This is a genomic window from Variovorax sp. GW821-FHT09B05, from assembly GCF_059418265.1.
In genome coordinates, this window is the sequence record NZ_JBWKPN010000002.1 from 385,367 (window position 1) to 439,415 (window position 54,049).

Annotated in this window: 52 protein-coding genes, 1 tRNA gene and 1 riboswitch (2 of these 54 cut by a window edge); of the genes, 14 read left to right on the forward strand and 39 right to left on the reverse strand. The window is 69.9% G+C overall.

Annotated elements, in window-relative coordinates; translation table 11 throughout:
- Window positions 1–752, reverse strand: partial view of a 4-hydroxybenzoate 3-monooxygenase gene (gene pobA, locus AC07RM_RS06650; protein ID WP_261213778.1) — the 5' portion only. Its footprint begins 430 nt before the window's first position; only the first 752 of its 1,182 coding nucleotides appear in the window; the start codon lies at window positions 750–752; its stop codon lies beyond the left edge, outside the window.
- Window positions 753–882: 130 nt separating this feature from the next.
- On the opposite strand from pobA, the gene AC07RM_RS06655 reads away from it, so the two are divergent.
- The 5 genes from AC07RM_RS06655 (at window position 883) to AC07RM_RS06675 (ending at window position 5,705) form a co-directional block, all read left to right on the forward strand.
- Entirely contained in the window at window positions 883–1,653 is a 771-nt protein-coding gene (locus AC07RM_RS06655; RefSeq protein ID WP_057592473.1) for an IclR family transcriptional regulator domain-containing protein, read from the forward strand.
- 55 nt (window positions 1,654–1,708) lie between these two features.
- On the forward strand, window positions 1,709–2,368 hold the full coding sequence (locus tag AC07RM_RS06660) for a response regulator (protein ID WP_057592472.1): 660 nt from the start codon (window positions 1,709–1,711) through the stop codon (window positions 2,366–2,368).
- Window positions 2,369–2,385: 17 nt separating this feature from the next.
- Window positions 2,386–3,723, forward strand: a complete 1,338-nt coding sequence (locus AC07RM_RS06665) for an ATP-binding protein (RefSeq protein WP_431512892.1) — start codon at window positions 2,386–2,388, stop codon at window positions 3,721–3,723.
- A 115-nt stretch (window positions 3,724–3,838) separates the two neighbouring features.
- Window positions 3,839–5,314, forward strand: coding sequence for a DegQ family serine endoprotease (locus AC07RM_RS06670; protein WP_093341427.1), 1,476 nt, complete (start codon window positions 3,839–3,841; stop codon window positions 5,312–5,314).
- Window positions 5,315–5,348: 34 nt separating this feature from the next.
- A complete protein-coding gene (locus tag AC07RM_RS06675) occupies window positions 5,349–5,705 on the forward strand; it encodes a hypothetical protein (RefSeq protein WP_093341428.1) in 357 nt (118 codons plus the stop codon).
- A gap of 15 nt (window positions 5,706–5,720) precedes the next feature.
- On the opposite strand, the gene AC07RM_RS06680 is transcribed toward AC07RM_RS06675, so the two are convergent.
- The 3 genes from AC07RM_RS06680 to AC07RM_RS06690 form a co-directional block, all read right to left on the reverse strand.
- On the reverse strand, window positions 5,721–7,682 hold the full coding sequence (locus AC07RM_RS06680; protein WP_495333886.1) for a sensor histidine kinase: 1,962 nt from the start codon (window positions 7,680–7,682) through the stop codon (window positions 5,721–5,723).
- Complete coding sequence (locus AC07RM_RS06685) at window positions 7,624–8,376, reverse strand: response regulator transcription factor (protein ID WP_093341431.1); 753 nt, start codon at window positions 8,374–8,376, stop codon at window positions 7,624–7,626. Before AC07RM_RS06685 ends, AC07RM_RS06680 begins: the two co-directional genes overlap by 59 nt.
- A gap of 108 nt (window positions 8,377–8,484) precedes the next feature.
- Window positions 8,485–9,447 (reverse strand): helix-turn-helix transcriptional regulator, encoded by a 963-nt coding sequence (locus tag AC07RM_RS06690; protein WP_495333888.1) that lies wholly within the window; start codon window positions 9,445–9,447, stop codon window positions 8,485–8,487.
- A gap of 96 nt (window positions 9,448–9,543) precedes the next feature.
- Here AC07RM_RS06690 and AC07RM_RS06695 point away from each other — a divergent pair, with 96 nt between their 5' ends.
- Window positions 9,544–9,948, forward strand: a complete 405-nt coding sequence (locus AC07RM_RS06695) for a GFA family protein (RefSeq protein ID WP_495333890.1) — start codon at window positions 9,544–9,546, stop codon at window positions 9,946–9,948.
- Between the two features lie 73 nt (window positions 9,949–10,021).
- Here the strand turns inward: AC07RM_RS06695 and AC07RM_RS06700 are convergent, their stop codons facing one another.
- Window positions 10,022–10,912 carry a CsgG/HfaB family protein gene (locus AC07RM_RS06700; RefSeq protein ID WP_093341435.1) on the reverse strand — a complete coding sequence of 297 codons (891 nt, stop codon included), beginning with the start codon at window positions 10,910–10,912 and terminating at the stop codon, window positions 10,022–10,024.
- Between the two features lie 565 nt (window positions 10,913–11,477).
- Here AC07RM_RS06700 and AC07RM_RS06705 point away from each other — a divergent pair.
- A complete protein-coding gene (locus tag AC07RM_RS06705) occupies window positions 11,478–11,714 on the forward strand; it encodes a hypothetical protein (protein ID WP_093341437.1) in 237 nt (78 codons plus the stop codon).
- Between the two features lie 138 nt (window positions 11,715–11,852).
- Here AC07RM_RS06705 and AC07RM_RS06710 read toward each other — a convergent pair whose 3' ends face one another.
- The 8 genes from AC07RM_RS06710 to AC07RM_RS06745 all read right to left on the reverse strand — a co-directional run bounded on the left by AC07RM_RS06710 (window position 11,853) and on the right by AC07RM_RS06745 (window position 18,160).
- A complete protein-coding gene (locus AC07RM_RS06710) occupies window positions 11,853–12,077 on the reverse strand; it encodes a hypothetical protein (protein WP_093341438.1) in 225 nt (74 codons plus the stop codon).
- Between the two features lie 58 nt (window positions 12,078–12,135).
- Window positions 12,136–12,405, reverse strand: coding sequence for a hypothetical protein (locus tag AC07RM_RS06715; RefSeq protein ID WP_093341440.1), 270 nt, complete (start codon window positions 12,403–12,405; stop codon window positions 12,136–12,138).
- 365 nt (window positions 12,406–12,770) lie between these two features.
- Window positions 12,771–12,846 (reverse strand) — tRNA-Asn (locus tag AC07RM_RS06720).
- A 68-nt stretch (window positions 12,847–12,914) separates the two neighbouring features.
- Window positions 12,915–15,008 carry a TonB-dependent siderophore receptor gene (locus AC07RM_RS06725; protein ID WP_495333893.1) on the reverse strand — a complete coding sequence of 698 codons (2,094 nt, stop codon included), beginning with the start codon at window positions 15,006–15,008 and terminating at the stop codon, window positions 12,915–12,917.
- 59 nt (window positions 15,009–15,067) lie between these two features.
- Complete coding sequence (gene thiE, locus AC07RM_RS06730) at window positions 15,068–16,024, reverse strand: thiamine phosphate synthase (protein ID WP_495333895.1); 957 nt, start codon at window positions 16,022–16,024, stop codon at window positions 15,068–15,070.
- An 8-nt stretch (window positions 16,025–16,032) separates the two neighbouring features.
- The gene (locus AC07RM_RS06735) at window positions 16,033–16,848 is read right to left on the reverse strand and encodes a thiazole synthase (protein ID WP_093341443.1); all 816 of its coding nucleotides are present in this window, start codon (window positions 16,846–16,848) and stop codon (window positions 16,033–16,035) included.
- A 23-nt stretch (window positions 16,849–16,871) separates the two neighbouring features.
- A complete protein-coding gene (gene thiS, locus AC07RM_RS06740) occupies window positions 16,872–17,069 on the reverse strand; it encodes a sulfur carrier protein ThiS (protein WP_093342404.1) in 198 nt (65 codons plus the stop codon).
- A 5-nt stretch (window positions 17,070–17,074) separates the two neighbouring features.
- A complete protein-coding gene (locus tag AC07RM_RS06745; protein ID WP_495333897.1) occupies window positions 17,075–18,160 on the reverse strand; it encodes an FAD-dependent oxidoreductase in 1,086 nt (361 codons plus the stop codon).
- Between the two features lie 44 nt (window positions 18,161–18,204).
- On the opposite strand from AC07RM_RS06745, the gene thiD reads away from it, so the two are divergent.
- The gene (gene thiD, locus AC07RM_RS06750) at window positions 18,205–19,059 is read left to right on the forward strand and encodes a bifunctional hydroxymethylpyrimidine kinase/phosphomethylpyrimidine kinase (RefSeq protein WP_261213756.1); all 855 of its coding nucleotides are present in this window, start codon (window positions 18,205–18,207) and stop codon (window positions 19,057–19,059) included.
- On the opposite strand, the gene AC07RM_RS06755 is transcribed toward thiD, so the two are convergent.
- Entirely contained in the window at window positions 18,998–20,338 is a 1,341-nt protein-coding gene (locus AC07RM_RS06755; protein ID WP_203205784.1) for a purine-cytosine permease family protein, read from the reverse strand. The two genes, thiD and AC07RM_RS06755, sit on opposite strands and share 62 nt — an antisense overlap.
- Window positions 20,339–20,414: 76 nt before the next feature.
- Window positions 20,415–20,517, reverse strand: a riboswitch (TPP riboswitch).
- Between the two features lie 102 nt (window positions 20,518–20,619).
- Here AC07RM_RS06755 and AC07RM_RS06760 point away from each other — a divergent pair.
- Window positions 20,620–22,554 (forward strand): adenylate/guanylate cyclase domain-containing protein, encoded by a 1,935-nt coding sequence (locus tag AC07RM_RS06760; RefSeq protein WP_495333901.1) that lies wholly within the window; start codon window positions 20,620–20,622, stop codon window positions 22,552–22,554.
- Here AC07RM_RS06760 and AC07RM_RS06765 read toward each other — a convergent pair.
- The 3 genes from AC07RM_RS06765 to AC07RM_RS06775 are packed head-to-tail and all read right to left on the reverse strand — an operon-like array spanning window position 22,551 to window position 25,758.
- Window positions 22,551–23,525, reverse strand: a complete 975-nt coding sequence (locus AC07RM_RS06765; protein ID WP_495333903.1) for a PDR/VanB family oxidoreductase — start codon at window positions 23,523–23,525, stop codon at window positions 22,551–22,553. The genes AC07RM_RS06760 and AC07RM_RS06765 overlap by 4 nt on opposite strands.
- The gene (locus tag AC07RM_RS06770) at window positions 23,522–24,760 is read right to left on the reverse strand and encodes a Rieske 2Fe-2S domain-containing protein (protein ID WP_495333905.1); all 1,239 of its coding nucleotides are present in this window, start codon (window positions 24,758–24,760) and stop codon (window positions 23,522–23,524) included. Before AC07RM_RS06770 ends, AC07RM_RS06765 begins: the two co-directional genes overlap by 4 nt.
- Window positions 24,757–25,758, reverse strand: a complete 1,002-nt coding sequence (locus AC07RM_RS06775; protein WP_495333906.1) for a Bug family tripartite tricarboxylate transporter substrate binding protein — start codon at window positions 25,756–25,758, stop codon at window positions 24,757–24,759. The genes AC07RM_RS06770 and AC07RM_RS06775 overlap by 4 nt, the downstream gene beginning before the upstream one ends.
- 85 nt (window positions 25,759–25,843) lie before the next feature.
- Here AC07RM_RS06775 and AC07RM_RS06780 point away from each other — a divergent pair, with 85 nt between their 5' ends.
- Window positions 25,844–26,788, forward strand: a complete 945-nt coding sequence (locus tag AC07RM_RS06780; RefSeq protein WP_495333908.1) for a LysR family transcriptional regulator — start codon at window positions 25,844–25,846, stop codon at window positions 26,786–26,788.
- Here the strand turns inward: AC07RM_RS06780 and AC07RM_RS06785 are convergent.
- A complete protein-coding gene (locus tag AC07RM_RS06785; protein WP_495333910.1) occupies window positions 26,775–27,524 on the reverse strand; it encodes a TetR/AcrR family transcriptional regulator in 750 nt (249 codons plus the stop codon). The genes AC07RM_RS06780 and AC07RM_RS06785 overlap by 14 nt on opposite strands.
- 121 nt (window positions 27,525–27,645) lie before the next feature.
- Between AC07RM_RS06785 and AC07RM_RS06790 the strand changes: the two genes are divergently transcribed.
- Window positions 27,646–28,950: an aspartate aminotransferase family protein gene (locus tag AC07RM_RS06790; RefSeq protein WP_495333912.1), complete on the forward strand. Its 1,305-nt coding sequence runs from the start codon at window positions 27,646–27,648 to the stop codon at window positions 28,948–28,950.
- Between the two features lie 7 nt (window positions 28,951–28,957).
- On the opposite strand, the gene AC07RM_RS06795 is transcribed toward AC07RM_RS06790, so the two are convergent.
- The 16 genes from AC07RM_RS06795 to AC07RM_RS06870 all read right to left on the reverse strand — a co-directional run bounded on the left by AC07RM_RS06795 (window position 28,958) and on the right by AC07RM_RS06870 (window position 47,022).
- On the reverse strand, window positions 28,958–30,028 hold the full coding sequence (locus AC07RM_RS06795; RefSeq protein ID WP_495333914.1) for an NAD(P)/FAD-dependent oxidoreductase: 1,071 nt from the start codon (window positions 30,026–30,028) through the stop codon (window positions 28,958–28,960).
- On the reverse strand, window positions 29,986–30,315 hold the full coding sequence (fdxA, locus tag AC07RM_RS06800; protein ID WP_057596674.1) for a ferredoxin FdxA: 330 nt from the start codon (window positions 30,313–30,315) through the stop codon (window positions 29,986–29,988). Before fdxA ends, AC07RM_RS06795 begins: the two co-directional genes overlap by 43 nt.
- A 42-nt stretch (window positions 30,316–30,357) precedes the next feature.
- Window positions 30,358–31,686, reverse strand: a complete 1,329-nt coding sequence (locus tag AC07RM_RS06805; protein WP_093341453.1) for a sulfate adenylyltransferase subunit 1 — start codon at window positions 31,684–31,686, stop codon at window positions 30,358–30,360.
- Between the two features lie 106 nt (window positions 31,687–31,792).
- Window positions 31,793–32,734 (reverse strand): sulfate adenylyltransferase subunit CysD, encoded by a 942-nt coding sequence (cysD, locus tag AC07RM_RS06810; RefSeq protein WP_203205795.1) that lies wholly within the window; start codon window positions 32,732–32,734, stop codon window positions 31,793–31,795.
- Between the two features lie 41 nt (window positions 32,735–32,775).
- On the reverse strand, window positions 32,776–33,396 hold the full coding sequence (locus tag AC07RM_RS06815) for a phosphoadenosine phosphosulfate reductase domain-containing protein (protein ID WP_495333917.1): 621 nt from the start codon (window positions 33,394–33,396) through the stop codon (window positions 32,776–32,778).
- Window positions 33,397–33,423: 27 nt separating this feature from the next.
- Complete coding sequence (locus tag AC07RM_RS06820) at window positions 33,424–33,819, reverse strand: DUF934 domain-containing protein (RefSeq protein WP_057596678.1); 396 nt, start codon at window positions 33,817–33,819, stop codon at window positions 33,424–33,426.
- Window positions 33,816–35,594 (reverse strand): nitrite/sulfite reductase, encoded by a 1,779-nt coding sequence (locus tag AC07RM_RS06825; protein ID WP_495333919.1) that lies wholly within the window; start codon window positions 35,592–35,594, stop codon window positions 33,816–33,818. Before AC07RM_RS06825 ends, AC07RM_RS06820 begins: the two co-directional genes overlap by 4 nt.
- A gap of 875 nt (window positions 35,595–36,469) precedes the next feature.
- Window positions 36,470–37,288, reverse strand: coding sequence for a M55 family metallopeptidase (locus AC07RM_RS06830; protein ID WP_495333921.1), 819 nt, complete (start codon window positions 37,286–37,288; stop codon window positions 36,470–36,472).
- 25 nt (window positions 37,289–37,313) lie between these two features.
- On the reverse strand, window positions 37,314–38,363 hold the full coding sequence (locus AC07RM_RS06835) for a DmpA family aminopeptidase (protein WP_495333923.1): 1,050 nt from the start codon (window positions 38,361–38,363) through the stop codon (window positions 37,314–37,316).
- Window positions 38,360–39,301, reverse strand: a complete 942-nt coding sequence (gene gsiD / locus AC07RM_RS06840) for a glutathione ABC transporter permease GsiD (RefSeq protein WP_495333925.1) — start codon at window positions 39,299–39,301, stop codon at window positions 38,360–38,362. The genes AC07RM_RS06835 and gsiD overlap by 4 nt, the downstream gene beginning before the upstream one ends.
- A 10-nt stretch (window positions 39,302–39,311) precedes the next feature.
- Window positions 39,312–40,232 carry a glutathione ABC transporter permease GsiC gene (gene gsiC, locus AC07RM_RS06845; RefSeq protein ID WP_261205959.1) on the reverse strand — a complete coding sequence of 307 codons (921 nt, stop codon included), beginning with the start codon at window positions 40,230–40,232 and terminating at the stop codon, window positions 39,312–39,314.
- An 82-nt stretch (window positions 40,233–40,314) separates the two neighbouring features.
- Window positions 40,315–41,868 (reverse strand): glutathione ABC transporter substrate-binding protein GsiB, encoded by a 1,554-nt coding sequence (gene gsiB / locus AC07RM_RS06850; protein ID WP_057591101.1) that lies wholly within the window; start codon window positions 41,866–41,868, stop codon window positions 40,315–40,317.
- Between the two features lie 82 nt (window positions 41,869–41,950).
- Window positions 41,951–43,852: a dipeptide ABC transporter ATP-binding protein gene (locus AC07RM_RS06855; RefSeq protein ID WP_495333927.1), complete on the reverse strand. Its 1,902-nt coding sequence runs from the start codon at window positions 43,850–43,852 to the stop codon at window positions 41,951–41,953.
- Window positions 43,853–43,878: 26 nt separating this feature from the next.
- Entirely contained in the window at window positions 43,879–44,877 is a 999-nt protein-coding gene (locus tag AC07RM_RS06860) for an isoaspartyl peptidase/L-asparaginase family protein (RefSeq protein WP_495333929.1), read from the reverse strand.
- A complete protein-coding gene (locus tag AC07RM_RS06865) occupies window positions 44,874–45,845 on the reverse strand; it encodes a MurR/RpiR family transcriptional regulator (RefSeq protein WP_495333931.1) in 972 nt (323 codons plus the stop codon). Before AC07RM_RS06865 ends, AC07RM_RS06860 begins: the two co-directional genes overlap by 4 nt.
- Window positions 45,846–46,074: 229 nt before the next feature.
- Window positions 46,075–47,022 (reverse strand): LysR family transcriptional regulator, encoded by a 948-nt coding sequence (locus AC07RM_RS06870; protein WP_495333933.1) that lies wholly within the window; start codon window positions 47,020–47,022, stop codon window positions 46,075–46,077.
- 116 nt (window positions 47,023–47,138) lie between these two features.
- On the opposite strand from AC07RM_RS06870, the gene AC07RM_RS06875 reads away from it, so the two are divergent.
- On the forward strand, window positions 47,139–48,227 hold the full coding sequence (locus tag AC07RM_RS06875) for a tartrate dehydrogenase (protein WP_495333935.1): 1,089 nt from the start codon (window positions 47,139–47,141) through the stop codon (window positions 48,225–48,227).
- Window positions 48,228–48,301: 74 nt separating this feature from the next.
- Complete coding sequence (locus AC07RM_RS06880) at window positions 48,302–49,291, forward strand: tripartite tricarboxylate transporter substrate binding protein (RefSeq protein ID WP_495333937.1); 990 nt, start codon at window positions 48,302–48,304, stop codon at window positions 49,289–49,291.
- Between the two features lie 59 nt (window positions 49,292–49,350).
- Here the strand turns inward: AC07RM_RS06880 and AC07RM_RS06885 are convergent, their stop codons facing one another.
- On the reverse strand, window positions 49,351–49,698 hold the full coding sequence (locus AC07RM_RS06885) for an SMI1/KNR4 family protein (protein WP_495333939.1): 348 nt from the start codon (window positions 49,696–49,698) through the stop codon (window positions 49,351–49,353).
- A gap of 765 nt (window positions 49,699–50,463) precedes the next feature.
- On the opposite strand from AC07RM_RS06885, the gene AC07RM_RS06890 reads away from it, so the two are divergent.
- A complete protein-coding gene (locus tag AC07RM_RS06890) occupies window positions 50,464–50,958 on the forward strand; it encodes an OmpA family protein (protein ID WP_495333941.1) in 495 nt (164 codons plus the stop codon).
- Between the two features lie 25 nt (window positions 50,959–50,983).
- Here AC07RM_RS06890 and AC07RM_RS06895 read toward each other — a convergent pair whose 3' ends face one another.
- From AC07RM_RS06895 to AC07RM_RS06910, 4 genes are all read right to left on the reverse strand, one after another.
- Window positions 50,984–51,136 carry a glycine zipper domain-containing protein gene (locus AC07RM_RS06895; RefSeq protein ID WP_495333943.1) on the reverse strand — a complete coding sequence of 51 codons (153 nt, stop codon included), beginning with the start codon at window positions 51,134–51,136 and terminating at the stop codon, window positions 50,984–50,986.
- A gap of 69 nt (window positions 51,137–51,205) precedes the next feature.
- Window positions 51,206–51,997, reverse strand: a complete 792-nt coding sequence (locus AC07RM_RS06900) for an alpha/beta hydrolase (protein ID WP_495333945.1) — start codon at window positions 51,995–51,997, stop codon at window positions 51,206–51,208.
- 31 nt (window positions 51,998–52,028) lie between these two features.
- The gene (locus tag AC07RM_RS06905) at window positions 52,029–53,258 is read right to left on the reverse strand and encodes a diaminopropionate ammonia-lyase (protein WP_495333947.1); all 1,230 of its coding nucleotides are present in this window, start codon (window positions 53,256–53,258) and stop codon (window positions 52,029–52,031) included.
- 31 nt (window positions 53,259–53,289) lie between these two features.
- Window positions 53,290–54,049, reverse strand: the 3' portion of a protein-coding gene (locus AC07RM_RS06910) for a M20 aminoacylase family protein (protein ID WP_398497878.1). Its footprint extends 422 nt past the window's final position; the window shows 760 of its 1,182 coding nt (coding positions 423–1,182); its start codon lies beyond the right edge, outside the window; it ends in the stop codon at window positions 53,290–53,292.

Consider the following 54,049-nt stretch of genomic DNA (forward strand, 5'->3'; position numbering starts at 1 on the left):
GCTTCCGGATCGAGGCGCGCGCGCAGCTCGTTCCAGAAGGCCTCGTCGCTCCAGTTCTCCACCCGTTCCTCGGTCGGCACCTGCACGTAGTAGCGGCTGCGCGTGGCGCTGCGCATGCTGCACAGCGCGAAGCCGCGTTCGGTGTTGGCGTAGATCAGCTCGTGCGAGACCGGTGGCACGTCGGCCAGCACGCCGAGCCAGCCGAAGGGGTAGACCTTCTCGTAGGTCTGGATCGCGTCGGCCGGCACGCTCGCGCGGCTCACGCCGTGGTAGCCGTCGCAGCCGGCGATGAAGTCGCACTCGATCTCGTGCGTCTGGCCGTCCTTCTCGTAGCGCACGCGCGGCGAGCGCGAGTCGAAATCGTGCAGGCTCACGTTGGCCGCGCTGTAGACCGTGGCCAGGCCCTCGGCCGCGCGCGCTTCCATCAGGTCGCGCGTCACCTCGGTCTGGCCGTACACCGTGACCTGCTTGCCGCCCGTGAGGCCGTGCATGTCGATGCGGTGGCGCGCGCCCTTGAACAGCAGCTCGATGCCCCCGTGCGGCAGGCCCTCGGCCTTGGCGCGGGCGTCGACGCCGGCACGTTCCAGCAGGTCCATCGTGACCTGCTCGAGCACGCCCGCGCGGATGCGCCCGAGCACGTAGTCGCCGCTCTGGCGTTCGACGATGACGTTGTCGATGCCGGCCTTGAACAGAAGCTGGCCGAGCAGAAGGCCGGCCGGGCCGGCGCCGATGATCGCTACCTGGGTGCGCATGTCGATGTCTCCGAGAAGTTCCGCGAAGCGTAGGGCGCGCGCGCCGCCCTGGCACGCCGGCCGATGCGGCTGTGTGCGATCATGCGAATGGCTGCGCGATGATCGCGCAACTTCCCGCTTCGCCTCACTCATGACCATCGCCAGAGCCGACTTCATCGAGGGCATCGCCAAGGGAATGGCGGTGCTCGAAAGCTTCGACACCGAGCGCCAGCGCCTCAACGCCACCCTGGCGGCCGAGCGCGCCGGCCTCACGCGCGCCGCGGCGCGCCGGCACCTGCTGACCCTGGCGCATCTGGGCTACCTCGAGACCGACGGCAGCTACTTCTGGATGGCGCCCAAGGTGCTGCGCTTCTCGGGCAGCTACCTGGCCTCGTCGCGCCTGCCGCGCGCGCTGCAGCCCACCCTGAACCGGCTCGCGGCGCAGACCGGCGAATCCTTCTCGGCTGTGGTGCTCGACGGCGAGGAGGTGGTGATCGTGGCGCGCAGCGGCAGCTACGGCACGCCCACGCGCGTGCTGGCCTATGGCCTGCACCTGGGCGCGCGGCTGCCGGCCCATGCCACCTCCACCGGCCGCGTGCTGCTGGCCGCGCTGCCGCCGGCCGAGTTCACGCGCTGGCTCACGGGCCGCCACCTGGCGCGGCTCACGCCGCAGACCACCACCCAGGCGCGCGCGCTGCGCCAGCTGGTGACGCGCGCGCGCAAGGAAGACCACTGCTTCGCGAGCGAGGAGCACGAGCTCGGCGTGCAGGCGCTGGCCGTGCCGCTGCGCGACATGCAGGGCCACACGGTGGCCGCGCTCAACGTGGTGCTGTCGGGCGCGCGCTACCAGGAGGAGGCCGTGCGGCGCGACATGCTGCCGCTGCTGTTCGAGGCCGCGCGCGAGGTGCGCGCGCTGCTTTGAACTTCGCCCGACCCGGCCGCCTCGAACCGCCAAACCAGAACACCAGGAACCCGCCATGCGACTGCTGCTCCTCGAAGACGACGTGATGATCGGCGAAGCCGTGCTCGACCTGCTGCGTGCCGAGCAGTACGCGGTCGACTGGGTCAAGGACGGCGACAGCGCCGAGTCGGCGCTGCGCACCCAGGACTACGACCTGGTGCTGCTCGACCTCGGCGTGCCGCGCCGCGACGGCCTGGAGGTTCTGCGCAACCTGCGTGCGCGCAAGCAGCGCATGCCGGTGCTGATCGCCACCGCGCGCGACTCGATCCAGCAGCGCATCGAGGGCCTGGACGCCGGCGCCGACGACTACGTGCTCAAGCCCTACGACCTCGACGAGCTGCTGGCGCGCATCCGCGCGCTGCTGCGCCGCGCGGCCGGGCGCGCCGAGCCGGTCTACGAGCACATGGGCGTGAGCATCAATCCCGCCACCCGCGAGGTCAGCGTGGCCGGCCAGCCGGTGGTGCTGTCGGCGCGCGAATGGGCCGTGCTCGAGCCGCTGCTGGCGCGGCCCGGCATGGTGCTCTCGCGCGCGCAGCTCGAGGAGAAGCTCTACAGCTGGAAGGACGAGATCAGCAGCAACGCGGTCGAGGTCTACGTGCACGGCCTGCGCAAGAAGCTCGGTGCGGAGCTGATCCGCAACGTGCGCGGCGTCGGCTACATGGTGCCGAAGGCGTGAGCGGCGTGAGGGGCGTGATGGGACTGGCCGCGCGCATGACCGGCTCGCTGCGCGCGCGCCTGCTGTGGTTCCTGCTCGCGGCCATCGTGCTGGCGGCCGGCGCGCAGGCGCTGGTGGCCTACCGCACGGTGCTCAAGGAAGCCGACGAGATCTTCGACTACCACATGCAGCAGATGGCGCTCTCGCTGCGCGCCGGCCTGCCGCCCAGCGCGGCGGTGGGCGGACTCGGCGGTGCCGAGCAGAACTTCGATTTCGTGGTGCAGGTCTGGACTGCCGACGGCGTGCGCATCTTCGAGTCGGCCGACCAGGCCGCGCTGCCGCAACTCGCGGTGCTGGGCTTCGCCGACGTGCGCGCGCGCGGCACCACCTACCGCGTGTTCTCGATGCAGACGCGCGGGCTGGTGATCCAGGTGGCGCAGGACATGGCGGCGCGCCAGCACATGGCCGGCACCCTGGCGCTGCGCACCGTCGCGCCGGTGGCGCTGATGGCGCCGCTGCTGATGCTGGTCGTGTGGTGGGTGGTGAGCCGCTCGCTCGCGCCGGTGGCGCGCGTGCGCACCCAGGTGGCGTCGCGCCAGGCCGACGATCTCTCGCCCGTGAGCGAGGAGAAACTGCCCGACGAGGTACGGCCGCTGGTGCAGGAGCTCAACCTGCTGTTCGACCGCGTGCGACAGGCCTTCGAGGCGCAGAAGCACTTCGTGGCCGACGCCGCGCACGAGCTGCGCTCGCCGCTGGCCGCGCTCAAGCTGCAGGTGCAGGGCCTGCAGCGCGCCACCGACGACGGCGCGCGCGAGCTCGCCATCGGCCGATTGGTGGCGGGCATCGACCGCGCGACGCGGCTGGTCGAGCAGATGCTCGCGCTCGCGCGCCACGAGGCCAGCATGGCCGCCGGCGCGCCGCCCGAGCCGGTGGCGCTCGCGGAGGTGGCGCGACTGGCCGTGTCGGACGCCGTGGCCGCGGCCCAGGCGCGGCGCATCGACATCGGCATCGCGCGCGCCGACGAGGGCGCCGCGGTGAAGGGCCAGCCCGAGGCGCTGCGCATGCTGCTGCGCAATCTGCTCGAGAACGCCGTGAAGTACACGCCCGAGGACGGCCGCGTCGACATCGCGATCGCGCGCCAGGGCGAGGCGGTCGAGCTCAGCGTCGACGACAGCGGCCCGGGCCTGCCGCCCACCGAGCGCGAGCGCGTGCTCGACCGCTTCTACCGCTCGGGCGAGCCGCAGGCGCCGGGCAGCGGGCTCGGCCTCTCGATCGTCAAGTCGATCGCCGAGCTGCATGGCGCGAGCGTGGCGCTCGATGCCTCGCCGAGCCTGGGCGGGCTGCGTGTGGTGGTGCGCTTTCCGCAGCACGCCTGACACCGCGGCCGCGCCCGGCCTGATCGTTCAAGCGGCGTTTAAGCGGCGCTTAAGCGAGCGCAACGACATTCCTTCCATCGCATCAGCGTCACGACGCAATGAAAGGAACCGATCCATGAACACCCGACTGACTTCGCCCCGTGCCTTGGTCCTGGCCCTGGCCACCGCGGGCGTGATCGGCGCCGTCGGCGCCGGCGCCTACACCAGCGCGCGCGCCGTGGGCACGCCCACCAACGCCACCGCGACCGCGCCGGCCGCCATGGTCACGCTGCCCGACTTCTCGACCATCACCGCGCGCGATGGCGCGGCCGTGGTCAACATCAGCGTCACCGGCACCATGAAGGCCTCGGACGACGAGGAGGCCGCGCAGATCCAGGGCATCGATCCCGACGATCCGATGTTCCAGTTCTTCCGCCGCTTCCAGGGCCAGATCAACCCGCGCGGCCAGCAGCAGCGCGACGTGCCCGTGCGCGCCCAGGGCTCGGGCTTCATCGTCGACGCCAACGGCATCATCCTGACCAACGCCCACGTGGTGAAGGACGCGAAGGAAGTCACCGTCAAGCTCACCGACCGCCGCGAATACCGCGCCAAGGTGCTGGGCGCCGATGCCAAGACCGACATCGCGGTGCTCAAGATCGACGCCAAGAACCTGCCGGTGCTCGCGCTGGGCAACACCAAGGACCTGAAGGTCGGCGAATGGGTGCTGGCCATCGGCTCGCCCTTCGGCTTCGAGAACACCGTGACGGCCGGCGTGGTCAGCGCCAAGGGCCGCACGCTGCCCGACGACAGCTACGTGCCCTTCATCCAGACCGACGTGGCGGTGAACCCCGGCAACTCGGGCGGCCCGCTGCTCAACACGCGCGGCGAGGTGGTCGGCATCAACTCGCAGATCTACAGCCGCAGCGGCGGCTACCAGGGCGTGTCGTTCTCGATCCCGATCGACGTGGCGGTGCAGGTCAAGGACCAGATCGTCGCGACCGGCAAGGCCGTGCACGGCCGCCTCGGCGTGGCGGTGCAGGAAGTGAACCAGGCCTTCGCCGATTCCTTCAAGCTCGACAAGCCCGAGGGCGCGCTGGTCTCGAACATCGAGAAGGGTGGCCCCGGCGACAAGGCGGGCCTGAAGGCCGGCGACGTGATCCGCAAGGTCGGCGACCAGCCCATCGTGTCCTCGGGCGACCTGCCCGCGGTGATCGGCCAGCAGGCGCCCGGCACCAAGGTCACGCTCGAGGTGTGGCGCCAGGGCGAGCGCCAGGAGCTGACGGCGAAGCTCGGCGATGCCAGCGACAAGCCGGCCCAGGTCGCGAAGGCCGACAAGGCCACCGGCCAGGGCAAGCTGGGCCTGGCGCTGCGTCCGCTGCAGCCCGACGAGAAGCGCGAGGCCGCGGTCGAGACCGGCCTGCTGATCGAGGACGCGGCCGGCCCGTCGGCGATGGCCGGCGTGCAGGCCGGCGACGTGCTGCTGGCGATCAACGGCACGCCCGCCAAGACCGTGGAGCAGGTGCGCGAGGTGGTCGCGAAGGCCGACAAGTCGGTGGCGCTGCTGATCCAGCGCGGCGACGACAAGATCTTCGTGCCGGTGCGCATCGGCTGACCGCCCCGGGCCGGACCCCGACGCGCGACGACCGATGAAGCCGCCGCACCGACGGTCTTCGGCCCCGCAGGCCGAACGCCTCGACCCTGCCGACAGCGCCGCCAACGGGCTGTCGGCCCACATCCTGCCGACCTCCGCCACCATGATCGGCGTGTGCATGACCGTGATGTCCATCGGGCACCTCGGTCCGCGCGACGATCTGCGGCTGGTGATCGATCGGCTGCTCGCGGTCGACGCGCTGGTCTTCCTGGCCAGCGCGTTGCTGTCGTTCATCTCGATGCGCATGCGGCGCTCGGGCGCGCGGCTCGAGGCCTGGGGCGAGGTGGTGTTCATCGCGGGGCTGGCGCTGCTGGCGCTCGGCGCGGTGGCGCTGACTTTCGCCTTGCGTTGAGCCCGGCGCCCGCGTTCAGTGCTGCGGGCAGTCGATCGCGCCCGGCCACTCGAGCGTGATTCGCGTGCCGCCGGCGGTGCTCTCTTCCTGCTCGACCGCCGCGATCTCCAGCCGCGCGCCGATGCTCAGCGCGCGCGCCCGCATGTTCGCGATGCCGTGTCCCGTCGTCTTCGGCGCGGTGCCCGTAGGCCGCAATCCGACGCCGTTGTCCGTCAGCACGATGTGCAGGCGCGGCGGCTGCGCCTCGGCCTGCCAGCGCGCATGCAACACGATGCGCGTGGCGCGCGCATGCTTGAGCACGTTGGTGAAGGCCTCGAGCAGGATGCGCTGCAGCTGCAGCGCGGCCTGGGCCGAGAACGGCGCCACCGGCGGGATCACGCCCACGTCCCACACCAGCGCGATGCCGGCCGCGTCCAGCCGCGGCTGCAGCCGGTAGCGCAGGGTGGCGAGCACGGTGGCGAGGTCGTCGTGCGTGGGCTGCAGCGAGTCGACCGCCATGCGCATTTCGTCGAGCGCGAGCTTCACATGCTCCTCGACCACCGCGCGGTCGGGCGCGGGCTGGGTCACGACGTTGAGCAGGCCCACGAGCTGCGAGCCGACGCCGTCGTGGATCTCGCGCATGATGCGCTGCCGCTCGAGCAGCACGGCCTGTTCCTGTTGCTGCAGCCGCAGTGCGTCGAAGGCCACGCGCAGCTGCCCCTCGCGCTCGGCCACGCGTTCGGCCAGGGTGGCGTTGAGCGCGCCGTAGTCGGCCACGGTGCGGCTGTAGCGGTCGACCACCAGGCCCGCGAGGATCAGCACGAAGAAGAACATCGCGCGCGGCGTCTGCGAGGTGTCGGAGCCGCCGAAGAAGCCCATGCGCACCAGCAGCAGGTCGTGCATGCCCGCGAGGATCGCGAGCACGCCCGCCAGCAGCAGCACCATGGCGATCGTGCGGCGCTCGACCCAGGCGCTGCGCGCCACCACCGGCAGGCAGGCCACGCCCGTGAGGTTCAGCAACACCAGGCCGGCAGTCCACAGCGCCGGCCAGGCCAGCACGAAGGAGGCGATGGCGCTCGCGACCGCGATGCCCATGGCCGCGTAGAGCGCGCGCACCAGCCCCGCCGGGCCGCGCTGCAGCACCAGCAACACGAAGCGCGTGATGAGCCCGATGTGCAGCGCATAGCAGACCGCGATCACCACGCCCCAGAGCGGCCAGGGCAGGTTCATGTCGGGCCGCACCCGGTCGACGTTGTGCGGCAGGCCCGAGAGCGCGGCGAGCGCGAAGCAGCCGTAGAGCGCTTCGCGCTGGCGCAGCCAGAGCGCGCCCGACAGGCAGCCCATCAGCGCGAGGATGGCCGCATTGGCGATCACCGAGGTGTGGCGCCAGCGCTGATAGACGCGGTAGCGCGGCAGCAGCTCGCGCTCGGTGCCGTACTGCAGCGTGGCCAGCGCCGCGCCGCGTTGGCGCTGCACGGTGGTGCGGATCACCAGTTCCTGCGCCGCGCCCGTGCGCTGCAGCGAGGCGGCCACCGGCACGAAGGGCGTGCCCTTGGTGTCGTAGGACGGATCGCCCAGCGTGCCGAAGCCCGCGAGCGGCGTGCCGTTGAACTCGATCGCGACCTGGTTGCCCACGCCTGCAAACAGCAGCGCGGCCGGCTCGCTCGCGGGCGCCGCCGCCGCGGGCAGGGCGATGCGGTAGGTGGCCTTGCCGCCGCGGCCCGGAAAGGCCTGGTCCCAGCGGAACGGCAGCTGCACCCGGCGCTCCTCGGCGGGCAGGCCGTCGGGCTCGAGGCGGGCCTCGGCGCTGGTGACGGTGTAAGGCGTGGCGGTGCCGCCGCCGCTATTGCTGGCGGCCGCCGGACCGGCGATCAGCAGCAGCGCGGCAACCAGGGCGAACAGGAAGCGCAGATCGGAAGAAGAGGCGGCGGAAGGATGCTCAGGGCAGCCAGCCCAGGTTGCGCGCCTCGAACACGGCTTCGGACTTGTTGTGGACATCCAGCTTGCCGTAGATATTGCGGATATGGGTTTGGACGGTCGAAGCCGAGACTCCCATCTGCGCGCCGACTTCGGCATAGGTGAAACCACGGGAAACGAGGTCCAGCACCTCCGATTCGCGCGGCGACAACCGCACCGGCGGCGTGCGCGGGAGCGCCGAGGATGCCATGGCCGAGCCGATCGTGCCCTGGGCCAGTCCCACCAGCGCGCTCGCACCGGCATGCAGGGGCGCATCGGTGCGCGCCTGCCAGCGGCGCAGCAGCTGCCGCGCGATCACCGGCGACATCGGCGAGCCGCCCGCGCGCAGGTGGCGGATGTGGGCCGCGAGCTCGCTCTCGGTGCCGTCCTTGAGCAGGTAGCCGCTGGCACCGGCTTCGAAGGCGCGCAGCATGTTGGCCTCGTCGCCGAAGATCGACAGCACCATCACCGCGCAGGCCGGCTGCATGCTGCGGCAGCGGTCGATGACCTGCAGGCCCGGCAGGTCGGGCAGGCCCAGGTCGACCAGCAGCACGTCGACCGCGTTGTCCTCGAGCCAGGCGAGCAGCTCGGTCGCGGTCGAGGCGCTGTGGGCCAGGGTCAGCGAGGGATCGGCATCGACCACGCGGGCCAGGCGTTCGCGCATGCCGGTGTCGTCCTCGACCAGCGCGACCTGCGTGGTCGAGAGAAGGGGGGCGGCTGCGGTGTCGATGGCCATGGCGCGGAGGCGGCGGTCCTCGGGTGGGTGGACTCCGCAGCGTAGGGGCCGGCGCGCGCCGTGCCCATCCTATATACGTGGGATACGTGGAGGAGTGAACCGCGGCGCTCAGCGGCCCGACATGCGCGCCAGCCGCGCCGCCACCCGCTGCAGGTGCGCGCCCAGTTCGGGCGGCGACTCGACCTCGAAGTCGTGCCCCAGGCAGCCGAGCCAGACCGCCAGCGCATCGAGCGAGTTGGCCGCGGTCTGGATGCGCGTGCGATCGGGCGCCACGGCCTCGGGCACGCCGCCGACCCACGACAGTTGGCCGTCGAGCGCGGCCACGGGCGCATGCACCAGCACGCGCGCATGGTGCAGGTAGGGCGAGATCTGCAGCGCGTGCTGCATGTAGGCCGCGATGTCGCCGTGCGGCAGCCGCCGCGGCGTGAAGTGCGCGCCGGTGGGCTCGGGGTCGACGATGCGGTCGAGCCGGAAGGTGCGCCAGTCCTCGCGGTCCGTGTCCCAGGCCAGCAGGTACCAGCGCTGGCCGGTCTGCACCACGCGGTGCGGCTCCACGCGGCGGCTGCTGACGACCTCGTGGTGGTCGCGGTAGCCGAAGCGCAGCAGCGCACGGTCGGCGCAGGCCTCGGCGAACAGCGACACCGCCTTGAGCCTGATGTCCGAGCGCTTCTGCAGCACCGGCACCACCGTGGCGCGCAGCTTGTCGAGCCGGCGGCGCAGCCGCGGCGGCATCAGCTGCTCGAGCTTGGCCAGCGCGCGCATCGAGGCGTTCTCGATGTCGTTGCCGCCATCGCTGGAGGCCGGGCCCACGCCCAGGCCGACCGCCACCGCGATCGCTTCCTCGTCCTCGAGCAGCAGCGGCGGCAGGCTGTTGCCCGCGCCCAGCCGGTAGCCGCCGGCCACGCCCGAGGTGGAATCGACCGTGTAGCCGAGGCTGCGCAGCCGGTCGACGTCGCGGCGCAGGGTGCGCTCGGTGATCTCGAGGCGGCGCGCGAGCTCGGCGCCGGTCCAGGCGCGCTGGGCCTGGAACAGCGACAGCAGGCGGATGAGGCGGGCGGTGGTGGAGAGCATGGACGCGATGATGCCTGCGATCGAGGACAGGATCTGTCCGCAATGGACCTTAGTCTTCGGGCCTTCCAACACCCCAGACCCCCAGGAGAAAAGCCCATGCTCAAGACCTACAACGGCAGCTGCCACTGCGGCAAGGTTCGCTTCCAGGCCGACATCGACCTCGCGGCCGGCACCGGCCGCTGCAACTGCTCGATCTGCGCCAAGGTGCGCAACTGGGGCGCGATCGTGCGGCCCGAGGCCTTCCGGATGGTCAGTGGCGAGGAGGAGCTGTCGAGCTACCAGTTCGGCTCGTACAGCACGCACCACCTGTTCTGCCGCCATTGCGGCGTGCGGCCCTTCGGCCGCGGCGACGTGGCCGAGGTCGGCGGCAAGTACGTCAGCATCAACGTCAGCTGCCTCGACGACGCCACGCCCGACGAGCTGGTGGCCGCGCCCGTGATGTACATGGACGGGCGCAACAACAACTGGTTCAACCCGCCGGCCGAGACGCGGCATCTCTGAAAGACGGGCGACAAAAAGCCCCGCGGCCTGGCGGCGGCGGGGCTCGCGCGACGGTGCTCGTCGCTCGCCGCGCTTACTTGCGGCGGCGCGCCGGCTGCTCGGCCGGCACGTAGGTCTGCGACGGCGCCGCGCCGCCATCCACGCCGAGCCGGCCGCCGCCACCGAGGCCCTGGCCGCGCACCGTCTGCGCCTTGTAGTTGCGCAGCGAACGGACCATCTGGTTGAAGGCGTCCATGAAGGCCGCCGCGATCACCTTGCCCTGCGGCGTGCGCGTGTAGCCGCCGATGCCACCGGCCGCGCGGCCGCCGGCGAGGTCGGCGAAGCCCGCGAAGTCGGTCTTCGACGCGCTGCCTTCCGCGGCCGCGACCTGCACGCCCGAACGGTTGTCGATCAGCGTCAGCAGCGCCGAGGCTTCCTTGGTCTGCAGGTTCGCGCCCAGGCTCGCGATGGCACGGCCGCGGCCGCCGCCGACCAGCCCGCCGATGGCGCCGCCGAGGCCGCCCGCGTCGTTGTTGCTGAACACGATCTCGGGTGACAGGCCGTAGTCCGACGCGACCATCTGGCCGCGACCGAAGTTGCTGCCGCCGCGCATCTCGCCCGACTGCTGCAGCGCGCGTTCGCGCGTCATCGCGTTCATGCCGGCCGCGCCGCGCTCGACCACCACGAAGCAGTTCGATTGCTGCACCAGCAGGCGCAGCAGGTTGGCGGTGGGCGGCAGCTTGTATTCGCCGGTCAGCACCGTGTACCAGCCGGCATTGACGTTCTCGATCAGCGAGACGGTGCCCAGCGGCGAGTCGCAGCGCTCGAGCGCGCTGCTTTCGCCTGAGGTGGCGGCGCCGGCCGCGCTGCCCGTGGCCACGGTCTTGGCCGATTGGCTGCCCATCTGCATGTCCATGGTCTGGCAACCCGAGAGGGCCAGCAGGCCGGCCAGTGCGCTTGCGAGAGAAAGTTTGGAAAAAGCCATGTCCCGATCTATCAAGTGAAACAACACGGCGCCTGCGCGGCAGGCGCCCCTATCGAACAGCCGAAGGTGGGACCGCGTGGCCAATACGAGCTCCCGATTCGATACCGCGTCGCAAGCGACCGCGCGACGATACGGACCGGTCATCCGGCACGCCAGTGTCGAAAGTCATGTGCGCATGCGCATCGTCCGCGGCGCGGATTCCGGCATGGCCTGGAGTGGAAAAACGGTTCCTCGACCTCGACTCGAACGGGGGCTCTTGGAAGGTGGCCCATCTTCGAAACGCGCCGCCTGAAGCGATGCGCGAACGGCAAGGCCCGAGGGCTTGCGCGATGCGCCGGCTGGCGGAGCGAGGCGCGATTATCCATCTTGAAATCTTCAGAAAAGATGAGCACGGCGAGGGCGTTTTCGCCGTGCGCTTTCGATGAAAACCTTCGTCGTATTTTTGACCTCCAGTTAACATTTCATCGTTGGCGGAGGGTTGTGGCGCGTGATGGATCTCACGCGGCCTGCAGTCGGCTGGCGTTGTTTTGTTTTTTTCCTCACTTCCAGAATCAGGAGTTTTCAGATGGCAACCACCAAGAAGAACGTCGTTGGAGAAGCGGCAGCCGAACTCACCCGCCAGCAGGTGCAGCAGGCCCTGGCCATCGCGGGCGCTTCGGATTTCAGCGGCTCGACCGATCCGGCCTTCGTCGGCTCCGTGCTCGTGGCGCTGGCCATCAACACCAGCTCGGTCAGCGCGACCATCGACAACGCGAAGACCCGTCGCGACGCGACCGGCGGTGGCGGTCTCACGGCGCACTGATCGGACCGTCGGAAATGAAAAGGCCGGCAAGCGCAATGCTTGCCGGCCGGAGTGGATCGAGTGTCGCGGGATCGGTGCGAGCCCGACGATGCCTGTGTTTGCCAGGCCGCGGCTCAGCGCGCGGCTTGCCTCATCGCATCAATCGCAGCGGAACAGCACGCCGCTCTCGGCCGGTGCCTTGCCGAGCCAGCGCGGGGTCTGGTTCTTGTTGTCGCAGTACAGCTGCGCCTGCGTGTAGGTGGTGGCGCGCAGGACGCCTTCGCGGAACTGCATCACTTCGTTCGGGGGCGTCGAACAGCCGGCGATGGCCAGCGCGCAGGGGATCGACAGGAGGGCCAGGAGGGACGGTGCATGCCAGTTCATCGCACGATTCTCCGACATTCCCGCGTCTGCCAAGACATGGACCCTCGCGCCCAACGCTTCACCCCTGATTGGCCGCGGCCGCCGCACCCGGGTACAGGTATCTGAAGTAGGGCCCCGAGCTGCCGAACAGTCGTGCTGCGAGCTGCACCGGATCTTCGGCGCTGTGCTTCTCGTAGAGCACCGGTCCCCAGATGATGAATCCGTCGATGCTGAGCGTGGCGGGCGCGGGCTCGATCGCCTTCCATGCGTGGGCGAATTTCGAGATCCACGAGAGGGCGTCGGTCAGCGCGTAGTTGGGCACGACCACCGGTTGTTCGATGCGGGGCATGGCAGTACTCCTGGGTTGAGAGGACTGTACAAATATACAGTAAACTCCATCCCATGGCAGGCGCGCGGCGCACCACTTTCCATTCTCCTTGACGGGTTGCCCGTCCCTTTGATGCTTGACTGCAAGAAGGCTTGAGCCCGGTCCGATGCCGGGCTTTTTTTTGCGCGCGCGATTCGTCGATGGCGGCGTCATCGCGCTGCATGCGGGCGATGAAGAAAGAGCGGATGCGATGCGTGCGATCGGCCGTCGATCGTGTCGCCGCATTCGATCATCGGCACGTGTTTGCAGATCGATGCGCGAGCACAAAGGAAAATGCCCCGCTACCTTGTGAGTAGCGGGGCATCCAGTAGCCTTGCGGCTTGTTTTGGCTCCTCGACCTGGGCTCGAACCAGGGACCTACGGATTAACAGTCCGGCGCTCTACCGACTGAGCTATCGAGGAACAAGCCTCAGATTATAGCGTCGTTTTTGAGGGTCTGGCAAACCGACGCAACTTTTCGCTAAAAAAGTTCAGAGCGCGATGCTCACGCCCAATCGCAACGTGCGCGGCGCGCCCGGGAACAGGTAGACGTGACTGAACTGGTAGGGCGACTCCTTCCAGTAGCGGCGATCGAAGACGTTGTCGACGGCCAGCGACCAGCTGGTGTTCACGCCATTGAGCTTGGTGTCGTAGCGCAGCACCGCATCGAGGCGCGTCCACGACGGCAGTCGGATCGAACCATCGGGCAGCACGTTGCGCCGGCCTTCGTACGACAGCTGTCCCGCGATCTCGAGGCCCGCCACCGCGGGCACGCGGTAGGCGACCTGCGCGCGCAGCACCTGCTTGGGCACGTTGGTCGGCGACTGTCCGTTGAGCGCGGGATCGGCCGTGCTGCCGCGGCGCTTCGCGTCGATGACCGACACGCTGCCGCCAAGCCGCCACGGTCCCTGGTTCCATTGCGCGCCGGCCTCGAGTCCGCGATGCACGGCGCGGCCGTCGTTGCGCACCGTGCACGATTCGCCGCAGGCATCGAGGTTGGTCAGCGGCCGCGAGATGTCGAACCACGCGAGCTGCCAGTTGAAGGCCTCGTTGCCGCCCTTGAGGCCCAGCTCCCATTGCCGCGACGCGAGCGCCGCGAGTGCCTGCCCCGCATTGCCGTAGAGGTCGGGGCGGTTCGGCACCACCTGCGACTCCACGCCCTTGCCCCAGCTCGCATAGGCCAGCAGCTCGGGCCGCAGCACGTAGCTCACGGCCACCCACGGCGTGGTCACGTCCTGCTTGTAGCCGGTCGGGTTCGAACCGTCGTTGCCGATGCTGCTGCGGTCGAGCCGCGTGTGGCGCACGCCGACCCAGGTGGTGAGGCGTTCGTTCCAGCGGATCGCATCCTGCAAGGTGAGTTCGGTCGAGCGCTCGTCGCGGTTGGTCTGCGGCGTGGTGGCGTCGGGCGCCGGCGGCACGAACGAGGTCGCCCAGATGTTGCCGGTGCCCGCGTAGTTGTAGGCCTGGTTCTGGAAGCGGTTGCGCACGCGGCTTTGCAGCAGGCCGATGCCGAGCTCGTGCCGCACGCTGCCGGTCGTCACGTTGCCCTTGAGGTTGAGGCTGCCCGCGGTCTGCGTGCGGCGTTCGTTCTCGCTGCGGAAGTCGTAGACGTCGAAGGTGCCGTCGCTGCAGTAGCGGTCGTAGTTGCCCTCGGCGCCGCAGCCGAAGGCGTAGGCCAGGCGGTCGTCGGTGCGCAGCCGTTGCCGGCCGATCTGCGCGCTCCAGCGCCAGTCGGCGTTGATGGCCTGGCTGAAGCGCAGCGTGCCGGTCAGCGCATCGAATTCCGAGGGTTGCGACCAGGGCTGGTTGTTGAGGTTGATGCGCGGATCGACCGGCGCCGGCAACCGGGCACCCAGCAGGCTGTAGCCGTTCTGGCTCGGCTGCGTCTTGCGGCTCTTCTCGATCTCGAACTCGAGCACCGAGTCGCGCGTGATGCGCCAGTCGGCCGCGAGCGAGAACAGGTTGCGGTTGCCGTCGAGGTCGCGCACCAGCGGCTTGAGGTTCTCGGCCGCGACGTTGATCCGGTAGCCGAACTCGCGCTGCGCGCCGAAGCGCCCGCCGAGGTCGACCGCGCCGAGCAGGCTGCCGCGGCTCGTGGTCTCGATGCGCACGGTGCGCAGGTCGTGTTCGGTCGGCCGCTTGACCACGTAGTTGACGAGTCCGCCCGGCGCGCTGGTGCCGGCCTGGATGCCGCTGGTGCCGCGCAGGATCTCGACGCGCTCCTTGTTGTCGAGCGGGATCGAGGTCTCGGCGCTGATCGGCAGTCCCTCGCGCCGGTAGTTGAAGCGGTTGTCGAGCACGAAGCCGCGCACCGTGAGGTAGTCCCAGTAGCCGGCCGAGTTGTAGGCGTCGGTCACGGAGGCATCGAACTGCGTGAGGTCCGCGAGGCGGCGCGCACCGCTCGCGCGCAGCTGGTTGCTGTCGATCACGGTGGCCGACAGCGGCAGCTCGCGCAGTGGCACGTCGCCGAAGCCGCTGATCTCGGCCGGCGGCGCGAGGGCCGCCGGGTTCACGGTCACGGCGGGCAGTGCGGTGGTGTCCTGTGCCTGGGCGAAGGCACCGTGAGCAGCGAGCAGGGCGGCCATCGCGCAGGCGATGGGGGTGCGGCAAAGAAGAGGAGAGGGATGCGTCATTCGGTCGGGTTTCAGGGCTTCGCAGCCGATGCGGTGCGGTGGGCGTCGATGGCCGCCATCCATTGCGCGGCCGTGCCTTCGGGGTCCTCGGCGGCGACCAGCGCGCGCACCACGGCGACGGAACCGACGCCGGTGGCGAGCACCTCGGGCAGGCGCAACGCGTCGATGCCGCCGATGCCCACCTGCGGATAGCCGCGCAGCAGGCGCGCGTAGGCCGCGAGACGCGCCACGCCCTGCGGCGCGGTCGCCATCTTCTTGAGCGTGGTCGGGTAGACCGCCCCCATCGCGATGTAGCTCGGGCCGACCGCGTCGGCGCGCACCATCTCGGCATAGCCGTGCGTGCTGACGCCGAGGCGCAGGCCGGCGGCGCGGATCCGGTGCAGCTCCTCGGGCGCGAGCGCATCGAGGTCTTCCTGGCCCAGGTGCACGCCGTAGGCGCGTGCCTCGATCGCCACGCGCCAGTGGTCGTTGATGAACAGCAACGCGCCGGTGCCTTGCACGGCCTCGACGGCTGCGCGCACTTCGCGCGCCACCGCCTCTGCATCCTCGGACTTGAAGCGCAGCTGCACCGTCGGCACGCCCGCGCGCGCCATGCGGCCGACCCAGGTTGCATCGGGCAGCACGGCATAGAGGCCGAGCTGCTCGGGGCAGGGCGCGAAGGCGTTGTCGCGCGCCGCCGGCGGAAATTCGCGCAGGCCGAAATCGACGGGCGCGTCGGGCCAGCGCTGCGCATCGAAGCCGCCGAGGCGCTCGCTCTGCGCGCGCCAGGCGCGCGCGATGCATTCGGCGTCGATGTCGATGAAGCCGAGCGCGCCGCAAGCCTGCCGCGCGCCGCGGTAGATGGCGTCGTCGGCGCTGTAGGCGATGGCGGCCGCGGGGGCCGAGGTGGCGGCGCCGAAGCGCAGGCCATGCGCCGCGACGATCTCCTGCGCGACGCGCGCGCGGTCCAGGTGAAGGCTGTCGTTCATGGTGTCGCTCATCCCGCGTGATGCCAGAACGGCGTGCCCAGCACCGGCGTGCTCGCCTGCGCCGCATCCTGCGCGGCCATGGCGCCGGCGCGGCGCGCGGCCCGGCCGGCCTGCACCGCATCGGCGAAGGCACCGGCCATCGCGACCGGGTCCTGCGCGAGAGCGACGGCGGTGTTCAGCAGCACGCCGTCGAAGCCCCACTCCATCACCTGGCAGGCATGCGAGGGCAGGCCCAGGCCCGCGTCGACCAGCATCGGCACCTCGAGCCGGTCGCGCAGCACCTGCAGCGCATAGGGATTGACCGGCCCGCGGCCGGTGCCGATCGGCGCAGCCCAGGGCATCACGGCCTGGCAGCCGACGTCGACCAGCCGCTGGCACAGCACCAGGTCCTCGGTGCAGTAGGGCAGCACCTTGAAGCCGTCGCGGATCAGCTGCGAGGCGGCATCGACCAGGTTCAGCGTGTCGGGCTGCAGCGTGTAGTCGTCGCCGATCAGCTCGAGCTTGATCCACGGCGTGTCGAACAGCTCGCGCGCCATCTGCGCGGTGGCGACCACTTCCTGCACGCTGTGGCAGCCCGCGGTGTTGGGCAGCACCGGCACCTCGAGCCGGCGCAGCAGTTCCCAGAAGCCGTTGCCGAGCTCGCTGTTGCCCGAGCCCTGGTTGGCGGTCTGGCGCCGCAGCGAGGCCGTGAGCATCGCGGGCTTCGCGCGCTTCACGGCGGCCTCGAGCAGGTCGGGCGAAGGGTAGCGCGCGGTGCCCAGCAGCAGGCGGCTGTGGAAGGTCTCGCCGTAGAGCACCAGCGGATCGTTCGGGGTCGTGGTCATCGGTCTTGTCTCCATCAATTCGTTCAGCCGCCCGTCACGGGGCGGATCACTTCGACGCGGTCGTCGGGCTGCAGCGCGCGCGCGGCATAGGCCGAGCGCGGCACGAACTCGCGGTTCACGGCCACCGCGAAGGGCGGCGTGGCATTCAGCGCGGCGAGTGCGTCGGTCAGCGTGGCGTGCTCGGGCAGCGCGAAGGGCTTGTCGTTGATCAGGATGTTCATCGTCGTCATGGGGTCTCCAGGCCGAAGCCTTGCGCCAGCGGCGAGCGGCCCTGCGCGAGCCACTCCATCGCGGCATCGAGCAGCGCGGGCGCGATCATGAAACCGTGGCGGTACAGGCCGTTGATCTGCAGCACGCGCGGCCGCGGCTGGCGCAGCGCGGGCAGGTTGTCGGGCAGGGTGGGGCGGCACTGCGTCGCGATCTCGACGATGCGCGCCTCGGCGAAGCCGCTGTGCACCGCATAGGCGGCACTCAGCAGTTCGAGCGTGGAGCGCACGCTCGCGGGCGACATGTCGTCCGATTCGATCTCGGTCGCGCCGATCACGAACAGGCCCTCGGGCTTGGGCGCGATGTAGAGCGGATAGCGCGGATGCACGAGCCGCGTGGGCCGCGCCAGCGTCACGTCGGGCGCATGCACGCGGATCACCTCGCCGCGCACGCCGCGCAGCGCGTTCCACTGCGGCCGGGCGCCGAGGCCGCGGCAGTCGATCAGCCAGTCGGGCTGGCCCGGCGACCCGGGCGCGAAGTCCTCGGGTGCGCGCGGCGATTGCCAGTGCAGCTTGACCTTGTCGTCGGCCTGCAAGGTCGCGAGCAGCGCGGCCAGCAGCGCGCGGTTGTCGAGCTGGCCTTCGCCGGGCAGGAACAGGCCGCTGGCGAAGCGCCGGCCCAGCGCGGGCTCGAGCGCCTCGATGCCCGCGCCATCGAGCGTGCGCATCGGCGCCAACTCGGGCACCTGCGTGCCGGTGTGGGCCAGCACGCGCGCGAGCCGCGCGGCCTCGTTCGCATCCTGCCGGTGCCACAGCACCAGCGTGCCTTCGCGCTGGAAGAACACCGGCCGCGCCAGCGGCGCGAGCAGCTCGGGCCAGCGCGACAGCGCGTGGTGGCCCATGCGCACCAGCGGCACCGGCGCCACGGCCGACTCGGCCAGCGGCGCGAGCATGGCCGCGGCCACGCGTGCCGCCGCGCCTTCGGCCTCGGCGCTGCCCGCTTCATACAGGTCGACGCGGCAGCCGGCCCGCGCCAGGGTCACGGCCATCAGCCGGCCCATGAGGCCCGCGCCGAGGATCGCCACCGATCGGAAGGGCAGGTTCATCGCCATGCTCCTTGCGCCTTCGAATCGCGTCGATAATTTTCGGCATGACCCAAGGACCCACCCAGCGCTATGCGCGCGTGCTCTCGATCGCCGGCTCCGACAGCGGCGGCGGCGCCGGCATCCAGGCCGATCTCAAGACCTTCGCGGCCCTCGGCTGCTACGGCATGACGGCCATAACGGCGCTCACCGCGCAGAACACGCTCGGCGTCACCGGCATCCACGGCGTGCCGCCGGCTTTCCTCAAGGCGCAGATCCAGGCCGTGGTCGAGGACATCGGCGTCGACGCGGTCAAGCTCGGCATGCTGCATGCGCCCGAGGTGGTCGAGGTCGTGGCCTGGGCCATCGACCACTACCGACTGCCGAACGTGGTGCTCGACCCCGTGATGGTCGCCACCAGCGGCGACCGCCTGATCGCGGCCGAGACGGTGCAGGTGCTGGTGCGCGAACTGTTCCCGCGCGCCGCGGTGATCACGCCCAACCTCGATGAGGCGGCCCTGCTGATCGGTCATGCGATCGACGGCATCGGCGCGCTCGATGGCGCGGCCGACGAGCTGCTGGCACTCGGCGCGCGCGCCGTGCTGCTCAAGGGCGGCCACCTGCCGGGCAGCGAGGTGGTCGACGTGCTGCTGCAATCCAGTGGCGAACGCACCCGCCTGGCCTCGCGCCGCATCGAGAGCCGCAACCTGCACGGCACCGGCTGCACGCTGTCGTCGGCCATCGCCGCGCACCTGGCACTGGGCGCGGCGCTGCCCGAGGCGGTGGAGCGCGCGCGCGCCTACATCCTCGGCGCGATGGCGGCCGCTGTCGACGTGCAGGTCGGCGCCGGTCATGGCCCGCTCAACCACGGCTTTGCGCCAGTGCCGACGCAGCGCCTGCCGCTGCGGGCTTCGGCCGGCTGAGCCAGGCGAGAACGAAGGTCAGCGCCAGCGTCGGCAGCGCCGAGCCGAACTGCGGCGCCCATTTCGCGAGCGCGTGGTAGGCCGCGATGCCCGCGATCCAGATCAGCGCCGCCGCCAGGTCGACCTTGGGGCGCGCGCCGGCCGGCGCCACCGCGCGGCCGCCGCCCAGCCGCCCGAGGATCACGCCGTAGAGCGGCACGAACACCGAGCTCAGCAACAGCAGGAAGGGCTCGAGCGTATGCATCGGCAGCACCAGCGCGAGCGCGATGCACAGCACGGCCAGCAGCAGGCCCCAGCGCTTCACGCTCCAGCGCGGCAGCAGGCTGTGGGTGGAGACCGAGCCCGAATAGACGTCGCCATAGGCGTTGTCGAGCTCGTCGATCAGGATCAGGCCCAGCGCCACCAGCCCGCCCTGCGCCAGCAGCAGCGCCGTGACCAGGCTGGTGCCGGGCTCGGCCACGCTCACCACCATCACGCCCAGCGCATAGCACCAGATGTTGGCCAGCGCATAGCCGATCCAGGTGCCGCTGAAGGCGCTGCCCAGTCCGCCCGCGCTGCGCTTGCCGTGCCGCGCATAGTCGGCCACCAGCGGCAGCCATGAGACAGGCATCGCGATCACGAGGTCCAGGGCGCCGAACATGCCCATGCTGCCGTCGCCCGGGCGCGACCAGAAGGCATCGAAGCCCTTGGCATGCAACTGGGTTGCGAATTGCCAGCTGAGCCACAACAGCGACAGCACCACCAGCGGCAGCCCGAAGCGGCTCACGAAGCGCCGCACCAGCTTCACCATCGAGCCCGCGAGCAGCGCCAGCAGCACCGCGCCCCACAGCAGCGTGGTCGCCACGCCGCCCCAGGCACTGCCGAGCCACGGCCCGGCCACCGACTGGCCGATGGCCTGCGTGCCCTCGCGCATGATCACCAGCTCGAAGGTGGTCCAGCCCACCAGCTGCACGATGTTGAGCAGCACCGGCAGCCGTGCGAAGGCGCTGCCGTAGGTGGCATGCATCAGGCCCGCGCTGGCCAGGCCGCTCTCGCAGCCCAGGCGCGCGGTCCAGGCCAGCAGCGCGGCGCCGAGGCAGGAACCCAGCGCGATCGCGATCGCCGCGTCGCGCGTGCCCACGGCCGGCACCAGGTAGGCGCCGATCTGCATCACCAGCAGGCCCACGCCCAGGCTGAACCAGAGCGAGGCATGGTCGTGCCAGCCGAAGACGCGCTGCGACGCCGGCAGCGGTGTCAGCGCCTCGTTGGCGAGAGGGTTCGATGTGTCGTCGTGTGCCATCCGTTTTGCTCCGGGCAAAAGGTTTGGCAGGTGGGCGAGGCTCCAGCGGCACGGCTGGCACGCGAGAGAACGTGACAGGCCGCCGGACCAGCTTCCCTGCGCGAGGATTACCTCAATCAGGTTCAAAGGGACTTTCTCAGCCGGGACGGCAAGCCGACCCAACACCCCTAGCGAACCGCCATTTTAGGCCCGTCGCGGCGTACCGGGGGCATTCCTCGAAGTCCGGGACAATCCGCGCCACGACGAACGAGGCGCGCACGAGCGCGCCGAAAGGGAATGACATGGCAGAAGCTGCGATACCGCCGGACTCCACGGATGCCACCCGGCCGTCCGCGGCCGCGACCCGCCTGCGCCGCTTCCGGGTCGATGTCGGCACCATCATCTGCGCCGTCGCGCTGGTCCAGTCGCTGCTGCTGGTGGCGCTGGGCTACTGGGGCGCGCAGCGGCTGGTGTCGCGCGTCGGCGAGTCGGCGCACAAGGTCCACCACGACCGCATCGAGGACAACGTGCTGGCCTTCCTCGCCAAGACCCAGGCGGTGGTGCACGCCATCGGCGATTCGCCGAGCCTGCATCCGCTGGGCGAGGACGGCGAGCGCAGCGCCGAGATGCTGTGGACCATGCTCGAGGAGGCCACCGAGCTCGACAGCCTCGGCGTGGCCAGCGACGACGGCCATCTGCTGATGGCCGAGCGCTACCCGGTGTCGGCGATCCGCCAGGTGGTGCGCGATCCGGCCTTCAGCACCGAGACCTGGGAATACAAGCGCTCGGTCGACATCGAGGGCGGCGATCCGCGCCAGCGCTTCGCGACCACGCGCATCGAGTCCTTCCGCAGCGACCACGACGCCACCGAACGCGACTGGTACCGCGAGGCGCTGGCGCGGAAGGCGCCGGTGTGGACGCCGCCGTTCCACCTGGCCGACGGCGAGGAACTCGGCGTGAGCTACGCCCAGCCGGCCGAGCGGCTCGACGACGAGGGGCGGCACCTGCAGTCGATGGTGGTGGTCGGCCACCTGTCGCTGGGCCACCTGTCGACGCTGGTGCGCCAGTTCGGCAGCCGCGGTCCCGGCGAGAGCGTGCTGCTGAGCGACGACCACCACGTGCTCGCGCGCAGCGACCATCCCGATCCCGTGCGCGCGCTGCAATGGCCCGAGGGCGGCGTGCTCGGCGCGGTGCATGCCTACATGCTGGCCCACGGCATCTCGGAGAACGTGGAGGACGAGAGCTTCGTCGTCACCCATGCGGGCGAGCGCTACCGGGTCGAGTCCTCGCGCATCGGCCCCACGGGCTGGGAGCTGATCAGCTGGGAGCCCGAGGCCGCGCTGCTCGCCGGCGTGGAGCGCCTGGTGCGCTGGGGCCTGCTGCTGACCCTGGCCTTCCTGGCGTTCGCGCTCTTCATCTCGCTGCGGCTGTCGAAGCTGGTGACCGCGCCGATCGAGAAGCTGTCGCAGACCGCGCGCCGCATCGGCCGGCTCGAGCTCGACGACCTGCCGCAGCAGCCCAGCCGCGTGCTCGAGATCCAGCACCTGAACCAGGCGCTCGACGACTCCGCGCGCAGCCTGCGGGCCTTCAGCAAGTTCGTGCCGGTGCACCTGATCCGCCAGCTCGTGGCCGAGGGCCATGCGCTGGCGCCAGGCGGTTCGTCGCGCCGCATCACGGCGATGTTCACCGACGTCGAGGGCTTCACCAGCATCGCCGAATCGCTGGAAGCCGGCGTGCTGGTGCGCCAGCTCACCGAGTACTTCAACCTCGCGCAGCGCGTGTTCGCGCGCCATGGCGGCGTGGTCGACAAGTACATGGGCGACGGCATCATGGTGCTGTGGGGCGCGCCGCTCGACCTGCCCGATGCCGAGTACCGCGCCTGCCTCGCGGCACGCGAGCTGCATGCCGAGATGGCCGAGCTCAATCGCCGCTGGCAGGCCGAGGGGCTGCAGCCCTTCCACACGCGCATCGGCATGCACACCGGCGTGGTGATCGCCGGCGTGCTCGGGTCCAGTGACCGGCTCTCCTACACCGCGCTCGGCGACGTGATCAACGCCGCGAGCCGCATCGAGGGCAGCAACAAGGAACTGGGCACGCGCACGCTGATGTCCGAAGCCACCCACGCGGGCCTGAACGGGCGGCTGCCCACGCGCCGCATCGAGGAGCAGGTGGCGCTGCGCGGCCGGCAGACGCGCATGGTGCTCTACGAACTGCTCGAGGAGAACGAGGCGCCCTAGAGATCGAGCACCAGTCGCGGCGAACGCGCGCGCGAGCAGCAGGGCAGGAACTGGTCGTTGGCCGCCTGCTCGGTGCGCGTGAGAAAGAGGTCATGGTGCGCGACCTCGCCCTCGAGCACGCGCGTGAGGCAGGTGCCGCAGACGCCCTGGGCGCAGGACACCGGAATCTCGATGCCCTCGGCCGCGAGCGCGTCCACCACGCTGAGCGCGGCCGGCACGTGCACCACGCGGCCGCTGCTGCGCAGCTGCACCTCGAAGCTGCCGGCCTCTTCGACGGGCGGCAGCGTGCCCGCGAAGCATTCGAAATGCACGCGCTCCTCGGGCCAGCCGCGCGCGCGGGCGGTGGCGCGCACCGCTTCGATGAATCCGTTCGGCCCGCAGACGTAGAGCTGGCGCCCGGGCGCCGGTTCGCCGATGGTGGCGGCCAGGTCGATGCGCTGCGCGGGCGGGCCGTCGTCGTCGTGGAAGAACACCCGGTCGGCGAAGGCCGCCGCCCGCAGCCGCGCGCGATAGGCCGCACGTGACGCGCTGCGGTTGCAGCAGTGCAGCGCGAAGTCGCGGCCCAGCGCCGCGAGCCGGTACGCCATCGCGAGCAGCGGCGTGATGCCGATGCCGCCGGCCAGCAGCAGGCTGTGGCTCGCCGCTTCGTCGAGCGCGAACAGATTGCGCGGCGCGCCGACCTGCAGCAGCGTGCCTTCGGTCACCGCCTCGTGCAGCGCGCGCGAGCCGCCGCGCGATGCTGCCTCGCGCAGCACGCCGATCTCGTAGTGGCCGGGTGCCTGCGCGGGCGGGTTGCACAGCGAGTAGGGCCGCACCAGGCCGCCGGGCAGCAGCAGCTCGATGTGCGCGCCGGCCTCGAAGGGCGGCAGCACGCCGCCGTCGGCCGCCTCGAGCCGGAAGCCCGCGATGCCCTCGGCCTCGATCGTCTTGCGCGCGACGCGCACCGCGATGCGTTCGATGGCCGTGCTCATTCGCCCTGCAGGAAGTTGCCGGCCTCGAAGCGCACCGGCGGCGCGTCGGCGTCGAAGCTCACGCCGGCCGGGTCGCGGCCTTCGCGCAGCGCGTCGAGTTGGCGCTGCAGCAGCCGGCGCAGCATCACGATGCCGCGGTCGGAGCTCGCCAGGTGCTCCTCCGAATGCGCGGTGATCGCGCCCTGGCTCACCTGCGCCTCGTAGTCGCCGGGAAAGCGGCGGTGCTCCTCCTCGCTGAGTTCCTCCCACAGCTTGCCGTTGAGGCGCGAGCGCACCCGCGCGAGATCGCCGGGCTCCTTCACCCGGCCCACGGTGTAGATGCGGAAGCTGTGGTCGTCGATCGGCAGCACCCAGCCGATCGACTCGACCCGGCCATAGGCCGCCACGCGCGGGTTCGGCACCACGCGCAGGGTCGGCAGCACCGGCCCGGCGACGCGGCGGAACACGCGGCCGTCCTCGAGGCGGCGGATCGAGGTGATCATCACGCCGGTCTCGGTGCTCTCGAAGTTCACCTCGGGCATCTGGCCCATCAGCGCCACGAACTGGGTGCCGCTGAAGCTGCCGTGCAGCACCGGCACGTGGAAGGGGTCGGCCACGTTCTCGTAGTGCTGCAGCCAGTTGCAGGGAATGATCCGCGGCCCGCCGCCGCCGATGCTGTTGTCGTCGGCCTCGAGCGTCTCGCCCTCGTCGAGCACCTCCAGGCAGTCGTAGCGCGGCAGCACCGGCTTCTTCTCGGCCGGGCCGAGGTAGGCCCAGACCAGGCCGTAGCGCTCCTCGACCGGGTACCAGGGCTGGCGCACGCGGCCGCGGGTGCGCGCGCCGTTCTCGGGCTCGCAGGGCTGGTCGACGCAGTGGCCCTGCACGTCGAACATCCAGCCGTGGTAGCAGCAGCGGATGCCGCCTTCCTCCACGCGGCCGTAGTAGAGCGAGGCGCCGCGGTGGGCGCAGCGCCAGTGCACCAGGCCGGGCCGGCCGCCCTTGTCGCGGAACAGGATCAGGTCCTCGCCGAGCACGCGCACCTGGCGCGGCGTGTCGGTGGCATCGGCGGCCAGTCCGATCGGATGCCAGTAGCGCCGCAGCAGCTCGCCCATCGGCGTGCCGGCGCCGACCTCGGTCAGCTCGGCCTTGTGGCTCGGCGGCTTGCGGCCGTAGGCGGTGCCGGTGTCGAACGCGACCGGCTGCCATTCGGCAGCGGCAGGAGAAGAGGAAGAGGAGGGGGGAAGGACGGTGCTCATTCGGGGGTGACTCCTGCGGCCTTGATCAGGTCCGCGACACGGGGGAAATCGGCTTTCTGGCCGGCACGGAACTCGGCCGGCGTGCTGCCCAGCGGCTCGAAGCCGTAGCCGGCCAGCCGCTCCTGCACGTCGGGCTGGCGCGTGACCGCCTGCAGCGCGGCGACCCATTCGTCGAGCACCGGCTGCGGCGTCTTCGCGGGCGCGTAGACGCCGATCCAGCTGTCGAGGTCGAAGCCCGCGAAGCCCTGCTCGGCGAAGGTCGGCACCTCGGGCATCGAGCGCACGCGGCGCCGGCCGGTGATGCCCAGCACCTTGATGCGGCCGGCCTGCGCCAGCCCGCGCGCGGTGGCCGGGTTGGCCCAGGCCACGCCCAGCGCCTCGCCGAACAGGTCGTTGTGCGCGGCCGCCTCGGCCTTGTAGGGCACGTGGATCAGGTCGATGCCGGCCTGGCGCGCGAGCAGTTCGCCGAACAGGTGGGCGTTCGAGCCGTTGCCCCAGGTGCCGTAGCTGATGCCGCGGTGCGCCTTGGCGTAGGCGACGAACTCGCGCACGTTCGAGAACGGCTCCGAGGCACGCGCGATCAGCATCGGCCCGCCGGTCGCGAGCTGCGACAGCGGCTCGAAGTCCTTCACCGGGTCGTAGGGCAGGCGCGGTTGCAGCACCACGTTGTTGATGTGCGTGAGCGGCAGCGTCAGCAGCACCGTGTAGCCGTCGGGCGCCGCCTTGGCGACCGCATCGGCCGCGATGGTGCCGCTGGCGCCGGGCCGGGGCTCGACGATCACCGGCTGGTTCCAGCGCGCCTTGAGCTTCTCGGCGTAGATGCGCGCGATCGAGTCCATCGGCCCGCCGCCCGAGCCGAAGGGGATGATGCGCACCACGCGGGTCGGGAAGTTCGGCGCGCTGGCCTGCGCGAAGGCCGGGCCGGCGGCGCCGGCCATGACGGCGCCTAGAAGGCCGAGCGCGCGTCGGCGCGTCGGCTGGGGTCGCAACGGATTCATCGTGTCTCCAGGTCGTGCTGTACTTGTGGACCCGACGATAAGTACCGCCCGTGCCCCGGGCAATTCGAAGCTTTGGATATGAGATATGGCCCGACGTGATATCCGCAGCCTCGACGTCGGCATGCTGCGGACCTTCGATGCGCTGATGCGCGAGCGCAGCGTGTCGCGCGCGGCGACGCGCCTGTTCCTGAGCCAGCCCGCGGTGAGCGCCTCGCTCAACAGGCTGCGCGAGACCTTCGACGACCCGCTGTTCACGCGCACCGCGCACGGCGTGCAGCCCACCGCGCGCGCCACGGCACTGGCGGGCCAGGTCGAGCGCGTGCTGGCCGACCTGTCGGCCATGCTCGAGCCCGACGACCGTTTCCAGCCCGAGCATTCGCAGCGCATCTTCCGCATCTCGGGCGGCGACTACGCGAGCCACCTGCTGCTGCCGCGGCTGGCCAACGAGCTCGTGGCCTGCGGCTCGCGCGTGCGGCTGTACTGGGAGACCAGTTCCTTCCTCACGCTGACCGAGCGGCTGCGCAAGGGCGATTTCGACGTCGCCGTGCTGCCGCGGCTGCAGCCGCCGAGCGACTGCGAGTCGGCGCTGCTCTACGAGGACCGCTACGTGGTCGCGGTGCGCCGCGGCCATCCGACCATGGGCGAGGCCGCCTCGCTCGACGACTTCTGCGCCGCGCCGCACGTGTTCCTGGGCTACGGCAGCTCGGCGCTCGACGACCTGATCGACCAGGTGCTCGCGCGCCAGGGCCGCCAGCGCAGCATGAGCGTGGCCATGACCAGCTTCGGCCAGATCGTCGACCTGCTGGCGCAGACCGACCACGTGGCCGTGATGCCGCTGCGCGTGGCCGCGCGCTTCGACGCGCTGCTCGCGGTGCATCCGCTGCCTTTCGAGCTGCAGGGCTACCGCTCGGTCGTGTGCTGGAACCGGCGCTCGAATTCCGACGCTGGCGTGCTGTGGCTCAAGGACGCGCTGCTGCGCATCGGGCGCGACGCCGATGCCGTGCCGATGCCCATGCCTACGTCGGCCTGACGCGCCGCGCGAAGGCCTCGAGGCCGTCGATGGTCATCTGGACGTGGCGCTCGAAGCTGCTGTCCAGCGGCACCGTGCTGCCGTTGTCCCAGCGCACGATGAAGGCGCGGTTGGCCAGCAGCGGCAGGTTGCGCGAGAGCACCGGGTGGTCGAGCGGGCGGATGGTGTGGACGCGTTCGCGCAACTCTTCCGCCCAGGTCTGCGTGTTGTCCGAAGGCAGCGGCGAGAACTCCATCGTGAGGAAGCCCAGCATCGCCGCGATCGTGCAGTTGTAGGCCTCGCGCAGCGGCTCGCCCTCGAAGCCGGCCTCGGTCAGCGCCGTCAGCACGCCCTCGACCAGCGCGGTCGGCAGGCTGCCGTTGGACACCAGCTGCGCGCCCAGCAGCTGCGCAACGTTGGGATGGCGCCGCACGGCCGCGCGGCAGCGGCGGAACAGCTCGGCGATCCAGGCCTGCCAGCCCGGCTGCACGGCATCGGCGGGCGGCGCCACGTCGGCCATGACCGTGGCCGCGACCTCGGCCAGCAGCGCCTCGCGCGAGCTCACGTGCCAGTGCACCGTGGCCGGGTAGACGCCGAGCCGTGCCGCCACCTCGCGCAGGCTGAAGGCGCCGAGGCCGGCCTCGTCGATCAGCGCCAGCGCGACCTCGGCGATCCGGCCCCTGGTCAGCGCGGCGCCGCCCGCGGGTCGGCCGGCGGTACGGGGCGGGGGATCGGCTTTCTTGCGCGCGGTGGTCATCGGGTGGGTGCCATTGTTCGGTCAGTGAATTGATTGTATAAACATCAAAAAATTGAGCATCGAACAATTAACGCTGAGCCAAGCGCCAATTCCAGCCGTCCAACCCCTTCCAGGAGCCGCCATGACCCTTGCCCCCATCGACCACGCCCTGGCCGAGGCGCACCGCCGCTTCACCGAGGCCAACCCCGCCAGCCGGCGCCAGTTCGAGGCCAACGCCGAGTCCATGCCCGGCGGCAACACGCGCTCGGTGCTGTTCTACGCGCCGTTCCCGCTGACCATCGCGCGCGGCGAAGGGGCCGCGCTGTGGGACGCCGACGGCCACCGCTATGCCGACTTCATCGCCGAGTACACGGCCGGCGTCTACGGCCACTCGGCGCCCGAGATCCGCGAGGCCGTGATCGAGGCGATGCAGGGCGGCGTCAACCTCACGGGACACAACCTGCTCGAGGGCCGGCTGGCGCGGACCATCCGCGAGCGCTTCCCGCAGGTCGAGCGACTGCGCTTCACCAACTCGGGCACCGAGGCCAACCTGATGGCGCTCACGGCCGCGCTGCACTTCACGGGGCGGCGCCGCATCGTGGTGTTCTCGGGCGGGTATCACGGCGGCGTGCTGGGCTTCGGCGACCAGCCCTTGCCCACCACCGTGCCCTTCGACTTCCTCGTGCTGCCCTACAACGACGCCGAAACGGCCCGCGCGCGCATCGCCGAGCAGGCCTCGCAGATCGCGGCCGTGCTGGTCGAGCCGATGCAGGGCGCGGCCGGCTGCATCCCGGGGCAGGCCGATTTCCTGCGGGCGCTGCGCGAGGCGGCCACGGCGGCCGGCGCGCTGCTGATCTTCGACGAGGTCATGACCTCGCGGCTGGGCCCGCGCGGGCTGGCCAACCAGCTGGGCATCCGCGCCGACCTCACGACCCTGGGCAAGTACATCGGCGGCGGCATGTCCTTCGGCGCCTTCGGCGGCCGCGCCGACGTGATGGCGCAGTTCGACCCGCGCACCGGCGCGCTCGCGCACTCGGGCACCTTCAACAACAACGTGATGACCATGGCGGCCGGCCAGGCGGGCCTCACGCGGCTGTTCACGCCCGAGGCGGCCGGCGCGCTGGCCGAGCGCGGCGAGGCGATGCGCGCGCGGCTCAACGCGCTGGGCGCGAAGGAGGGCGTGGCGCTGCAGTTCACGGGCGTGGGCTCGCTGATGAACGCGCATTTTTTGCAGGGCGAGGTGCGGCGCGTGGCCGACCTCGCGGCGGTCGATGGGCGCCTGCGTCAGCTGCTGTTCTTCCACCTGCTGAACGCGGGCATCTACACCTCGCCGCGCGGCTTCGTGGTGCTGTCGCTGCCGCTCGGCGACGCCGACATCGAGCGCTACGTGGCCGCCATCAGCGGCTTCATCGCCGAGTACCGCGCGCTGCTGCCCGCGCTGGGCTGAACGCGGCTCAGGCCTTGCCGGCCACGCCCAGCAGCTCGTGCAGCCGGGTGCTGGTGGTCGTGTACTGCAGCGGGATCGCCTTGCCCGGGAACACCAGGGCGGCGGCGCCCCAGGCGGCCAGCGTGGCCTCGTGGAAGCCGCAGACGATCAGCTTCTTCTTGCCCGGGTAGGTGTTGATGTCGCCGACCGCGAACACGCCCGCTTCGCGCGTCTGGTACTTCTCGGTGTCGACCGGCACCTGCTTGCGCTCGAGCTCGAAGCCCCAGTCGGCGATCGGCCCGAGGCGCGGCGAGATGCCCAGGCAGGCGACCAGCGCATCGAGCGGCAGCTCGACCGTGCTGGCATCGGGCGTGGCGATGCGCAGCGTCTGGCCGTCGAAGCCGCTGGGCTGGCCGACCTGGAAGCCCAGCCGGCCCTCGGCCACCAGCGCGCGCATCGCGGCCACCGTGGCCTCGTCGGCCTGGAAGCCGTCGCGCCGGTGCACCAGCGTGACCTGTCTGGCGATGGCGGTCAGCGCGATCGCGGTTTCGAGCGCCGTGTCATCGCCGCCATTGACCACCACGGCCTGGCCCGCGAAGCGGTCGAGCGAGTCGGGGTGATAGAACAGCGATTGGCCCTCGAAGCGGCCGATGTCCTCGAGCGCGATGCGCTTGGGCACGAAGGCGCCGACGCCGGCCGCGATGAACACCGTCTTCGCGAGGAAGCGGCGGCCGGCCGAGGTGCCCAGCAGCAGCCGCTGGTCGGCCTGGCGTTCGAGCGTGGCGACCTGCTCGCCGAAATGGAAGACCGGCTTGAACGGCGCCACCTGCGCCAGCAGCGACTGCGCGAGCTCGCGCCCGCTGGTCACCGGGGTGCCGGGAATGTCGTAGATCGGCTTGTGGCCGTACAGCGCCACGCACTGGCCGCCCGCGGCGGGCAGTGCATCGACGATGTGGCAGGAGATCTCGAGCAGGCCGAGCTGGAAGGCCTGGAACAGCCCCACCGGGCCGGCGCCGATGATCAGGGCGTCGGTCTCGATGGGGGCGGGGGACTGGCTCAGCGCACCAGCTCCGAGATCTTGCCCGTCTTGTCCTTCCACTCGTCGGCGTCGGGCAGGGCGGGCTTGCGTTTGGTGATGCTCTTCCAGCCGTCGGCCTGGGCCAGCTCGGCATTGAGCTTGATGAAGGCGATCTGGTCGGCCGGCAGGTCTTCCTCGGCGAAGATGGCGTTGGCCGGGCACTCGGGGATGCAGACCGCGCAGTCGATGCATTCGTCCGGGTCGATCACCAGCATGTTGGGACCTTCGCGGAAGCAGTCGACGGGGCAAACGTCCACGCAGTCGGTGTATTTGCAACGGATGCAGGCTTCGGAGACGACGTGGGTCATTTGGCGTTGTATGCGGTCTGTGGTCGGGAAAAACCCTTGATTTTAGGCCTTTGCGGCGCTCGGCTGCACGAGCACGGCCGCCGAGGTGCGATGCGAGGCCGTATCGACCAGCACCAGCGAGCCCAGCGTGCGCGAGCGCGTGAACGGCAGCACCGCCAGCGGCTGCTGCAGCGCGAGCACCACGTCGCCGATGGCATTGGCCTCGAGCTGGGTCGCGGGCTCGGATTCGAGCGTCGTGATGTTGACCCGGTCGACGATGCGCGCGACCTTGGCCTTGACCCAGCGATGCCCCTGCAGCGCCCAGTAGACGCGGCCCGCGACCAGCGGCTCGTCGTCGAGCCAGGCCACGGTGGCGGTGATCTCGCGCACCGGCTCGAAGGCCTCGGGTGCCAGCAGCCAGTCGCCGCGCGACACGTCGACCTCGCGGTCGAGCACGATGCCGGCGCTGTGGCCCGCATGCACGGTCTTCGGCTGGCGCGCGTGGCTCAGCACCTGGGCCACGGTGGCGGTCTGGTTGCTCGGCAGCACGGTCACGCGCTGGCCCGGCTCGACATGGCCCGAGGCCACGCGGCCCCAGAACACGCGGCGGCCCTGCGAGGTATCGGCCGAGGACGAGAACTTCTCGACCCACTGCACCGGAAAGGCGAAGGGCACCGATTCGTCCTGCGCCGTCACCGGCAGCTGTTCGAGCAGTTCGAGCAGGCTCGGGCCCTCGTAGCCGACCCAGTCGGCATGGCGGGTGGCCACGTTCCAGCCCTTGAGCGCCGAGATCGGCACGATCGCGGCCACCTGCACGCCCGCGGCTTCGGCGAAGGCGTTGAGCGCGGCCGAGATGCGTTCGAAGGCCAGGCCGGCATCGGCGATGGCGTCGAGCTTGTTGACTGCGAACACGATCGACTGCACGCGCAGCAGGTGCGTCAGCAGCGTGTGGCGGCGCGTCTGCGGCAGCAGCTCGCGCTTGACGACCGTGCCGTCCTCCACCTCGGCGGCCCAGGCCAGCTTGGTGGCATCGACCAGCACCACGGCGGCGTCGGCGGCCGAGGCGGCCGTCACCATGTTGCGCGTGTACTGCTCGTGGCCCGGCGCGTCGCCGATGATGAACTTGCGCTTGGCGGTCGAGAAGTAGCGGTAGGCCACGTCGATCGTGATGCCTTGCTCGCGCTCGGCCGACAGGCCGTCGGTCAGCAGCGCGAGGTCGGTCTCGCCGCCGCGCTGCACGCCAGCGAGCTGGTCCTGCAGCACGGTCTTGCTGTCGACCAGCAGGCGGCCGATCAGCGTGCTCTTGCCGTCGTCGACCGAGCCGCAGGTGATGAAGCGCAGCGCGGTGCCGGTGTCGGCTGTGATTTCGGGTTGAAGCGTGGTGGCGGTCATGGGTTTCTTTCGGGAGACACCGCGGAACCGGCTTTGCCGGGCCGCTGGTGTCGCCCCCTTGAGGGGGGAGTCGAGCTACACGAAGTGAGCGAGGGACGGGGGTGGGTCAGAAATAACCGTCTTTCTTGCGTTTTTCCATCGAAGCTTCGGACGTCATGTCGTCCATCCGGGTGGCGCCGCGTTCGCTGACATCGACCGACAGCGTCTCGAGCACCACGTCGCCCGCGTCGGCCGCGAGGCTCTCGACCGGGCAGGTGGTCGTGATGTCGCCCACGGTGCGGAAGCGCACGTCGCGCACCTGCACGGTTTCGCCGTCGCGCGGCGGGGTCAGTTCGGTCACCGGTACCAGCAGGCCGCGGCGCTCGACCACCTCGCGCTTGTGCGTGTAGTAGATCGAGGGCAGGCCGACGTGCTCGCGCTCGATGTACTGCCAGACGTCGAGTTCGGTCCAGTTCGAGATCGGGAACACGCGGAAGTGCTCGCCCGGTGCCAGGCGGGTGTTGAACAGGGTCCAGAGCTCGGGGCGCTGGTCCTTGGGCTGCCATTGGCCGAAGCTGTCGCGGTGCGAGAAGATGCGCTCCTTGGCGCGGGCCTTCTCTTCGTCGCGGCGCGCGCCGCCGATCAGCGCGTCGAAGCGGAATTCCTCGATCGCCTCGAGCAGCGTCACCGACTGGTGCGCGTTGCGCGATTCGCCCGGGTGCGCGAGGCGCACCGTACCGCGCTTCATCGAGTCCTCGACGCTGCGCACGATCAGCTCGGCGCCGAGTTCCTTGGCGCGCTGGTCGCGGTAGTCGGTCACTTCGGGGAAGTTGTGGCCGGTGTCGATCATCAGCAGCGGATAGGGCAGGCGGCCGACGCCGAAAGCCTTCTCGGCGCACTTCAGCAGCACCAGCGAGTCCTTGCCGCCCGAGAACAGCAGCGCGGGGCGCTCGAAGGCCGCGGCCACTTCGCGCAGGATGAAGATGGTCTCTTCCTCCAGCGCATCGAGGTGCGTGTTGGACAGGTGCGCCGGCGGCAGCAGCAGATCGGATTCGGTACGGGCGTTCATCGGGTGGGGCGCTGGAGATTCGGAGTCGGTGGAGCGTGCGTTCAATGCGAGAGGTGCAGGCCGCATTCGCGGTTGTCCTCGCCCTTGGTCGGGTCCACGTAGTCGAAGTTGTTCGGCAGGCCGTGCGCCTCGCAGTAGGTGTAGAGGTCCTTGGACGACCAGTGCAGCAGCGGCGCGACCTTGATCAGGCCGTCGGGGTTGATGCTGACCGGCTCCATCTGCGCGCGCACGGCCGTGTCGGTGGCGCGCAGCGCGGTGAACCAGACCTTGGGCGCCGTCTCGCGCAGGGCACGCGCAAAGGGCTCGAGCTTCACCTCCTCGGTGAAGGCGGCGTGGCGCGGATCGTCGAGCGCCGGCGTCGGGCCGTCGACGGCCTCGCGGTGCGCGCGCGAGCGGCGCGGCAGGTAGATGTGCAGGTCCAGGCCCAGCTGCCTGGTCACATCGTCGGCGAAGCGGTAGGTGGCCTCGGTGTTGTAGCCGTTGTCCATCCAGATCACCGGCACGTCGCGCTTGGCGCGCGTCACCATGTGCAGGATCACGGCCTCGAAGGGCCGGAAATTGGTGGTGACGATCGCGTTCTGGCCCAGGCCGATGGCCCAGTCCACCAGGCCTTCGGCGTTGCGGCCGAGTTCGGTGTTGATGCGTGCGAGGTCGATGCTCATGGATGAATCAAGCGTTGCTGTGGGAGCTCAGTTGCCGGCCGCGAAGTGCGGCGCGGTCTGTACCGCGTCGCCCTGGTAGAAGGCCGAGAAGCGGTCGAACTGGCGCTGCGCGTCGGAGGCGTCCACGCCTTCCTTGAGCACGGCGCTCGAGAAGCCGGTGCGTTCCATCTGCACCAGCTGGTCGATCAGCACGTCGCCGGTGGCGCGGATGTCGCCCTTGAAGCCCAGGCGGCGGCGCAGCAGGAAGGCCTGGCTGTAGGCGCGGCCGTCGGTGAACTTCGGGAAGTGCAGGTCGATGCGTTCGATGTCCGACAGGCAGACCTCGATCGCGAGCGGATCGGCGTCGTTCGCCAGTTGCAGCACCTTCGGGTCGCCGTCGTCGACGTGTTCTTCGGCGGCCAGAATGTTCAGGGTCTTGTTCATGCTGCTTCCTCCACCTTGAAACGCGCACCGTTGGCCGCGGCCTTGAACGGGTCGGGTCCCACGCGGCGCAGCGTGTCGATGAAGTTCTCGCCGTTCTCGCGCGTGTCGCGGTAGGTCGTGAGCACGGCCTCGATCACGCCGGGCACTTCGGCCGCCGAGAACGAGGGGCCGACCACCTTGCCGGCCTGCGGCGTGCCGCTGAGGGCCGAGCCGTCGGAGCCGCCGAGCGTGACCTGGTACCACTCCTTGCCGTCCTTGTCGACGCCCAGGATGCCGATGTGGCCGCTGTGGTGGTGACCGCAGGAGTTGATGCAGCCGCTGATGTGCAGGTCGATCTCGCCGATGTCGTCGAGCTCGTCGAGGTCCTGGTAGCGCTCGGTGATCGCCTCGGCGATCGGGATCGAGCGCGCATTGGCCAGCGCGCAGAAGTCGCCGCCAGGGCAGGCGATCATGTCGGTCAGCAGGTGCACGTTGGCGCTCGCGAAGCCGGCCGCGCGGGCTGCGAGCCACAGCGCATGCAGGTCTTCGGCGTGCACCCAGGGCAGCACCACGTTCTGGTCGTGCGTCACGCGGGCTTCGCCGGCCGAGAAGCGGTCGGCCAGTTGCGCGAGCGTGTCGAGCTGGTCGGCCGAGGCATCGCCGGGCGCCTGCTTCAGGCGCTTGAACGACAGCGTGACCGCGCGCAGGGCCGGGTTCTTGTGCGGTGCCACGTTGCGCGCGAGCCAGCGTGCGAACTGCACGTCCTCGGCGGCATGGGCGCGCAGCTCGGCGTCGGTCTTCTCGGCGCTCTGCAGCACGCGGGTGGCCAGTTCCGGCGGCACGAAGGAGGCGGCCACGCGGTCGAACTCTTCCTGCGTGATGGTGTGCGGCGCGCCGTCGTGCTCGAGGATCTGCTTGTACTCGGCATCGACGTCGTCGATGTAGCGCTGGCCTTCGGCCTTCACCAGGATCTTGATGCGCGCCTTGTAGATGTTGTCGCGGCGGCCGTAGCGGTTGTAGACCCGGATCACGGCCTCGAGGTAGTTCATGATCTGCTGCCACGGCAGGAACTCGCGCAGCACCGTGCCCACGATCGGCGTGCGGCCCATGCCGCCGCCCACCTGCACGCGGAAGCCGATCTCGCCGGCCTCGTTCTTCACCAGCTTCAGGCCCACGTCGTGCCAGCCCGTGGCCGCGCGGTCCTCGTCGGCGCCGGTGATCGCGATCTTGAACTTGCGCGGCAGGAACGCGAACTCGGGATGCAGCGTGCTCCACTGGCGCATGATTTCGGCGTAGGGGCGCGGATCGGCCACCTCGTCGATCGCGATGCCCGCGCGTTCGTCGCTCGTGATGTTGCGGATGCAGTTGCCGCTGGTCTGGATGCCGTGCATGTCGACCGAGGCGAGCAGGTCCATCACGTCGGCCGACTTGGCGAGCGGGATCCAGTTGAACTGGACGTTCTGGCGGGTCGAGAAGTGGGCGTAGTGGGTGGGCAGCTTCTGGCTGCCGAGCTGGCCCTGGGTCTCGATGGCCTTCTTGTAGACCTCGGCCTCGGGCTCGTCGTACTCGCGGGCGATCTTCGCGAGCACGCGCACCTGCCGGCTCGAGAGTTCGCCGTAGGGCACGGCCACGCGCAGCATCGGGGCGTAGCGCTGCACGTACCAGCCGTTCTGCAGGCGCAGGGGACGGAACTCGTCTTCGTGGAGGCGGCCCTTTTGCCAGCGCTCGAGCTGGTCGCGGAATTGGGCGGCTCGTTGATGAACGAACTGGCGGTCGAAGTCTGTGTATTGGTACATCGTGCGTGAGTCTTGTCTTGAAGTGCGGTGCGTCCAGCGCGCCAGCAAGAAGCCGGGATTCTGAAAGCGTGCCATATGGAACCAAACTATTTTTTGGTTCGCGCCTTATGCGGATAAGCTTATTCGCCAGTGTTCATGCGGGTTTGCGGGCGGTTGGATGCTTATTCTGGATAAGGGCGGGTGCGGGGGGAGGGGTGATTTTAGGAAGCCTTTGGGGTGGGCTTGGGTTGGGGTTGTGTTCTGTTTTTAGGCTGTTGGCCGGGACTCGCCCCGGCGGGCGAGTCACTTTCTTTTGCTTCGCCAAAAGAAAGTAACCAAAGAAAAGGCGACCCACTGTCTGCGACCCCTTCGCTTCGCTACGGGGCAACCTGCGGTGCTCGCGTTTCGCGGGGTCTCGCAGAACTCGCTTCGCTGCGCTGCGCTCAGACAGCTGCGAGCCCTTATCCGCGAAACGCTGCGCTCCTCGGCGCAGCCAGAGGGGGTGGGTCGGGCCATCGCTGCGCTCGGCCCCGGATACCCAACGCGCCGTCGCTTCGCTCGGCCCCGGTGGAAGAAGACCCAGGGCCTTCGCACTTGCACTCCCCACACAAGGACGCGCCATGGCGCGTTGACCCTGATCCCCTCTGGCTGTGCCGAGGAGCGCAGGGGAAAGCGGGATTAGGGCCGCAGCTGTCTGAGCGCAGCGTAGCGGAGCGAGTTCTGCGGACCCCCGCTTTCCCCGAGCACCGCAGGTTGCCCGTAGCGAAGCGGAGGGACACAGACAGTGGGGTCGCCTTTTCTTTGCCTACTTTCTTTTGGCGAAGCAAAAGAAAGTAGGTCGCCCGCCGGGGCGAGACCCGGCCAACGGCCTAAGCAGAGAAAAGAAAGATCAAATCTCAGCGCAACATCGAAGACATCGCCGAGCAGCAGTTCAACATCCGAACAGCAGCCTCGACGTCAGGAGCCAAGAAACGCAGGGTTACTCCATCGACCCGCTCAAACGCCGGCCACTGGCAAAACAGATCCGCCAGCGCCGCAGTCTGCGCCCTCAAAGTCACAGTCTGCGGCCCTTCGAACACCAGCGGAAGAACCTTGGCTCGTGAAGACAGCGCGACTTGAACCCCCGCCCGAATCGCTTCACGAGCCCTCTCGGGCGACAACGAAACCCCACTGGTATTCCCCGTAGCCTTCTTCGTCTCCACGAACACAGCCTGAGGAAACAAGCCACGGTTCTCTGCAATGAACACATCGTCCCCACTGCCCATCACCACCGGCACCCCATATTCCCCCGCCAACGCCCCATAAAGCCCAGCCTCACCCAGCTCCTGCCCACCGAGAGATACACCCGCAAAAGCAAAGCTGTTGATCGTGTGCGCCAGAATCCCGCGCCCTTGCGCCCGCGAGTGGTAGCCGACCATGCAGACAGCGTCGACGCCTTCTTCCACGCCTGCCACCATGCTCAGATAGCGCGGCTTCCCCTGCACCACGCGAGCCCGAGGATCGAGCACATCGGGCGGCATGTTGCGAAACCCCCCGTGCGAGTCGTTCACCAGCACCTCGTCGGCCCCCGCATCGAAGGCCCCCGCGATCGCCGCATTGGCTTCCTGTGCCATCAGCAGCCGCGCACGTTCGTATTCGGGATTGCCTTGCCGCGTCTGCTCGGGGTGATAGACCCCCGCAACGCCTTCGATATCGGTGGAGATCAGCACTTTCATGAGGGCACCCGGCAAAAGAGAAAAATCAAAGAAAGAGAGAAGGGGACAGCAACTCGCCCAACGCGGCACGGTGATTGCCGTCGCGCCCGGTCACCGACTCGGCCCGCCACAGCGCATGCAGGATCGCCTGCTCGGTCCCATCGGCCGCCGCCTGGAACAGCCCGTCGAGCTGCGTCTCGTGCAGCATCGCCACGGCCGGCATCGCACGCTCGGCCCGGTCGGGCACGGTGTAGGCGGTCGAGAAGGCCAGCACGATGTCGCCGCTGCCATGCCCGAAGACCGAGCCGGTGCGCGCCAGCCCGGCCCCCGCGCGCAGCGCGAGCCGGCGCAGCTGGCGCGCATCGAGCGGCGCATCGGTCGCGACCACGACGATGATCGAGCCCTTCTCGGGCTCCTGCGCCACGGCCCGTTCGGCCACGAGCGCGGCAAGGCGGGCGCCCACCGCGTGCCCCGCCAGCCGCAGCTCGGGCTGCCGCCCATAGTTCGCGAGCACCAGCGTGCCCACCGTGTGCGAAGCCTCGCCCACCGGCACGAGCCGCGAGGCACTGCCGATGCCGCCCTTGAGCTGGAAGCTCGACATGCCGCGTCCCGCGCCCACCGAACCCTGCGCGAAATCCACGCCCGCATCGGCCAGTGCCAGGAGGTAGTCCGCCTCGCCCACGGCCAGCCGCTGGATGTCGTTGAGAAAACCATCGTTGCACTCGAACACCAGCGGATTCACCGTCGGCAGCGAGCGCCCGGTCTCGGGGTTGTTCGCGATGCAGTCGCGGATCTGCGCGCCGGCCACGGTGCCGACCGAGAAGGTGTTGGTCAGCGCGATGGGCGTCTCGAGCACGCCGAGCTCCTCGAGCTGCACGAGCCCGATGCTCTTGCCGAAGCCGTTGAGCACCACGGCGGCCGCCGGCACCTTGTCGCGGAACGGGTCGCCGGCATGCGGGCGGATCACGGTCACGCCGGTCTGCACCGGGCCCTCGGCGAGCGTGCGGTGGCCCACGGTCACGCCCGCGACGTCGCTGATCGCGTCGCGCGGACCCGGGCGCAGGCCGCCGATGCGGGGCAGGGCGTTCGCGCTCATTGGCGGTCGATCTTCGGATCGAGCGCGTCGCGCAGGGCGTCGCCCAGCAGGTTGAAGGCCAGCACGGTGAAGAAGATCGCGAGGCTGGGGAACAGCGCCACGTGCGGCGAGGTCACCATGTCGGCGCGCGCCTCGCTGAGCATCGCGCCCCATTCGGGCGTGGGTGGCTGCGCGCCCATGCCCAGGAAGGACAGGCTGGCCGCGGTGATGATCGAGGTGCCCACGCGCATGGAGAAATACACCACGATCGAGGAGATCGTGCCCGGCAGGATGTGGCGCACGACGATGGTCCAGTCCGAGGCGCCGATGCTGCGCTCGGCCTCGATGTAGGTCTGCTGCTTGAGCACCAGCGTGTTGCCGCGCACCAGCCGCGCGAAGGCCGGCACGCTGAACACCGACACCGCCACCACCACGTTGGTCATGCTGCTGCCGAGGATCGCGACCACGCCCAGCGCCAGCAGGATGCCGGGGAAGGCGAACAGCACGTCCGAGATGCGCATCACGATGCGGTCCCACCAGCCTTCGTAGTAGCCCGCGAGCAGGCCGAAGGCGGTGCCGACGAAGCCGCCGACCAGCACCGACAGGAAGCCCGCCATCAGCGAGATGCGCGCGCCCGCGAGGATGCGGCTGAAGATGTCGCGGCCCAGCGGGTCGACGCCGAACCAGTGCGTGGCCGAGGGCCCGCTGTTGAGCATGTCGTAGTCGAAGTAGTTCTCGGGATCGAAGGGCACGATCCACGGCGCGAACACGGCGACGAACACCAGCAGCAGCACGAACAGGGCGGCGACGATGCCCACGGGCTGCTTCTTGAAGCGGCGCCAGCATTCGCCCCAGGGAGTGCGGACCTTGCCCGCGGTCTGGACCGCGGTCACGAGCGTGGCAGCGGGCGTGGCGGCGGGAAGGGTGGATTCGGCAGGCACGCCGGTGGCTTGGGTCATGGCGGCGGCCTCACTTGTAGCGGATGGTCGGGTTGATGAAGCCGTACAGCACATCGACCACGAGATTGATCAGGATGAACTCGAGCGAGAACAGCAGCACCAGCGTCTGGATCACCGGGTAGTCGCGCATCTGCACCGCGTCGACCAGCAGGCGGCCGAGGCCGGGCCAGTTGAACACCGCCTCGACCAGGATCGAGCCGCCGAGCAGGAAGCCGAACTGCAGGCCCATCATCGTGACCACCGGGATCAGCGCATTGCGCAGGCAGTGCTTGATGATCACGCTGCGCTCGCGCACGCCCTTGGCGCGCGCGGTGCGCACGAAGTCCTCCTGGATCACCTCGACGAACGAGGCACGCGTGAAGCGCGCCATCACGGCCGCCACGGCCGCGCCCAGCGTGATCGAGGGCAGGATGTAGTGCTTCCAGGTGGCCGCGCCCACGGTGGGCAGCCAGCCGAGCTGCACCGAGAAGATCTGCATCAGCAGCATGCCCAATGCAAAGGCGGGAAAGGAGATGCCCGAGACCGCCAGCGTCATGCCGATGCGGTCGGGCCACTGGTTGCGGTACACGGCCGAGACGATGCCGATGCCCATGCCGAAGATCACGGCCCACACCATGCTGGTGACGGTCAGCATCACCGTCGGGAAGAAGCGCTCGGCGATCTCGGTCGACACCGGCCGCCGCGTGCGGATCGAGGTGCCGAAGTCGCCCTGCAGCATGTGGGTGAAGAAGTTCGCGAACTGCTGCGGCAGCGGCTTGTCGAGGCCGAGCTCCGCGCGGACCATGGCCACGGTCTGCTCGTCGGCCTCCTGGCCGGCGGCAAGGCGCGCCGGGTCGCCGGGCAGCATGTGGACGAACAGGAACACCAGCACCGCCACGATGAGCAGCGTGGGGATCAGGCCCAACAGTCGTTTGAGGAAGTAGTTCAGCATGGGGAAGCAGGGGCCGCGAACGGCCGGCGGCGGGGTGCCGCCGGCCATCGCGCGGTCAGTCAGGAAACGGAGAGACCCGCGATCAGTTCGCCACCGACATCGCGTCGATGTTGATGTTGGCGTCGGGCATCACGAACACGCCCGTCAGGCGCTTCGAGTGCGCCGACAGGTTCTGCTCCGTCACCAGCGGCAGGCGCGGCAGGTCCTTGCGGATCTGTTCCTGCGCGGTCTTGTAGAGCGCGGCCTTCTCGGCCTCGTCCACCGACACCAGCGCCTTGGCCAGCGCGTTGTCGACCACCTCGCTCTTGTAGAACGACATGTTGTTGAGCTTCGGCGCCCACGACTCGGAGGCGAACAGCGGCCGCAGGCCCCAGTCGGCCTCGCCGGTCGACGAGGACCAGCCGGTGTAGTACAGGCGAACCTTGGCGGTCTTGGGATCGGGCCAGGCATCGACCTGCTCGGTGCGCTGGCCCACTTCGAGCGCCTGCACCTGCAGCTTGATGCCGACCTGCGCGAGCTGCTGCTGCACGAACTGGATGGTCTTCTGGCTGGTCGTGTTGTTGTAGGCGCTCCACAGCACCGACTCGAAGCCGTTCGGGTAGCCGGCCTCGGCCAGCAGTTCCTTGGCCTTCTTCACGTCGTAGGGCACGGGCGCCATCTTCTCGGCGTACTTCACGCCCTGGGGCATCACGCCCTGCGCGGGGATCGCATAGCCGCCGAAGGCCACCTTGGCCAGCGCTTCCTTGTTGATGGCGTAGCCGATGGCCTCGCGCACCTTCTGGTTGTCGTAGGGCTTCTGCAGCATGTTGAAGGCCAGGAAGCGCGTGATGATCGAGGGCGAGGCCACGACCTCGAGCTTGTCGCTCTTCTTCAGCAGCTCGGCCTGCTCGTAGGGGATCGGGAACGCGAAGTCGGCCTCGCCGGTCTGCATCATCGCGGCGCGCGTGTTGTTCTCGAGCACCGGCTTCCACTGCACGGTGTCGACCTTCGGGAAACCCTTCTTCCAGTAGCCGTCGAACTTCTTGGCCTTGACCGCCTCGGTCTGCTTCCATTCGACGAACTCGAAGGGGCCGGTGCCCACGGGGTGGAAGGCGATGTCCTTGTTGCCCCACTTCTTGAGCGCAGTCGGCGAGATCATCGCGGCCGAGGCATGGGCCAGCGAGTTGATGAAGGGGCCGAAGGGCTCCTTGAGCGTGATGCGCACGGTGGTCGGGTTCAGCGCCTCGACCTTGCCCACGCGGTTGAACTGGTTGTAGCGCAGCAGCTTGTTGTCCTGGTTCAGCACGCGTTCGAGCGTGAACTTCACGGCCTCGGCATTGAAGTCGGTGCCGTCGTGGAACTTGACGCCGCTGCGCAGCTTGATGGTGTAGACCAGGCCGTCCTTCGAGACCTCGTAGCCCTCGGCCAGCACGTTCTGCACCTTCAGGTCCTTGTCGAACTGGAACAGGCCTTCGTAGAAGGTCTTGGTCACGGCCGTGGTGATGGTGGTGTTGGTGTTGTACGGGTCCAGCGTCTCGGGCTGGTAGCCGATGGCGAGCACCACGTCTTTGGCGGCCAGGGCCGAGCCCGAGGCGGCGAGCGCGGCCAGGCCCAGCAGCGCAGAGGCCCATCGCAGGGAGGAAGAGGATGGCTTCATGGGAAGAACTCCAGTCGATTCGTGAGAGAGAGGGAGGAACAAAAAAGCAGGGGGCCCTGCGACGGAAAAACGAAGAAAGAACTCAGAAGGCGCCGCCGATGGCATGCCGCGCCACGAAATGGCCGGGCGCCACCTGCACCAGCGGCGGCACCTCGGGCTCGTCGCCCACGGCGCGGATCGGGCTCGGGATCTCGCCCTCGAGCAGCGCGCGCTGCTTGTGGCGGCGCGAGGGATCGGCCACCGGCACCGCGGCCATCAGCTTGCGCGTGTAGGCATGCTGCGGCGCCTCGAACACCGCGCGGCGCGGGCCGATCTCCACGATCTGCCCGAGGTACATCACGGCCACGCGGTGGCTGATGCGCTCCACCACCGCCATGTCGTGCGAGATGAACAGGAAGGCCACGCCGAGCTCGCGCTGCAGGTCGAGCATCAGGTTGACGATCTGGGCCTGGATCGAGACGTCGAGCGCCGACACCGATTCGTCGGCGACCACCACCTTGGGGTTCAGCGCCAGGGCGCGCGCGATCGCGATGCGCTGGCGCTGGCCGCCCGAGAACTCGTGCGGATAGCGTTGCGCCGCCTCGGGCGGCAGGCCCACCTTCTGCAGCAGCCAGTCGACGCGCTGCTGCGCCTCGGCGCCCTTGGCGATGCCGTGGATCAGCAGCGGCTCCATGATCGAGAAGCCCACCGTCACGCGCGGATCGAGCGAGGCGAAGGGATCCTGGAAGATGAACTGGATGTTGCGGCGCAGTGCCTGCAGCTCGCGCGTGGGCAGCTCGCGGATGTTCTGGCCGCCGAACTCGATCGCGCCGCTCTGGCTCTCGACCAGGCGCAGCAGCGAGCGGCCGGTGGTCGACTTGCCACAGCCCGATTCGCCGACCAGCGCCAGCGTCTCGCCGGGGTAGAGGTCGAAGCTGATCTTCTCGACCGCGTGCACGCGCCGCTTCACGCGGCCGAAGACGCCGCTGCGCACGTCGAAGCGCGTGACCAGCTCGCGCACGCGCAGGATCGGCCCGGCCTCGGCGCGCACCGTGTCGTGCGGCTCGGCGTGGGTGCAGGGCACGGTCTGCGCGCCGGTCTCGGTGCGCAGCAGTTCGAACTTGGCCGGCAGCTCGGTGCCCTGCATGGCGCCGAGCTTGGGCACGGCCGACAGCAGCGCACGGGTGTAGGGGTGTTGCGGCGCGCCGAACACGGTGTCCGACGGGCCTGCCTCGACCTTGTCGCCGCGGTACATCACGAGCACGCGGTCGGCGATCTCGGCCACCACGCCCATGTCGTGGGTGATGAACAGCACGCCCATGCGCATCTCCTGCTGCAGCTCGCGGATCAGCTGGAGGATCTGGGCCTGGATCGTCACGTCGAGCGCGGTGGTCGGCTCGTCGGCGATCAGCAACTGCGGCTTGCACGACAGCGCCATCGCGATCATCACGCGCTGGCGCATGCCGCCCGAGAGCTGGTGCGGGAAGCGGTCGAGCACGTTGCGCGCCTCGGGGATGCGCACCAGCTCGAGCATGCGCAGCGCTTCGGCGCGCGCGGCCGCGTTGCTCTTGCCCTGGTGGATGCGGATGGCCTCGGCGATCTGGTCGCCCGCGGTGAACACCGGGTTCAGCGAGGTCATCGGCTCCTGGAAGATCATCGCGATGTCGGCGCCGCGGATGCCGCGCATCGTGTGGTCGCGCGCCTGCGCGAGGTCGAGCACCTCGCCGTTGCGGCGGCGAAACGCCATGCGGCCCTCGAGGATGCGGCCGCCGCCGTGCTCCACCAGGCGCATCAGCGCGAGCGAGGTCACGGACTTGCCCGAGCCCGATTCGCCCACCACCGCGAGCGTCTCGCCATGGTCGACGTGGAAGGACAGCTTCTTGACGGCATCGACCGTGCGCTCCGAGGTGGTGAAGCGCACGCTGAGGTCGTCGACCGCGAGCACTCGGCCCTCAGGGAGATGGGGCAGGTTGGGCAGAGGGGGGAGGGAGGTCGCAGCGGACATGGCAGTCGGGAAAGAAAGCGGTGGCGTCAGGCGAAGATCGCCGTCTTCGGGGTCTCGCGGCCGCGCGCATGGGCGCGGTACATGCCCTCGGTGTTGAAGGGCAGCGCGAGGTTGCCGTGGCGGTCGACGGCGATCAGGCCGCCGGTGCCGCCGATGGCCGAGAGCGACTTCATCACCACCGTGTAGGCGGAGGCTTCGAGCGTGGCGCCGGCGTAGGCCATGCGCGCGCAGAGGTCGTGCGCGGCGGCGATGCGGATGAACATCTCGCCGCTGCCGGTGCACGAGACCGCGGCGGTGGCATCGTCGGCATAGGTGCCGGCGCCGATCAGCGGCGAATCGCCGACGCGGCCCACGCGCTTGTTGGTCATGCCGCCGGTGGAGGTGGCGGCGGCCAGGTGGCCGTGCATGTCGAGCGCGACCGCGCCGACGGTGCCGAACTTGCGGTCCTCGTCGAGCGGGGCATGCGCGAGCGAAGCCATGGCCGCGCCCTCGTGGTCGACCACCACGCGGCCGGTGTCGCGCACGCGGTGCAGCTGCTGGCGGCGCGCTTCGGTCGAGAAGTACGAGGGCTCGACCATCTCGAGCCCGCGTTCGCGCGCGAAGGCCTCGGCCCCGGCGCCCGCGAGCAGCACGTGCGCGCCGTCCTCGAGCACCGCGCGCGCCAGGCGCACCGGGCGGCGCACATGGCACACGCCCGCGACCGCGCCGGCGGCGAGCGTGGCGCCGTCCATCACGGCGGCATCGAGCTCGTGGGTTTCGTCGTGCGTGAAGACCGCGCCGTGGCCGGCGTTGAACAGCGGGCAGTCCTCGAGCAGCTCGACCGCGAGGCAGGTGGCGTCGAGCGCCGAGGCGCCCTGCAGCAGCGCGGCCTGGGCGGTGGCCACGACGTGGCGCAGCGCCTCGTGGTAGGCCGCCGCCTGTTCGGGCGTGGTGTTGCCCGCGCTGATGGTGCCGGCGCCGCCATGGATGGCGATCACGGGCACGCGCGGGGTGGAGGCGTTGTCGTTCTGGGTGGGGCTGTTCATCGGGAGGTCTTCTTCTTCGGGGTGCTGTCTGCGGGCGGCGTGGCCTGCGGGTTCGCGCCGTTCGCGCCAGTCGCGCCATTCGTGCGTGGCCCGTTGCCCCCGTGCAGCCACGGCCGCACCGCCTGCAGGATGCGGCCCGCCGACTGCACCGCGCCCGGCGCGCGCAGCGCCACCGCGCTGGTGAGCGCCTCGATCAGCGCGAGCACGCTGGTCTCGCAGTTGGGGCGGTAGCTGGTCTCGGTCTGGCAATAGAGCGCCACGTCGGCCAGCGGCGCCAGCGGCGAGCTCGGCCGGTCGGTCAGCGCGAGCACAGCGCAGCCCTGGCCGCGCGCGATCTGCGCCAGCGCGATGGTGTCGGTGAGGTAGCGCGGGAAGGTCACGCCGATGAACACGTCCTGCGGTCCCGCATGCATCAGCGTGCGCGCGGCATGGGTCACGCCGCTCACGCCCGAGAGCAGGCGCACGTCGCTGCAGCTGCTGTCCAGCCCGTGCTGCAGCAGGCCCGCGAGCCAGGCGCTGGCGCCGAAGCCGCCGATGTAGATCGAGCGCGCCTTGCCGATGCGCTCCACTGCCGCCTCGCAGGCCGCGTAGTCGAGCGACTGGCGCGTGGCGTCGATGTTGCGGCGGCTCTCCTCGAGCGCCGCGGCGAACACCTCCGACACCGTGGTCGGCCGCTCGAGGTTGCCGCGCAGCCGCTCGACCGGCGCCACCAGCGGCTCGAAGCCGCGCACCAGCTCGGCCCGGAAGGCCGGGTAGCCGTCGAAGTCGAGCGCGCGCGCGAAGCGGTTGGCCGTGGCGACCGACACGCCGGCCGCCGTCGCCAGCTCGTCGATCGGCAGCGTGGCCACCTGCAGCGGATGCTCGAGCACGTAGTCGGCCACCTGCCGGTGCGAGCGGGACAGCCGCGGCAGGGCCTGCGCGATGCGCTGGGCCACGGTGGTGCCTGGAGGGTCGACGTTGGTGCTCATGGGGTTCGGAAGGGCGCCGGAACGGTGCAAATTTGAAAACTGATTTACAAATATAAGTCAGTTAAGAAAATTTTCTGTCATTTTTGGCCGAGTTTGCAAGTTGCGGGCCAGTGCCGTGGGGAGATCGGGGCGGGTAAGGGAGGGCGCCGCGCGGGTGCTTTTCCCTCTGGGCGAGGGCGCGCGCGGGCACGGCCGCGAGCACGGCCTCGGGGATTTCCCTAGGGTCGTGTCAGAACGCGGTCTTCGAGGCCGCGGAGGCCGCCGAAGCCTGTTGCTCGAGCGATTGCGCGAGGAAGTCGACGAAGGCCCGCACGCGCGCCGCGAGCTGGTGGCGCTGCGGGTACACCGCGTAGATGTCGGCATCGGGCGTGTGGAAGGGGCGCAGCACCTGCACCAGCCGCCCGCTGCGCAGGTAGCGCGCGATGTCCCATTCGGCGCGCATCAGGATGCCGTGGCCCTCGAGCGCCCAGTTGACCGCGATCTCGCCGTCGTTGGTGGTCAGTGTGCCGCGCGTCTTCACGGCCTGCGTGCTCGCGCTGGCGCCGCGCCCGCTCGACAGCCGCCACAGGCCGTAGGCCTCCTCGCCCTGGCGGATGCCGATGCAGTTGTGGCGCGTGAGGTCGTTCGGCACCTTGGGCGTGCCGTGCTTCGCGAGGTAGGCTGGCGCCGCGCACAGCAGCCGCCGGTTGGCCGCGATGCGCCGCGCGATCACGCGCGACTCGGGCGGCGCGCCGAAGCGCACGCAGACGTCGAACGAGTCCTCGGTCAGCGGCGGCGGGTTCACCGACAGCTGCAGCTGCACCTCGACCTCGGGATGCCGGCGCACGAACTTCGAGATCAGCGGCGCCACGTGGCTGCGCCCGAAGCCCAGCGTGGCGTTGACGCGCAGAAGGCCCTGCGGCACCGCCTTCGACACCCCGAGCTGCTCGCCCAGGCTCTCGATGTCGGCCAGGATGCGCCGCGCCTGCGCGAGGTAGAGCTCGCCCTCGGGCGTGAGGCCCATGCGCCGCGTGGTGCGGTTGACCAGGCTCACGCCGAGCCGCGCCTCCATCTGCGCGAGATGCCTGCTCACCGCGGCCGTGGTGATGCCGAGTTCGCGCGCCGCCGCGCTGAGGCTGCCGGCGCGCGCGAGCGCCGAGAAGAAGCCGAGGTCGGCGGGTTGGATCTCGTGGGCCATCGCGTTTTTCGCTGTTGACTTGAAGTTGAAGATGGATTGACTTTAGGGGCGATCCGATCGCGCGTCGAGTTCCTACAGTCGGAACCATTCCAACACTCCAGCGACGCAGCTACACCATGAAGACCTACAGGATCGCAACCATTCCCGGCGACGGCATCGGCAAGGAGGTGGTGCCGGCCGGGCGCGAGGTGCTCGAGGCGTTGGCCACCGGCAGCGAGCGCTTCAGCTTCGAGTTCGAGGATTTCGGCTGGGGCGGCGACTACTTCCGCGCCCACGGCGAGATGATGCCGGCCGACGGCCTCGACGCGCTGCGCGGCAAGGACGCAATCCTGTTCGGCTCGGCCGGCGATCCGCACATTCCCGATCACGTCACCCTGTGGGGCCTGCGCCTGAAGATCTGCCAGGGCTTCGACCAGTACGCCAACGTGCGGCCCACGCGCATCCTGCCCGGCATCGACGGCCCGCTCAAGCGCTGCGGCCCCGGCGACCTCGACTGGGTCATCGTGCGCGAGAACTCCGAGGGCGAGTACGCCGGCGTCGGCGGCCGCGTGCACCAGGGCCATGCGATCGAGGCGGCCACCGACGTCTCGATGATGACCCGCGCCGGCGTCGAGCGCATCATGCGCTTCGCCTTCTCGCTGGCCCGCTCGCGGCCGCGCCGCCAGCTCACCGTGATCACCAAGAGCAATGCCCAGCGCCATGCGATGGTGATGTGGGACGAGATCGCCGTGCAGGTGGCCCGGGAGTTCCCCGAGGTGCGCTGGGACAAGGAACTGGTCGACGCCGCCACCGCGCGCATGGTCAACCGGCCGGCCTCGCTCGACACCATCGTCGCGACCAACCTGCATGCCGACATCCTCAGCGACCTGGCCGCCGCGCTCGCGGGCAGCCTCGGCATCGCGCCCACCGGCAACATCGATCCCGAGCGCCGCTTCCCCTCGATGTTCGAGCCCATCCACGGCTCGGCCTTCGACATCATGGGCCAGGGCCTCGCCAACCCGGTCGGCACCTTCTGGTCAGTGGTGATGATGCTCGAGCACCTCGGCGAGCCCGAGGCCGCCGCGCGCCTGATGCGTGCCATCGAACAGGTCACGGCCGACACCTCGCTGCACACGCGCGACCTCGGCGGCAGCGCCACCACCGCCGACGTGACCCGCGCCGTCTGCGCGCTGCTGGCCCCGCTGCCCGAGCGCCAGGCCGCCTGAGTTTTCCGCCCCCGGGGCCGGAGAGGGCGTGCGCGCACGGCCGGCCATTGCCACGACAACAAAGGAGACAACCCGTGACCCAGCCCATCGTCCGCCGCCGCGCGGCGCTGACCGCGCTCGCCGCCGCCTTCACCCTCGGCCTGGCCGCCTCGACCGCGGCCGCGCAGGCCTGGCCGACCAAGCCCATCAACCTCGTCGTTCCCTTTCCGCCCGGCGGCAGCTCCGACGTGCTGGCGCGCTCATTGAGCGACAAGCTCTCGCAGAGCCTGGGCCAGCCCGTGGTGGTCGAGAGCCGTCCCGGCGCCGGCGCCACGCTCGGCGCCGACTACGTCGCCAAGGCGCGGCCCGACGGCTACACCCTGCTGATGGGCGCCGTGCACCACACCATCGCCACCAGCGTCTATCGCAAGCTGCCCTACGACTTCGAGAAGAGCTTTGCCCCCATCACCACCGTCGCGCTGGTGCCCAACGTGATGGTCGTCAATGCCAAGTCGCCCGCGCGCGATGCGCAGGCGCTGATCGCCCAGGCCAAGGCCGCGCCGGCCAAGCTCTCGTACGGCTCGAACGGCAATGGCACCGTGCAGCACCTGATCGGCACCCAGCTCTCGGCCCTGTCGGGCATCGAGCTGCTACACGTGCCCTACAAGGGCAGCGCGCCGCTCACCACCGACCTGCTCGGCGGCCAGGTCGACATGTCCTTCGACACCCTGACGCCGGTGCTGCAGCACATCCGCGCCGGCAAGCTGCGCGCGCTGGCCGTGACCACCGCCAAACGCTCGAGCAGCCTGCCCGATGTGCCGACCCTGGCCGAGTCGGGCCTGAAGGATTTCGACCAGGGCACCTGGTTCGGCATCCTCGCGCCGGCGGGCACGCCGAAGGAGATCGTGGACAGGCTCAACGCCGAGATGGTGAAGATCATCCAGTCGCCGGAGTTCAGGAAGCGCATGGAGGAGATCGGTGCGGAACCGGTGGGGGATACGCCGGTGCAGATGGGGGCGCGGATTCGCAGTGACACCGCGAAGTATGCGAGGTTGGTGAAGGAGGCGAGGGTGGCGATCGACTGACGAGGTTGCGCAGGCGTTGTCGCATGGAAAGCCTGCGATTGCCGCGACCTTGTGGCGCGCTACAGCTCACAGCCCGAAGCTACCCATTCGTGAAGGGCCTCGGCCACCGCGATGAAGTCGGCGCGCGACATGCTGCCGTGACCCACCAGGTACACCGCGGTCGGCCACTGGTCCGGTGCCACGACGATCGCGCTGCCTCCACCGTCATCGCCGATCGTCAGCCAGCCGGGGCAGTACGTCCTGGTCTCGTAGGTCTCGTTGCGTTCGAGCAGGTCGGCGGGGGCGTAGAAGTGGGCGAGGTCGCCGAGGGTGGCGCCGTTCAGGCTGGAGAGCAATGCGCGCAAGGGTGATGAGATGGCGCATCCGCTCCATTCTTCGACTGCGCGAAATGGGTCGTCGTGATTCATTGGCTGTGTGCTTGTTGGATGGGGCTGATTGTGGCAACAGCAGTCGCATGGCTTGCCATAGCGAGCGGTCCGAATCGTCTTGATCGTGCGCATGCTTGCGCGAGGCCGTCCTTCTCCGATTCAGGACAACGAGCTTGCATCCACCACCACAGACCTTCTTCATAGGCCAAACGGCCGTGCAGCCGAATCATCGGAATTCCTGACAATGGCGCCGTCCATTTCCGGAGTCATCGATGCGTCCGCGTTCTGTCCTTGCCTTCCTTCGGCTGCTGGCCGCGCCGGCATTCGCCGGTCTGCTGTTTCTCTCCACGCTCGCGACCGCGCAGGACCTGCCCGGCGCCAAGGACAACCCACTGCTCAAGCGCTTCGCGGGTTCGACCATCGTCGGCTACGACTTCAAGCGCTTCGACGAGTACCTGGTGCCGACGGGAACCTACAAGGGCTACGACACGACGTCGAGGAAGCGCAGCTGGACCAGCTCCGTGCCGGTCGAGGGCGCGTTGACCCGCCTCTGGTACGAGTCGGCGGGCGACACGTCGACGGCGGAGCTGATCCGCAACTACCAGAACGAGGTGCAGGCGGCCGGTGGCGTCACGCTCTATGACTCGGGGCGCGACGAGAACTTCAAGAGCCGCTCCTGCTTCCTCTGCCCGTACAGCTGGAACGAGATCAAGACGAGCCGCAGCACCTACACCTTCTCGGCCGCCGGTCGCGACGGCGCGCCTGGCGAGCTTCAAGATTCCACGGCCGCAAGGCGATCTCTACGTGGTCGTCGAGGCCGTGCAATGGGCCAAGGACAGCAAGGACTACAAGGCGGTCAAGGGCGCGTACGCGGCGGTCGACATCATCGAGGTCGGGGCGATGAAGCAGAACATGGTGACGGTGAGCGCGGGCGAGATGTCGAAGGCCATTGCCGCCACCGGGCGCGTGGCGCTCTACGGCATCCTGTTCGACACCGCCAAGGCCGACATCAAGCCCGACTCCAAGCCCGCGCTGGACGAGATCGCCAAGCTGCTCAAGGCCGAGCCGGCGCTCAAGCTGCGCGTGGTCGGCCACACGGACAACCAGGGCACGCTGGACAGCAACATCGCGCTGTCGAAGCGACGCGCGGAGGCGGTCAACGCGGCCCTGGCCAGCCAGTACGCGATCGCGGCCAACCGGCTCGCCGCGTATGGCGTGGCCGATCTGGCGCCGGTCGCCAGCAACGCGGCCGAGGACGGCCGCGCGAAGAACCGGCGCGTGGAACTGGTGCCGCAATAGGCGCGGCGCCGGCGGCAGGGGTTGGCTAACCGGGGCCCTTGCGATCGAACGCGAGCGACAGCGCGATCCCCAGCGCGAGGCCGATGCCGATCCCCAGGCCGATCTCGTCGAGCAAGGCACCGATGCCCACGCCGGCCGCGAGTCCGGCGCCCACGCCAAGTCCTTGGTTGGTTTTCATCGGCCCAGTCTAGGGTCGGGTGCCGCGCAGAGGTTCTACAGCGTGTAAGAACTGTACGCAGGCCCGGTGCTATCGCGCCAGTATCCAGCCCGCGATCCGCGGCACGACCTCGCCATCGAGTCCGTTGAACCCGTGGTAGGCCATCGCTTCGCAAGGATCGCCCCGGTTCTCGCCGCCCTGGAAGCTCAGCATTTCCTTGCGCGGCGCGTTCTCGAGCTTCGCCATCAGCGCGGGCACGCCGGCGAAGGCACAGTGCCTGCAGCCGTCCTGTTCGTGATGCACCACGAGCACGGGCACGCGGATCTTCGCGAGCGGCATGGCCGGAACGGGGCGGCCGCCATCGTCGGTGAGGATGGTGGAGCTCAGCACCACGCCGTCCGGGCCGTCGGTGCCCGAGAGCTCGGTCGCTACATAGGCCGCCGATTGCGTGCCGCGGCTGGTGCCCACGAGCCATACCGGCACCTTCGACTGCGCGCGCATCCAGGCGATGACGGCCTGGAGATCGGCCGCATGCTCGGGCTTCTGGCGAAAGCCGGCGAGATAGGGCGGGCTCTGCCGATCGGACGGTGCATCGATCACGGCCACCAGCAGCCCCTGGTTGGCGAACAGCTGCCGCGTGCGGACGAGGAAGTTGCCGGCACCCCATTGGAGCGATCCGTTGGCAAAGATCCGAAGCCCGCCATGTCCGCCCGCGATCAGGATCACGGCTGCCTTCGGGCTGGGCGGCGTCAGCACGAGCATGCGCTGCGTCACGCCGGGGCGGGTGGGGATGTCCACCACCTGCTGCGTGGCCTGGGCCTGCACGGGTGAGAAGCACGCGATCCACAGGGCCGCGATCCAAAGTCTCGCAAGCTGGCGCATCGACGATCTCCTGGAGAAAAGGCGGTCGATGCTACCGCCGAGTCCCCTGGCCCAGCCATTCGCGTTGCGCTGCCAGCACTTCATCCGCCGTACGGCCCAACAGTTCCGCATAGACCGAAGGCGCGGTCGCCCCCTCGGTGCTGATCAAGAGCACCTTCGACGAAGCATCGAGCCCGGCCTGCGCCTTCGCCGTCTCGGACCGCGCGAGCTGCAGCAACGCGGCCACGCCAGCCGCGCCCGATTCCCCGCTCACCACCGGCACGTCGCGCGCCGATCCTTCGGCCAGCCGCCGCATCGCATTCACCGCCTCTTCATCCTCCAGCGTGAGGAAGACATCGACCGAGGGCTCGAGAAAGCGCCAGGCCAGGGTCGAGGTCTCGCCGCAGGCCAGGCCGGCCATCACCGAGTCGACGCTGCCGGTGGCCACGGCCGGCCGGCCTTCGATGGCACTGCGCGTGAGGCAGTCGGCCTGGCGCGGTTCGGCGATGACGAGCACGGGGCGGCGTTCGCCGAAGCGTTCCCAGAGGTAGCTCGCCACGCCGGCCGCGAGGCCGCCGACGCCGCCCTGCAGGATGACGTGGGTGAAGGGGCAGGCGCCGTCGGGCGTGGCGGGACGCTGTTCGAGCGCCTCGTCGACCATCGTGCCGTAGCCCTGCATGACGTCGCGCGGCACGTCCTCGTAGCCGGGGTACGCGGTATCGGACACGACCTGCCAGCCATGCCGCTCGGCGAGCTGCGCGGCATGCGCGACCGAGGCGTCGTAGTTGCCCTCGATGCGCACGATCTCGGCGCCGAAGTCGGCAATGGCGCGCTCGCGCTCGGCGCTCACGTGCCGGTGCAGCACGATCACGCAGCGCACGCCCACGCTGCGCGCCGCGGCGGCGAGTGCGCGGCCGTGGTTGCCGTCGGTGGCGCTGATGACGACGAGGTCCTTCAAGGCATTCGCGTGTTCGCCGCGCAGCACCGCATCGGCGTTCCAGTCCGGATGGCGCCGCAGCACCAGCCGCACCAGAGCGGCCGGCGCGCCGAGTGCCTTGAAGCTGCCGAGCGGCGACCGCAGCGACTCGTCCTTGAGGATCACGTCGGCGATGCCGCAGGCCTGCGCCAGGTCGCTCAGGCGGCGCAGCGGCGTGGGCTCGGGCGCGAGCAGCGACCAGCGCGAGAGCCACGAGCGCGTGGCGCGTGCTTCCTCGATGTTGAGGATGCGGTGCAGCGCCTCGGGGTAGGGCGCGCGCACGGCGCGGGCATTGCGGACCAGCATGTCTGGTGTCTTTCGGAAGAAGAGAAGGGATTCAGCGCGGCAGCCGCAGCCGCACCAGTTCCGCGAAGTAGCGCGCGCCGATCTCGAGCACCGCGTCGTTGAAGTCATAGCCCGCGTTGTGCAGCGGCGTGCCGCCGGGCTGGCCGTCGGCACCGTTGCCCAGGAACACGAAGGCGCCGGGCACCACGCGCAGGAAGGCGCCGAAGTCCTCCGAGGCCATCATCGGCACGGTGTTGGCGTCCACGCGCCCGGCGCCGAGCACCGCGGTCGCGGCGGCCACGGCGTGCGGCACGCATTCGGGCCAGTTCACCGTGGGCTCGAACTCGTGCGTGTACGAGAACGCGCACTCGGCGCCGTGCAGCCGGCAGATGCCCTCGCTGATCTCGCGCATGCGCCGCTCCAGGGTGGCCTGCACGGCGGGGTCGTAGCTGCGCGTGTCGCCCTTGATGACGACGTTCGAGGGAATCGCGTTGCGGATGCCGTCGGTGATGAACTCGGTGCACGAGACCACGGCCTGCGCGCCCGGATCGAGGCTGCGCGAGACGATGGTCTGCAGCGCGAGCACGATCTCGGCGCCGATCACGATCGGGTCGATGCCCATGTGCGGCCGCGCCGCATGGGTGCCGCGGCCGCGCACGTGGATTGTGAAGTTGTCTTCGCTGGCCATGATGCCGCCCGCGCAGGTGGCGATGGTGCCGGCCGCGAGGCCCGGCATGTTGTGCAGGCCGTAGATCTCGTCGACCGGGAAGCGCTCGAACAGGCCGTCGGCCATCATCGCCTTGGCGCCGCGG

What these genes read in the sequence shown, in the direction of transcription:
- AC07RM_RS06900 (WP_495333945.1), bottom strand. Translation starts at nt 51,997, where the DNA reads ATGCGCCAGCTTGCGAGACTTTGGATCGCGGCCCTGTGGATCGCGTGC.
- AC07RM_RS06655 (WP_057592473.1), top strand. Translation starts at nt 883, where the DNA reads ATGACCATCGCCAGAGCCGACTTCATCGAGGGCATCGCCAAGGGAATG.
- AC07RM_RS06785 (WP_495333910.1), bottom strand. Translation starts at nt 27,524, where the DNA reads ATGACCACCGCGCGCAAGAAAGCCGATCCCCCGCCCCGTACCGCCGGC.
- AC07RM_RS06685 (WP_093341431.1), bottom strand. Translation starts at nt 8,376, where the DNA reads ATGGCCATCGACACCGCAGCCGCCCCCCTTCTCTCGACCACGCAGGTC.
- AC07RM_RS06860 (WP_495333929.1), bottom strand. Translation starts at nt 44,877, where the DNA reads ATGAACAGCCCCACCCAGAACGACAACGCCTCCACCCCGCGCGTGCCC.
- AC07RM_RS06710 (WP_093341438.1), bottom strand. Translation starts at nt 12,077, where the DNA reads ATGAACTGGCATGCACCGTCCCTCCTGGCCCTCCTGTCGATCCCCTGC.
- AC07RM_RS06700 (WP_093341435.1), bottom strand. Translation starts at nt 10,912, where the DNA reads ATGGCTTTTTCCAAACTTTCTCTCGCAAGCGCACTGGCCGGCCTGCTG.
- AC07RM_RS06725 (WP_495333893.1), bottom strand. Translation starts at nt 15,008, where the DNA reads ATGGCCGCCCTGCTCGCTGCTCACGGTGCCTTCGCCCAGGCACAGGAC.
- AC07RM_RS06885 (WP_495333939.1), bottom strand. Translation starts at nt 49,698, where the DNA reads ATGAATCACGACGACCCATTTCGCGCAGTCGAAGAATGGAGCGGATGC.
- AC07RM_RS06790 (WP_495333912.1), top strand. Translation starts at nt 27,646, where the DNA reads ATGACCCTTGCCCCCATCGACCACGCCCTGGCCGAGGCGCACCGCCGC.
- fdxA (WP_057596674.1), bottom strand. Translation starts at nt 30,315, where the DNA reads ATGACCCACGTCGTCTCCGAAGCCTGCATCCGTTGCAAATACACCGAC.
- AC07RM_RS06660 (WP_057592472.1), top strand. Translation starts at nt 1,709, where the DNA reads ATGCGACTGCTGCTCCTCGAAGACGACGTGATGATCGGCGAAGCCGTG.
- cysD (WP_203205795.1), bottom strand. Translation starts at nt 32,734, where the DNA reads ATGAACGCCCGTACCGAATCCGATCTGCTGCTGCCGCCGGCGCACCTG.
- AC07RM_RS06690 (WP_495333888.1), bottom strand. Translation starts at nt 9,447, where the DNA reads ATGCTCTCCACCACCGCCCGCCTCATCCGCCTGCTGTCGCTGTTCCAG.
- gsiD (WP_495333925.1), bottom strand. Translation starts at nt 39,301, where the DNA reads ATGACCCAAGCCACCGGCGTGCCTGCCGAATCCACCCTTCCCGCCGCC.
- AC07RM_RS06835 (WP_495333923.1), bottom strand. Translation starts at nt 38,363, where the DNA reads ATGAGCGCGAACGCCCTGCCCCGCATCGGCGGCCTGCGCCCGGGTCCG.
- AC07RM_RS06745 (WP_495333897.1), bottom strand. Translation starts at nt 18,160, where the DNA reads ATGAACCTGCCCTTCCGATCGGTGGCGATCCTCGGCGCGGGCCTCATG.
- AC07RM_RS06705 (WP_093341437.1), top strand. Translation starts at nt 11,478, where the DNA reads ATGGCAACCACCAAGAAGAACGTCGTTGGAGAAGCGGCAGCCGAACTC.
- AC07RM_RS06905 (WP_495333947.1), bottom strand. Translation starts at nt 53,258, where the DNA reads ATGCTGGTCCGCAATGCCCGCGCCGTGCGCGCGCCCTACCCCGAGGCG.
- AC07RM_RS06830 (WP_495333921.1), bottom strand. Translation starts at nt 37,288, where the DNA reads ATGAAAGTGCTGATCTCCACCGATATCGAAGGCGTTGCGGGGGTCTAT.
- AC07RM_RS06825 (WP_495333919.1), bottom strand. Translation starts at nt 35,594, where the DNA reads ATGTACCAATACACAGACTTCGACCGCCAGTTCGTTCATCAACGAGCC.
- gsiB (WP_057591101.1), bottom strand. Translation starts at nt 41,868, where the DNA reads ATGAAGCCATCCTCTTCCTCCCTGCGATGGGCCTCTGCGCTGCTGGGC.
- AC07RM_RS06715 (WP_093341440.1), bottom strand. Translation starts at nt 12,405, where the DNA reads ATGCCCCGCATCGAACAACCGGTGGTCGTGCCCAACTACGCGCTGACC.
- AC07RM_RS06855 (WP_495333927.1), bottom strand. Translation starts at nt 43,852, where the DNA reads ATGTCCGCTGCGACCTCCCTCCCCCCTCTGCCCAACCTGCCCCATCTC.
- AC07RM_RS06775 (WP_495333906.1), bottom strand. Translation starts at nt 25,758, where the DNA reads ATGAATCCGTTGCGACCCCAGCCGACGCGCCGACGCGCGCTCGGCCTT.
- AC07RM_RS06820 (WP_057596678.1), bottom strand. Translation starts at nt 33,819, where the DNA reads ATGAACAAGACCCTGAACATTCTGGCCGCCGAAGAACACGTCGACGAC.
- thiD (WP_261213756.1), top strand. Translation starts at nt 18,205, where the DNA reads ATGACCCAAGGACCCACCCAGCGCTATGCGCGCGTGCTCTCGATCGCC.
- thiS (WP_093342404.1), bottom strand. Translation starts at nt 17,069, where the DNA reads ATGAACATCCTGATCAACGACAAGCCCTTCGCGCTGCCCGAGCACGCC.
- AC07RM_RS06695 (WP_495333890.1), top strand. Translation starts at nt 9,544, where the DNA reads ATGCTCAAGACCTACAACGGCAGCTGCCACTGCGGCAAGGTTCGCTTC.
- AC07RM_RS06675 (WP_093341428.1), top strand. Translation starts at nt 5,349, where the DNA reads ATGAAGCCGCCGCACCGACGGTCTTCGGCCCCGCAGGCCGAACGCCTC.
- thiE (WP_495333895.1), bottom strand. Translation starts at nt 16,024, where the DNA reads ATGAACGACAGCCTTCACCTGGACCGCGCGCGCGTCGCGCAGGAGATC.
- AC07RM_RS06780 (WP_495333908.1), top strand. Translation starts at nt 25,844, where the DNA reads ATGGCCCGACGTGATATCCGCAGCCTCGACGTCGGCATGCTGCGGACC.
- AC07RM_RS06815 (WP_495333917.1), bottom strand. Translation starts at nt 33,396, where the DNA reads ATGAGCATCGACCTCGCACGCATCAACACCGAACTCGGCCGCAACGCC.
- AC07RM_RS06805 (WP_093341453.1), bottom strand. Translation starts at nt 31,686, where the DNA reads ATGACCGCCACCACGCTTCAACCCGAAATCACAGCCGACACCGGCACC.
- AC07RM_RS06680 (WP_495333886.1), bottom strand. Translation starts at nt 7,682, where the DNA reads ATGTCCACAACAAGTCCGAAGCCGTGTTCGAGGCGCGCAACCTGGGCT.
- AC07RM_RS06770 (WP_495333905.1), bottom strand. Translation starts at nt 24,760, where the DNA reads ATGAGCACCGTCCTTCCCCCCTCCTCTTCCTCTTCTCCTGCCGCTGCC.
- AC07RM_RS06665 (WP_431512892.1), top strand. Translation starts at nt 2,386, where the DNA reads ATGGGACTGGCCGCGCGCATGACCGGCTCGCTGCGCGCGCGCCTGCTG.
- AC07RM_RS06670 (WP_093341427.1), top strand. Translation starts at nt 3,839, where the DNA reads ATGAACACCCGACTGACTTCGCCCCGTGCCTTGGTCCTGGCCCTGGCC.
- AC07RM_RS06870 (WP_495333933.1), bottom strand. Translation starts at nt 47,022, where the DNA reads ATGGCCCACGAGATCCAACCCGCCGACCTCGGCTTCTTCTCGGCGCTC.
- AC07RM_RS06760 (WP_495333901.1), top strand. Translation starts at nt 20,620, where the DNA reads ATGGCAGAAGCTGCGATACCGCCGGACTCCACGGATGCCACCCGGCCG.
- AC07RM_RS06875 (WP_495333935.1), top strand. Translation starts at nt 47,139, where the DNA reads ATGAAGACCTACAGGATCGCAACCATTCCCGGCGACGGCATCGGCAAG.
- AC07RM_RS06895 (WP_495333943.1), bottom strand. Translation starts at nt 51,136, where the DNA reads ATGAAAACCAACCAAGGACTTGGCGTGGGCGCCGGACTCGCGGCCGGC.
- AC07RM_RS06765 (WP_495333903.1), bottom strand. Translation starts at nt 23,525, where the DNA reads ATGAGCACGGCCATCGAACGCATCGCGGTGCGCGTCGCGCGCAAGACG.
- AC07RM_RS06735 (WP_093341443.1), bottom strand. Translation starts at nt 16,848, where the DNA reads ATGACCACGACCCCGAACGATCCGCTGGTGCTCTACGGCGAGACCTTC.
- gsiC (WP_261205959.1), bottom strand. Translation starts at nt 40,232, where the DNA reads ATGCTGAACTACTTCCTCAAACGACTGTTGGGCCTGATCCCCACGCTG.
- AC07RM_RS06755 (WP_203205784.1), bottom strand. Translation starts at nt 20,338, where the DNA reads ATGGCACACGACGACACATCGAACCCTCTCGCCAACGAGGCGCTGACA.
- AC07RM_RS06865 (WP_495333931.1), bottom strand. Translation starts at nt 45,845, where the DNA reads ATGAGCACCAACGTCGACCCTCCAGGCACCACCGTGGCCCAGCGCATC.